This window comes from Nocardioides sp. Root190, from assembly GCF_001428565.1.
Taxonomy (GTDB): Bacteria; Actinomycetota; Actinomycetes; order Propionibacteriales; family Nocardioidaceae; genus Nocardioides.
On record NZ_LMIA01000014.1, the window covers coordinates 149,970 to 205,365 of the forward strand.

The window sequence follows — 55,396 nt, forward strand, 5'->3', positions numbered from 1 at the left end:
GGCGTGTCCGCCGTCGCCGTACCTGCTGATCGCTTCGGGGGAGACGTCGGAGACGGTGACCCGGGCCGGCCCGAGGGCCAGGCCGGGGACGACCGGAGTGCCGTGGATCGTGGTGACCATGCTCACACGCTAACCGGCCCGGGCCTTGACAAGCAACACAAACGGGCATAAAACAACATGAACACAGATTCGTGAGGGAGGTCACATGTACGCGGAAGAGCGTCAGCAGGCCATTGGTCGGCAGGTCGCGGCACAGGGCCGCATGTCGGTCGCCGAGATCGCCGAGCGCTTCGACGTGACCACCGAGACGGTACGCCGTGACCTCACTGCTCTGGAACGCCTGGGCCTGCTGCGGCGGGTCCACGGTGGTGCGGTGCCGGCCTCCGCGCTCTCCACCCTGGAGCCGGGGCTGCTGGAGCGCGACGCGGCCAACACCGAGGCCAAGTCCCGCATCGCCCGGGCGGCGCTCGACCAGCTGCCGCCCCCGGGGGCGTCCGTGCTCCTCGACGCGGGCAGCACGACCGGCCTCCTGGCCGACGTGCTGCCCGGGTCGCACCGCCTGGTCGTGTTCACCCACAGCGTCTCCATCGCGGCCCGGTTGGCCGGCAACGCCGGCATCGAGCTGCACCTGCTGCCCGGACGGGTCCGGCCGCACACCCACGCGGCCGTCGGCGCCGCCACCGTCGCCGCTGTCGGCACGCTGCGCGTGGACCTGGCCTTCGTGGGCGCCAACGGACTCAGTGCCGGCCACGGCCTCTCGACCCCGGACAGCGAGGAGGCCGCGACCAAGCGGTCCTTCGTGCTCGCCGCGGAACGCGTCGTCGCCCTGGTCGACTCCTCCAAGGTGGGCGTCGAGAGCGCCGTGCGCTTCGCGGGTCTCGACGAGGTGGACGCCCTGGTCACCGATGACGCGATCAGCGCGTCCGACCGCTCGACCTTCGTCAGGGCGGGCATGGAGGTGGTGTCGGCATGATCCTCACCGTCACGCCCAACCCCAGCATCGACCGCACCGTCGTCCTGCCCGAGGCCCTGCAGCGGGGCGAGGTCCAGCGCATCGCGGACGTGCTCGACCAGCCCGGGGGAAAGGGTGTCAACATCTCCCGCGCCTGCGTCGTCGCCGGCATCGCCACCTGCGCCGTGCTCCCCGCAGCCTCCGACGACCCCTTCCTGCGTGAGCTCGACGACCTCGGGGTGCCCCACGACGCCGTACCCCCAGCCGGTCCGATGCGTGTCAACCTGACCCTGACCGAGCCCGACGGCACCACCACCAAGCTCAACGCGCCCGGAGCCACCGTCGCTGCCGCCGACCTCGACCAGCTCGCCCAGCGCGTGCTCGCCCGCGCCGACGACGGCTGGGTGGTGCTCGCGGGTTCGCTCCCACCCGGTGCGCCCGTCGACTGGTACGCCGACCTGGCTGCGCTGCTGCGTGCCGCCGGCCGACGGGTCGCGGTCGACACGAGCGATGCCGCCCTCGCGGCCGTGGTGCGTGCCCTCGAGCCCGGCCGCGCCCCGTCCCTGCTCAAGCCGAACGCCGAGGAGCTCGCCTCCGTCGTCGGCGCGGACGTCGCCGACCTCGAGCGCGATCCCGGGCAGGTCGTCGCGGCTGCGCGCAGCCTGGTCGACCGGGGTGTCGGTGCGGTGCTGGCGACCCTCGGCGGAGCCGGAGCGGTCCTCGTCGACGCCACCGGTGCATGGCACGCCACCGCGCCGCCGACCCGGGTCGTGAGCACCGTCGGTGCCGGCGACAGCAGCCTCTTCGGCTACCTCGCCGCCGATCTCCGGGGCGAGCCTGCGTCCGCACGGCTGGCCTGCGCGGTCGCCCACGGCAGTGCCGCTGCCGGTCTCCCGGGCACCACGGTGCCCGGTCCGCACGACGTACGGATCCACGACGTACGGGTCCGCACCCTCGACTCCACGAGCCCCGCCACCCACGAAGGAGATCCCTCATGGCAGAGCTGATGACCACCACCCTGGTCAGCCTCGACGACCACCTCGGCACCGACAAGGACGCCGTCATCGCGGCCCTCGCCGATCGCGTCACCGCGGCCGGTCGGGCCACCGACGTCGACCAGCTCCGGGCGGACCTCTCCGCCCGGGAGGCGAAGTCGTCGACGGGGATGAAGAACGGCATCGCCATCCCGCACTGCCGTTCGGTCGCCGTCACCGAGCCGACCCTGGCCTTCGCCCGGCTCGCGCCGGGTGTCGACTTCGGGGCGAAGGACGGGGCGGCCGACCTGGTCTTCCTGATCGCCGCCCCCGAGGGCGGTGGCAACGCCCACCTCCAGATCCTCGCGAAGCTCGCGCGCTCCCTGGTCAAGGCCGAGTTCACCGACGCGCTGCGCTCGGCGAGCACCCCCGAGGAGGTCGTCGCCATCGTGCGCGCCGCCGTGACCCCTCCGGCCGACGCAGCGCCGTCGCCGGCCGAGGAGCCGGTGAGCGAGACGCCCGCGGTACGCCGTCGCCTGGTCGCCGTCACGTCCTGCCCGACCGGTATCGCGCACACCTACATGGCCGCGGAGGCCCTCGAGGCTGCGGCAGCGCGGGCCGGCGTGGACATCGCCGTCGAGACCCAGGGCTCTGCCGGGGCCAAGCCGCTCGCGCAGGCCACGATCGATGCCGCCGACGCCGTCGTCTTCGCGACCGACGTGGGTGTGCGGGACAAGCACCGCTTCGCGGGCAAGCCCGTCGTCGCGTCCGGCGTGAAGCGTCCGATCGACGACGGCGACGCCGTCATCGCCGACGCACTGCGCGCGATCACGGACCCGCGCGCCAAGCGGGTCGAGGGCACGGCGGGGGCCGCTGCGGCCGCCGACGACGGGGGAGCGGGGGAGTCCTGGGGGGCCCGCGCCCGCCGGGTGCTGATGACCGGTGTGTCCTACATGATCCCGTTCGTCGCCGCGGGCGGGCTGCTCATCGCACTCGGCTTCCTGCTCGGCGGCTACGACAGCGCCAACGTCGCCGGCGACATCCTCGTCCAGCACAGCCTCTTCGACCCGCCGTCGCCGTCGGCGTACGGCCTGGACCACGTCGCCTTCGGGTCGGGCGTGATGCTCTACCTCGGCGTGCTGCTGTTCGTGATCGGGAAGGCGGCCTTTGCGCTGTTCGTCCCGGCCCTGGCGGGCTACATCGCCTACGCGATCGCCGACCGTCCCGGCCTGGCGCCCGGCTTCATCATGGGAGCGCTGGCCACCAACATCGTCGGCTTCGCCGCCGAGGACGGCACCACCGCACCCCAGACGGGATTCATCGGCGCGATCGTCGGTGGCGTGCTCGCCGGTGTCATCGCCCTGTGGGTCTCGCGTCGCACGGTGCCGACCTGGGCCCGCGGCCTGATGCCCGTGCTCGTCGTCCCGCTCGTCACCAGCATCGTCGCCGGACTCGCCATGCTCCTCCTGCTCGGACGCCCGATCACCTGGCTGATGGAGCGCCTCAACGACGGCCTCGACGGCATGAGCGGGTCCAACGCGGTCATCCTCGGCGTGGTGCTCGGCATGATGATGGCCTTCGACATGGGCGGTCCGCTCAACAAGGTCGCCTACAGCTTCGCGGTCGTGGGCATCGGTGGCGCGAGCCTGGCCAGCGACGCACCGGAGCTGAAGATCATGGCGGCGGTCATGCTCGCCGGGATGGTCCCGCCCCTGGCCATGGCGCTGGCCACGGTCCTCCGGCCGGCACTGTTCACCCCGTCCGAGCGGGAGAACGGCAAGGCCGCCTGGCTGCTCGGCGCCTCCTTCATCTCCGAGGGCGCGATCCCGTTCGCTGCCGCCGACCCGTTGCGGGTCATCCCGTCGGTCGTCCTGGGCAGTGCCGTGACCGGTGGCCTGGCCGAGGCGCTCGACGTCAGCCTGCGCGCGCCGCACGGCGGCATCTTCGTGCTGTTCGCCGTCGACGGTGTGGTGGGCTTCTTCATCGCCCTCGTCGCCGGTGTGGCCGTGGCCGCCGCCACGGTCGTCGCCCTCAAGTCCATGGGGCGTCCGGTGCCGGTCGAGCCCGAGCTCGCCTCCGTCTGATCCCGTCCCTGCAGCTCCATCGAGAGGAACCATCCATGCACACCGTGACCGTCACCGTCGGCTCCGCCGTCGGCCTGCACGCCCGTCCCGCCGCGATCATCTCCGAGGCAGCCGAGGAGCTCGGCTCCGAGGTCCTGATCGCGATCCCCGGCGACGAGGGCGTCGACGCCAGCTCGGCGCTGATGATCATGACGCTGGGCGCCGGGAACGGCGACCGGGTCGAGGTGTCCGGCGAGGTCGAGAGCGACGTGGCGGCGATCGCCGCGCTGGTCGAGCAGGACCTCGACGCCGAGTAGCCGGACCTGCGGTTTGGTCCCAAACCGCATGCTGCGGGGCCGAATTGCTGCGGTTTGGGACCAAACCGCATCAATTCGGAACCAGACGTCAGTCGAACGCCAGCCGGAAGCCCGCCATCCGGAACGACCCGAGCTGCCGGGCCTGGTTCATGAAGCCCAGCGGACCCTCGCTCGCGAAGGACCAACGGGCGCGGCAGGGGAGTGCCTTGGCGTTGCCCTTCATGACCACGTCTGCCGTCTCCGGGTGCTCGGCGATGCCGGGCTGCTCGACGAGGCCGGTGAAGGGCACGCGTACGGCGGCGCGGGACACGTCGGTGAAGTGCGCCTCTGCGATCGGGCGGCGCTCGTAGGTCGCCGTCCAGTCGGTCGAGGTCACCGGACCACGGAAGCTGCTGTCCATGTCGAAGTCGCAGAGCTGCTTCGGGATCGCCCACAGCTCGCGACCGCCGGCCTGCGAGATCTCGGAGTCGACCCAGATGTCGGTGATGGAGACCGCGCCCTTGCCGGCGCGGTTCTTCGTCGTCCGGGCCACCAGGAGCTCGTGGTAGGTCAGCGGGCTCGGGTCGTCGTAGGACACGAGCGCCACGCCGTAGTTGCCGGCCGGGTGCCGCTCGTCGACGTCCTCGCGCAGGCGGAAGACCGAGAGCCAGAGCGACCCGTGCATGTGCCACGGTGCCGGGGGGTAGGACGTCATTCCTGTGCTCCGCTCGTGCCCGTGCCGTCCTCGACGAACAGCTGGGCGGTGTGTTCGATCTCGGCCTCCAAGGCGGCCGGAAGTCCGTCGGTGAGCTCGTCCGCGATCGGGCTGCTCTCGCGCGGCCCGAGGCCGGCCGCAGCACGCTCGATCGCCGCGCCCACGTCGATCAGCGTGGCGGCGCGGACGTAGGGCTGGGTGAGCTCGCGGGCGACGTACTTCGCCACGAACCGGCGCAGCTCGCCCTCGACGTTGGCGGCCTTGCTGGTCAGTGAGGCGCGCAGTCCCTGGGCCTTGAGCCGCACGGTCACCTGGGCGGCCTGCGGCGGCGTCACCTCGAGCTCGATCGCGAGGTCGTCGCGCGCGTGGGCACTGATCACCAGGGGCAGGGTGATGTCGGCGTCGAAGTTCTGCTTGTCCATGCCGAGGTCGATGCTGAATTTCAGCGCGACCGGCAGGTCGACGTGGAACGTGACCGGCTCGCCGCCGACCCGCTGGCCGGTCGCGGTGCCGATCTGACCGGTCGCCCTCACCTTGGCGATGCGACCGGGGCCGACACCGATCGGGCCGACGTCGATCGGCCGCCCGGACAGCACGTTCACGCCCGCCAGCACCCGTTCGGCCGTGACGGCCGAGGCGAAGAACCGCTCGCCCCAGGCTGCGTAGTCGATGTGTCCCTCGCTCACCGGGCAGACACTAGTGGTCAGCGCGTCCGGAGACGCGGAACGGGCCCCGGAGGGGAGTGATCTCCTCCGGGGCCCGTCGCGGTGGTGCTCGAGTGGCGCTCAGTCCTCCGGGTCGTCGAGCCGGGCCAGCCAGGTGGCGAAGCGCTCGATCGGGACCTCGAAGTCCGGGTGGATGTCGACGAACTCGCTCAACCGCTCGCTGAGCCACGCCAGGGTGACCTCGTCGTCACCTCGGCGCTTCTCGAGCTCCTCGATCCCTCGGTCGGTGAAGTACATCTCAGCTGAAGGCCTTGTCGATCAGCACGCGTGCCTCTTCGAGGTGACGCTTGGCCGTGCCGACCGCCGTGGTGGAGGAGGAGGCCCGGGTGATCGGCTCGATCTCGCGTCCCAGCTGCGGGATCACGTTGAGGTGGTACGACGGCCACGGACCCTGGTTGAACGGCTCGTCCTGGACCCACTTGACCTTGGCGCCGGGGTACTTGTCGAGCTCGGCCCGGATCTCCTCGACCGGCCACGGGTAGAGCTGCTCGACCCGGACGATCGCGACGTCGTCGCGGTTCGTCTTCTGACGCTCGACCACGAGGTCCCAGGTGAGACGGCCCGACACCAGCAGGACGGTGCCCACCTCGGACGGGTCCACCTTGTCGTCGCTGATCACGGCACGGAAGGAGCCGGTGGTGAAGTCGTCGGGCTGCGACGCGGCCTCCTTGCGCTTCAGCATCGACTTGGGCGTGAACACGATGAGCGGCTTGTGCTCGCCGCCCAGCGAGTGCTGGCGCAGCAGGTGGAAGTACGACGCGGGGCAGGACGGCTGGGCCACCACCATCGCCTCGTCGGCGCACAGGGTGAGGAAGCGCTCGATGCGCGCGGAGGAGTGGTCGGCCCCCTGGCCCTCGTAGCCGTGCGGCAGCAGCAGCACGACGCCGGAGTCCTGGCCCCACTTGGTCTTGCCCGCGGAGATGTACTCGTCGATGACCGACTGGGCGCCGTTGACGAAGTCGCCGAACTGGGCCTCCCAGAGGACCAGGGCCTCGGGGCGCGCCACCGAGTAGCCGTACTCGAACCCGAGCGCGGCGTACTCCGAGAGCAGGCTGTCGTAGACGTGGAACTTGGCCTGGTCCTCGGTGAGGTTGGCCAGCGGCGTCCACTCGTCGGCGTTGTGACGGTCGATGACCGTCGCGAAGCGCGACACGAACGTGCCGCGTCGCGAGTCCTGGCCGGCCAGGCGCACCGGACGACCCTCCATGAGCAGCGAGCCGAAGGCGAGGATCTCGCCGGTGCCCCAGTCGATCGGGCCGTCGGTGATCGCCGCGGCCCTGCGCTGGAGCTGCGGCATCACCTTCGGGTGGACGGTGAAGCCGTCCGGCGGCGAGACGTAGGCGTCGGAGATCCGCTTGAGGACCTCGCGGCTCACCGCGGTCTCGGTCTCGCCGTCGGGCTTGTCCGGGTAGTCCGGGACGGTGGTCCACTCGTCGGGCTTCGTGTCGGCCTCGCGGACCTCGGTGAAGACCCGCTCCAGCTGGAGCTGGTAGTCGCGCAGGACCTGCTCGGCCTCCTCGATCGTGATGTCGCCACGACCGATGAGGGACTCGGTGTAGAGCTTGCGCACCGAGCGCTTCTGCTCGATCAGGTCGTACATCAGCGGCTGCGTGTACGACGGGTCGTCGCCCTCGTTGTGACCGCGGCGGCGGTAGCAGACGAGGTCGATGACGACGTCGCTCTTGAACGTCTGGCGGTACTCGAAGGCCAGCCGCGCGACGCGGATGCAGGCCTCCGGGTCGTCACCGTTGACGTGGAAGATCGGCGCCTGCACCATCCGGGCGACGTCGGTGCAGTAGAGCGTGGAGCGCGACGAGCCCGGCGAGGTGGTGAAGCCGACCTGGTTGTTGATGACCAGGTGGATCGTGCCGCCCGTGCGGTAGCCGCGCAGCTGCGAGAGGTTGAGCGTCTCGGCCACGACGCCCTGGCCGGCGAAGGCCGCGTCACCGTGGAGGAGGACCGGCAGGACCGGGAACTTCTCTCCCTGGTTGAGCACGTCCTGCTTGGCGCGGGCGATGCCCTCGAGCACCGGGTCGACCGTCTCGAGGTGCGAGGGGTTCGCGGCGACGGAGACCTTGATGGTCTCGCCGGTGCCCGCGATGAAGGCACCCTCGGCGCCGAGGTGGTACTTCACGTCCCCGGAGCCCTGGACCGTGCGCGGGTCGATGTTGCCCTCGAACTCGCGGAAGATCTGGTTGTAGGACTTGCCGACGATGTTGGCCAGGATGTTGAGGCGGCCACGGTGGGCCATGCCGATCGCGACCTCGTCGAGCCCGACCTGGGCGGCGGCCTCCGCGATCTCGTCGACGACGGGGACCGTGGTCTCACCGCCCTCGAGGCTGAAGCGCTTCTGGCCGACGAACTTGGTCTGCAGGAAGGTTTCGAAGGCCTCGGCCTGGTTGAGTTTGAGCAGGATCCGCAGCTGCTCCTCGCGAGGCGGCTTGGTGTGCGGCTGCTCGACGCGCTCCTGGATCCAGCGGCGCTGCTCCGGGTCCATGATGTGCATGTACTCGATGCCGGTGGTGCGGCAGTAGGAGTCACGCAGGATGCCCAGGATGTGGCGCAGCTTCATGAAGCGGCGGTCGCCCCCGCCGAAGGAGCCGGTCGGGAACTCGCGGTCGAGGTCCCACAGCGTCAGGCCGTGCGACTCGATCCGGAGGTCCGGGTGGCTGCGCTGCTTGTACTCCAGCGGGTCGGTGTCGGCCATCAGGTGACCGCGGACCCGGTAGGCGTGGATCAGCTCGAGGATCCGGGCCTGCTTGTCGATCTCGTCGTCGTGCGACGTCGCGACGTCGGAGTTCCAGCGGATCGGCTCGTAGGGGATCCGCAGGGCACGGAAGATCTCGTCGTAGAAACCGTCCTGGCCGAGGATGTACTTGTGCACCTGGCCGAGGAACTCGCCCGACTGGGCACCCTGGATCACGCGGTGGTCGTAGGTCGAGGTCATCGTCATGATGCGCGAGATCGCGTTGCGCGCGATCGTCTCCTCGGACGCGCCCTGGAACTCAGGCGGGTGGTCCATCGAGCCGACACCGATGATCGCGGCCTGGCCCTGCATCAGGCGCGGCACGGAGTTGTTGGTGCCCAGGCCACCCACGTTGGTGAGGCTGACCGTCGTACCGGAGTAGTCCTCCATGGTCAGCTTGTTGTCCTTGGCCTTGCGCACGATCTCCTCGTACGCCGTCCAGAACTGCGCGAAGTCCATCGACTCGCAGGCCTTGATGGACGGCGCGACGAGCTGGCGCGTGCCGTCCTTCTTGACCTGGTCGATCGCCAGGCCGAGGTTGATGTGCGCCGGAGCGACCATCGTCGGCTTGCCGTCGATCTCGTCGAAGGTGTTGTTCATCGCCGGCTGCGCCTTGATCGCCTTGATGATGGCGTAGCCGATGAGGTGGGTGAAGGACACCTTGCCGCCGCGGGCGCGCTTGAGGTGGCTGTTGATGACGATCCGGTTGTCCCAGAGGAGCTTGACCGGGATGTTGCGGACCGAGGTGGCCGTCGGCACGGACAGCGAGAGGTCCATGTTCTTGGCCGTCGCCGCGGGGATGCCGCGGAGGACGGTCAGGGTCGGCTCGTCACTCGCGGTGACCGGTGCCGGGCGCGGAGCGTCCTTGGGCGTCGGCTTGTCCGACTCGGCCGTGGGCGGCGTCGGGGTGGTGGAGGAGGCCGGGCTCACCTGCGGGGCAGGCGTGGCCTTGGGCGTGGGAGTGGCCGTGGCCTGAGCCGCCTGGCTCGCCGGAGCTGCCGGGGCTGCAGCAGGAGCCGGGGTGGCCGCCTTCGTGGCGGCCGGGGCAGCGGCGGCTGCAGGAGCTGCCGGAGCGGCAGCGGCGGTCGTCGTCGAACCGTTCGACCCCGATCCCTTGAAGTACGTCGCCCAGGCGGCGTCGACGCTGGAGGGGTCCGCGTCGAACCGCTCCTTCATCTCCTCCACGAGCCACTCGTTGGCTCCGAACCCGCCTGGCTCGGTTGATCCGTGGGACTTGTCTGACGACTGCGTCACGACGTGCTTCGCCTCTTCCGATGAGCTGTTGCCGCCCCGCCGCCGGTAGCGGGCGGTTGTCGACGGCCAAGGCTAGTCCCATGCCGAAGCAAATACCGCCCCCCGGTCACCCTTTGAGGCAGGGTGTTGCGCAACAGACATCGGAGTGGGTTTGCAGGGCGTGACCGAATGGGGGCGCAGGCGATGCGGAGAGCACCAGTACGACGCGCAGGAAGTGGCCGCGAACGAACCCGTCCGGGCATGTCCGTGACCCTTGCGATCGTGACGATGGCCGCTCTGGGAGGGTGCTCCGACGCCGGCGAGGAGCCGTCGGTCGAACCGACCTCCACCGCCTCCGAAGCGGTCGAGCCGGTCGACACCGACGCCGCCCTCGGCAAGGTCCAGGGCCGCCTCGACACCGCCGCCGCCCAGTCCGTCGTGACAGAAGTCACCGCCGTCGTGGACAGCTGGATCGACGGCGGCCTCGGCGGGGACTACCCGCGCACCGATTTCGGCGACGGGTTCTCAGGTTTCACCGAGGACGCGAGAGCCCTTGCCGAGAAGCGGTCCGCGGTGCTGACCAATGCCGACCTCGGAGCCGACCTCGGAGAGGTCGAGCTCGTCGAGCGGGTGGTCCGCGTCGACGTGGCCGCCCCCAAGGGGCGGCCGGTCGGGGCGACGGCCCGGGTCAGGGTCCGCCTCGTCCTCGACGGCGATCGCACCGACGTCGTCTCCGGGCGACTCCTGCTCACCCCCACCGCCGAGGGCTGGCAGGTCTTCGGCTTCGATCTCGCCCGCGGCCAGGAAGGAGCCTGAGGTGCGCCAGGTGATCCGGACCGCTGTCCTCGCCCTCCTGCTGGGAGTCGTGGCGCTCGTCGTACCCGACAGTGCGCCGGCACCCACCCACTTCACCCTGGTCAAGATCGACAAGGCGGAAGCCGTCGACGTCGACCCGGACGTGATCTGGGTGCTGGCCGCCGGCTCGGACGCCCGCCCGCGCGAGGATCCGCTGCGGACCCGCGCGGACGCGCTGCAGATGGTCGGCATCAGCACCCGGACCGGTGCGGCGACGGCGATCGGCATCCCCAGGGACAGCTGGGTCGAGCTCCCCGGGCTGGGATCGAACCGGGTCAACGCCGCGATGTACTTCGGCGGTCCCCAGCTCCTCGGCAAGGCCGTCGGCAACCTGCTCGGCGTGCAGCCCGACTACGTCGTGGTCGCGACCTTCAGCGGCCTGGCCGACCTGATCCGGAGCATCGGTGGCATCACGGTCACCAATCCACGCGCCTTCTCCGACTCGAGCCTGCACCCGAAGGGGTGGCCCGCCGGGAAGGTGAAGCTCAACGGCATGAAGGCAGTCGAGTTCGCCCGGGTGCGCAAGTCGCTGCCGCGTGGCGACTTCGATCGGTCGGCCAACCAGCAGCGGGTGATCCGCGGCATCCAGCGCCGGGTCGCCGAGCGGGCCGCCGAGCCCGGGTTCATCGAGGGTGGCGTGATCAGCGTGATGAGGCACCTGCACACCCGGGGCGTCTCGCCGGCCGAGCTGTTCCGGGTCGCCCAGGCGATCGCGCAGGTCGACCCGACGAAGGTGACCACGTGCGTCCTGCCCGGCAGGGGAGCGAGCATCAACGGTGCGAGCGTCGTCCTCCCCGACCGGTCGGTGGCGCGGCGCTACGGCAACGACGCCCGCAAGGACGCGACCATCAAGCGCTGCTGATCGACGACCAGCCGTCCCGGGCCTCGCGTGCGCCCTGGCCGGCGAGGGCGTCCGCGCGCTCGTTGCCCGGGTCGCCGGCGTGGCCCTTGACCCAGTGCCAGGTGACGTCGTGCTGCGTTGCCACGGCGTCCAGGCGCCGCCACAGGTCCTCGTTCTTCACCGGCGCCTTCGCGGCCGTCCGCCAGCCGTTGGCCTTCCACTTCGCGACCCACGACATGATCCCGTTGCGGACGTAGCTGCTGTCCGTGTGGAGATCGACGGTGGAGCGCCGGCTGAGCGTCTCCAGCGCCTGGATGGCCGCCATCAGCTCCATCCGGTTGTTGGTCGTGTCGAGCTCGCCGCCGTGCAGGTCCAGTTCGTGCCGGCCGTAGCGCAGGACCGCACCCCATCCGCCCGGCCCCGGATTGCCCAGGCACGAGCCGTCGGTGTGGATCGTGACCGTGGCAGGAGAGCTGGACGAGTCGGGGGAGTCGGGCGCGTCGGGTGGCACGAGGTGAGGGTACGGCGACCCGCTGGCCCGAATCGGTGGCGGGTCGTTGCCCGGCACGGCACGATGGGCCGGGTGACGAAGAAGACCCGCCGGTCCCGGAAGAAGAACCGTTCGCGCTCCTCCGATCGCGCCGGGCGCGCGAAGGTCGTGGAGCGACTCGAGGCCGCCGAGGAGAAGCAGCGCCACGTGCGGCTCGTGCTCCGTCAGGGTGACCCCGTCGCCGGCTTCGTCGTGGGCCTGACCCCCAAGCGCGTCGAGCTGACCGTCCTCGCCGAGCCCGGCCAGGTCGACGGCGTCGTCTCGGTGAAGGTCCGCGACGTGGTGAAGGTCCGCAAGGTCCCCGCCGTCCTCGGCGACTCGCCCGCCCTCGGCCGCCTCACCCACCTCGAGGAGATCGAGGAGCTCGCCCAGGCCGTCGTCGACGAGGCCTTCGAGGAGGGCTGGCCCTACGACCCCCAGGGCATCGAGCAGCTCACCGCCCTCCAGCAGGCCATCCGGGAGCTGGCGTGCGTGGTGCGGCGCGAGGAACCCGTCGGCACTCCAGAGGCCTGACCTCGACCTGGCCCACGAGCCCGAAGGCCTGCAAAAAGACAGAGTGCCTCCGGCAGGATTCGAACCTGCGACACCTGGTACCGGAAACCAGTGCTCTATCCCCTGAGCTACGGAGGCATACCGCCGAGACGAGCTCAGCGGCGCGATGCCGAACACTACCGGGCGATATCGGTGCGAGAGAAACCGGACTCCATCGATACCCTTCGGGAGTGACTCCTGCCCAGCTCTCCACGACCATCGTCGCGGCGCTCACCGCGCTCGTCGACGACGGCGCCCTGACCCTTCCCGACGGCGTCCCGGCGGAGGTCACGGTGGAGCGACCCCGGCAGAAGGGCCATGGCGACTACGCGACCAATGTTGCTCTCCAGCTGGCCAAGAAGGCGGGCACGAACCCGCGTGCGTTCGGTGAGCTCCTCGCCCAGCAGCTCGAGCAGGCCGACGGCATCGCGGGCGTCGAGGTGGCCGGTCCCGGGTTCCTCAACATCTCGGTCGAGGCGGGCGCGCAGGGCAAGGTGGCCGCCGAGGTCGTCGCTGCCGGCGCGTCGTACGGCCACACGGACACGGTCGCGGGCCAGAAGATCAACGTCGAGTTCATCTCGGCCAACCCGACCGGTCCGCTGCACCTGGGCCACACCCGGTGGGCAGTGCTCGGCGACGCGATCGGCCGAGTGCTCAGTGCCGCCGGTGCCGAGGTGACGCGTGAGTTCTACATCAACGACCGCGGCGTGCAGATGAACCACTTCGCCGACTCGATCATCGCCTCGGCCCTCGGGGAGCCGAAGCCCGAGGACGGCTACGCCGGGGAGTACATCGACGAGCTCGCGAAGGCGGTCGAGGCCGCGAGCCCCGGCATCTTCGCGCTGCCGGCGGACGAGCGGCGGGCCGCCGTACGGGCCAAGGGCTACGAGCTCCAGCTCGCCGAGCAGCAGGCCCAGCTCGACGGCTTCAACACCCACTTCGACGTGTGGTTCTCCGAGCTCTCGCTGCACGAGGAGGGTCAGGAGACCGGCGGCGTCCCGAACACCCTCGAGCGGCTCAAGGAGCTCGGCCACGTCTACGAGGAGGGTGGGGCGCTCTGGATGCGCACCACCGACTTCGGCGACGACAAGAACCGGGTGCTCATCAAGTCCGACGGCGAGCTGACCTACTTCGCCTCCGACACGGCCTACTACCTCAACAAGAGGGCGCGGGGCTTCGACCACTGCATCTACCTGCTGGGCGCCGACCACCACGGCTACGTCGGCCGGCTGCGCGCCATGGCTGCGTGCGTCGGCGACGACCCCGACCTCACGCTGAACGTGCTGATCGGGCAGCTGGTCAAGATCCTGCAGGACGGCCAGGAGCTCAAGCTCTCCAAGCGCGCCGGCACCATCGTGACCCTCGACGAGCTGGCCGAGGAGATCGGCGTCGACGCGCTGCGCTACTCGCTCGCTCGCTACCCGGCCGACTCGCCGCTGGTGCTCGACGTCGTCGAGATCACCAAGCAGTCCAACGACAACCCGGTCTACTACGTCCAGTACGCCCACGCCCGGACCTGCCGGATGATGGCGAACGCAGCCGACCTGGGCATGGAGATGCCCGGCGAGGACGTCTTCGAAGCCTCGCTGCTCGACCATGAGCGCGACGGCGACCTGCTGCGGGCGCTGGCGGAGTACCCCCGCGTCGTCGCCAGCGCCGCCGAGCTCCGTGAGCCGCACCGGATCGCGCGCTACCTGGAGGACACCGCCTCGGTGTTCAACAAGTGGTACGACACCAAGGAGTGCCGGATGCTGCCGCAGGGCGACGAGCCCGTCTCGGCGGCCAACCTCGCTCGGCTGCTGCTGGTCAAGGCCACCCGGACCGTGATCGCCAACGGTCTCGACCTGCTCGGCGTGTCCGCACCGGAGCGGATGTGAGCGGCCGGGTACCGCCGGGCGACTACGCCGGGACCTCCCCGCACTGGCTGCGCGAGCCGGGTGACGTCAACGCGCTCGTTCCCGTCCTGTGGTCCTCCTCGGCACGCAAGGACGAGAACGGCGTGCTGCACATCGGCGGCCTGCCGATCCCGGACCTGGTGGCCGACGTCAACACCCCGGCCTACATCCTCGACGAGGACGACTTCCGCCAGCGGGCGCGGGCCTTCCGTGAAGGCTTCGCGGGCTACGACATCTACTACGCCGGCAAGGCGTTCCTCAGCGTCGCCGTCGCCCGGTGGGTGGCGGAGGAGGGTCTGTGCCTCGACGTGTGCAGCAACGGCGAGCTGTCGGTGGCGCTGCGTGCGGGCGTGGACCCGGCCCGCGTCGGCTACCACGGCAACAACAAGACCGCGATGGAGCTCCGCCGCGCCGTCGACGCCGGTGTCGGCCGGATCATCGTCGACTCCTTCCACGAGATCGACCGGGTCGCCGACATCGCCCGTCAGCTCGGTGTGACCCAGGGCGTGATGATCCGGGTGACGGCCGGCGTCGAGGCCCACACCCACGAGTTCATCGCCACGGCGCACGAGGACCAGAAGTTCGGCTTCTCGATCGCCTCGGGCCACGCCTTCGAGGCGGCCGCCCGGGTGCTCGCCCAGGACGGTCTCGAGCTCCGCGGGCTGCACAGCCACATCGGCTCGCAGATCTTCGACACCTCCGGGTGGGAGGTCGCCGGTCGTCGCGTGCTCGCGCTGCACGCCCGCATCGCCGACGAGCTGACCCACGTCATGCCGGAGCTCGACCTCGGTGGCGGGTTCGGCATCGCGTACACGACCCAGGACGACCCGACCGATCCCGCGGTGCTCGCCACCCAGATCACCAAGATCGTGACGGGGGAGTGCGCTGTGCTCGGCATCGACGTCCCGCACCTGTCCATCGAGCCCGGCCGCGCGATCGTCGGGCCCGCGATGTGCACGGTCTACACCGTCGGCACGGTCAAGGAGGTCACCCTCGACGGTGGCGCCGCACGCACCTATGTCTCCGTCGACGGCGGCATGAGCGACAACATCCGCCCTGCGCTGTACGACGCCGACTACTCCTGCACGCTCGCCTCCCGGTCCTCCTCCGCCGAGCCGGTGCTGGCCCGCGTGGTCGGCAAGCACTGCGAGTCGGGCGACATCGTGGTCAAGGACGAGTTCCTGCCGGGCGACGTGGCGCCCGGTGACCTGGTCGCCGTGCCTGCGACGGGTGCCTACGGCCGCTCGATGGCGTCGAACTACAACCACGCCCTGCGGCCGCCCGTCGTGGCGGTCAGGAACGGCGAGGCGCGGGTGATCGTCCGCCGCGAGACCGAGGACGACCTCCTCGCCACCGACCTCGGCTGACCCCGCGTCCCAGGACGCACGCTGGCGGCGTTCTCGTCGCTCGACGACCGCTCCGCTCAAAGGTCGCCTTCGCTCCTCGGCCTTGCCAGCGCACGTCCTGGCACGCGGGGTGGACGTGCTGCGGTCACGCGAGCCGGACAGCTCCCGGGCCGTGCTGGCGCAGTACGTCGCCCGGGTTGGCCAGCGCACACGATCGCATCGACAGACAGCCGCAGCCGATGCAGTCGTCGAGGGTGTCGCGCAGCTTCTCCAGCCGCGCGATCCGGTCGTCGAGGTCGCTGCGCCATGACCGGGACAGTCGCGACCAGTCCGCCTTGGTGGGGGTCCTGCCCTCGGGCAGCGTCGCCAGTGCGTCACGGATCGCGGACAGGGACACCCCGACGCCCTGCGAGACCCGCACGAAGGCGATCCGGCGCAGCACGTCGCGGTGGTAGCGACGCTGGTTGCCGACGGTGCGAATGCTGGTGATCAGTCCTTCGCGCTCGTAGAAGTGGAGTGCGGACACCGCCACCCCGGCCCGGTGCGCGACCTCCCCGGGCGTCAGGTCGTGGGAGCGGATCTCCCGGTTCTGGTCAGTCATTGACCTCAACAATAGTTGAGGTTGTCGGATGGTGCCATGAAAGCGATCCGTCACCACGAGTTCGGTCCTGCCTCCGTCCTGCGTCTCGAGGAGCTGCCCGACCCTGAGCCCGGCCCGGGTCAGGTCCGGGTCGCGGTCGAGGCCGCGGGCGTCCACCTCATCGACACCTCGATCCGGGCAGGCACGGCCTTCCCCACGATGCCCCTCCCGGACCTGCCGATGGTCCCGGGGCGGGAGGTCGCCGGTCTCGTCGACCGGCTCGGCGACGCCGTCGACGGCTCGTGGCTCGGGCGACGGGTGGTCGCCCACCTCGGGCCGGGTGCGCGCGGGGGCTATGCCGAGCTCGCGCTCGTCGAGGTGGGACGGCTGCACGACATCCCGGACGGTCTCGACGCCGCGACGGCGGTCGCCGCCATCGGCACCGGACGCACCGCGGCCGGCATCCTCGACCACGCAGCGATCACCGCCGACGACGTCGTGGTGATCACCTCGGCGGCCGGTGGGCTCGGCACGCTGCTCGTCCAGGGTGCCCGCAACGCCGGCGCCCGCACCGTCGGCCTGGCGAGCGGTCACAAGCTCGAGGTCGTGCGTGGGTTCGGTGTGGACACCGCAATCGACTACCGCGACCCGGTGTGGGCCGCCCGGCTCCGCACGGCGGAGCCGCGACTGACCGTCCTGCTCGACGGCGTCGGCGGCGAGGTGCCCCGCCTGATCCACACGATGCTCGAACCAAGAGGACGGACGGTCCGATTCTCCGGCGACGTCGAGGGGTACGACGCCCCGGACCGGCCCATCGTCGACCTCCTCGGGCCGGCGCTGATGTCGCGGCTGGCCGAGTTCGAGAAGGAGGCCCTCGCGGCGGCGGTCGACGGCAGCCGCGTCCCCTGGCCGGGCACGGTCCTCGCGCTGGCTGACGCTGCCGAGGCGCACCGGGCCCTGGAGACCAGGGCCGCGCTCGGCAAGGTGGTGCTGCGGGTCAGTCCCTGAGGCGTCGTACGACGACGCGGGCGGGCCGAGCCGACCGGTCGAGCTCGGTCAGCCACAGCCCCGGCTCGAGGACGGCGGCGACGGTCCGGTCCGCCTCGGCGTCGTCGGTCGCCTCGACCTCGACGGCGTCCATCGAGGCGGCGTCGAACGCGGCGCCGTCGGCGGGGACGACGAGCCGGCCACCTCGTCCCTCGACCAGTCGCTCCAGACCGGAGGCGATGGCACCGAAGGCATCGCGCTCCCGGCGCGAGCGCGCCGTCGCAGCGCACGCGGACGCGTCGCGGTGGAGGGCGAGCAGGTCCACCAGGAGCGGGACATCGGCACCGGCACGGGCGCGGGCGGCCGCGGCCCGGCTGTCGTCGAGCAGACGATCCAGGCTGGCGCCCTGGCGGGCCACGATCCGCCCGACGTCGGTGATGGCGTCGACGAGGTCCTGCGGTGACGGTTCGGACATGTGCGAAGCCTAGGGCGGCGCGCATGAGTGGCAGGTACGCTCGCGCCCGTGGCCGTCCACGGAATCGATCTCGGAACCACCTGCTCAGCCATCGCGCGCTCCGACCGCGACGGCCGACCCGAGGTGCTGGTCGGCATGACCGGTGAAGCAACGGTGCCCTCGGTGGTGCTGTTCGCCTCGGACCGCGAGCACCTCGTCGGCGAGGGAGCCCGCCGCCAGGCGCGGCTCGATCCCGACCACGTGTGCGCGCTGGTCAAGCGCCGGATGGGTGACTCCGAGTGGCGCTTCGTCTCCCACGGCCGGAGCTGGTCGGCGGCCGCGGTGTCCTCGCTGATCCTCAAGTCGCTCTGCGAGGACGCGTCCTTCGGGTCCGGGGAGCCCGTCGTCTCTGCGGTGATCACCGTCCCGGCGTACTTCGGGGACGAGGAGCGCCGCGCGACGATCCTGGCCGGGACGTACGCCGGCCTCGACGTGGTCGACGTCCTCTCGGAGCCGATCGCAGCAGCACTGTCCTACGGCTTCGGTCGGCTGGACGGGGCGCCGACGATGACCAAGGACGGCCCGGACGGCGCCTACGAGACGGTGCTCGTCTACGACCTCGGCGGCGGCACCTTCGACGCCACCGTGATCGAGCTGGCCGACCGCCGGATCTCGGTCCTTTCCGTCGACGGTGACCACCAGCTCGGTGGCGCGGACTGGGACGAGCGGATCTGCCTCCACCTCGCCCGGCGCTTCTGCGCCGAGAACCCCGACGCCGAGGACCCGCTGGACGACTCGGCCGGCGCCCAGGAGCTCGTCATCGCGGCCGAGCGCGCCAAGCGCGAGCTCTCCGACCGCGAGTCGACCGAGGTCGTCGTCGCCCACGACGGTGCCCGATCGACGATCACGCTGACCCGCGCCGAGCTCGAGGACATGACCTCGGCGTTGATGAGGCGCACGATCGACCTCACCCGCTCCTGCCTCGAAGCCGCCGGCAAGCGCGGCGTCGGCAGCGTCGGTCGGGTGCTGATGGTCGGTGGCTCGTCGCGGATGCCGATGGTCGAGAAGGCACTGAGGTCGGAGCTCGGCCTCGCTCCCGAGCTCCACGACCCGGATCTCGCTGTCGCCAAGGGGGCCGCGCTCTACGGCGCGAAGAAGGAGCTCGAGCGGATGGTCACCGGTGACCTCGTCACCCGCGGTCACCTGCGCGCCGCCGAGCTCCTCGAGGACGCACCGCCCGCCGAGCTCGACGCCGCGTGCCGACGGGCCGCGGACGCCCTGGGTCTCCCGCTCGCCCAGGTGCGCCGCTCGATCGACATCAAGGTCGACACCGTCGTGTCGCGCGGCTTCGGCGTGCTGGCCGCGAACCCGATGACCGGTGAGCTCGAAGCCGTGTGGCTGGTGCACCGCAACGACCACCTCCCGATCAACGTGCAGCGCTCCTTCGGCACGGTCCGTCGCGACCAGGACGCCATCGAGATCCGGATCGTCGAGCAGCAGAGCCAGGCCGAGTCGATCCGGGTCCAGGACACCAAGCTGCTCATCGCCGGCAAGATCGAGGGGATCCCGCCCGGGTACGACGAGGGCAGCGAGATCCGGGTCCACTTCACGATGGGCTTCGACGGTCTCCTCACCGTGTTCGCCCATCACGTCGACGCGGCCCTGCCGCTGACGCTCACGGCCCAGACCGGCGCGACGCTGTCGCAGGCGGAGGTGGCGCGTGAGCGCGACCAGCTGCAGCGCACCCGGCGCCGCGACGCCTGAGGCCGTCATGAGGAGTCATCGGCCGCCGTTCGACGGCAACGACTACCGCAAGCGGGTCCTCGCCTCCGTGCACCGCCGTGGTGGTCCGGAGACTGCTGACCTGTTCGAGCTCTACGACCTTCCCCTCGAGGACGTCGGCAGGTGGCACGACCGCGAGGTCGAGGCCCAGGTCGACGAGGTGTGGGGCTTCTGGCAGCGCCAGCGCGACCATCCGAAGTACGGCACCCTCGTCGGCCAGCTGGTCGCGGCGCACGACGTGAACCGCGCCGACCTGGTGGACCGGCGGACCCGCGAGTCCATGGCCACCCAGATCCGGTCGCACCGCGAGGGCCGTGACGCCGCGCGCTTTCACCTGCTCGACGACGCCGTCGCTCGTCTCGTGCAGCGCCACGGGGGCATCCCCCGCGACAAGGTCGAGGGGTTGGTGGAGGTCGGTGCCCTCGGCGGGCTCTCGCCCGACGAGGTCCGTACCCGCCTGCGACGACACCGCGTCGTCGACGTCGCGCCGGCGCCGCTGCCGCCCGCGCCGGCCCGGGCGCCACTCGTCAGCGACCACCGCCGACAGCAGGTCCGCGACCTCCTCGACGAGTTCGGACGGCTGCAGGAGCAGCCACCGCCGCCGACCCTCTTCGCACTGCTGGGGCTCGACCCCGGCGCCGACGACGCCGAGGTCGCCTTCCGGGCCGAGGGCTGGCGGGCCCGATGCCGCGAGCTGCCGCCCCTGCGCATCCGGGCCGTCGCCGACGAGCTGATGGTGCACGTGGCTGACCTGCTCGAGGCCGGACCGATCGTGCGTGACGCCTACCTCGACGCCGTCGTCGAGGACGTCCGCGAGAAGCTCCGGCCCCGGGTGCGCGCCGCGGTGCTGGTCGAGGACCGGCTCGTTGCCGACGACCACGACCACTTGTACGGCGAGGCGGTGTCGCTCGGCCTGGACCCGGGGCGGGCCAGCGAGCTGCTCGCCTCGATCGCCGCCGAGCTGGGCACCGTGGTCGAGCCACGGCGCGACGCCGGACGCTCCCGACCGACGACGCACCCGGGCCAGCCGGGCCAGCCGGGCCACGACCGCTCCTGGGAAGGCGTGCTCCGGGAGGCGCGGGCGGCACTTCGTCGAGGGCGCCTGCTGGAGGCGCGACGACTCGTGGCGCAGGCGGGTGCGACCCGTGACCCCGCGGCAGCAACGCCGCTGCGAGCGGTCGCCGACGAGGTCGACCGGGCGGTGCGCGAGGCGGAGCTCCGCTGGCGGGCCGCAGCGACGGCGCTCGGTGCCCGGCGCTTCGCCGAGGCGGTCGAGCACCTGACCGACCTGTGCCGGACCGCAGCCGACCTGCCCGCACCTGCCGGGCTGCAGTCCGCCGAGGCGGAGCTGGACCGCGCGAGGCGCGAGGTCGTGCAGGCCGACCGTGACGTCGAGTCCGCGCGGGCCGCCGCCGATCCGGCCGCGGCACTGGCCGCCGTCCTGGACCGGTGGCCGAGCCACCCCGCGGCCCTCGAGGCCCTCGCCGCGATGCCCCTCCACCCGCCGTCGCGCGTCCGGGCCACCCGTGGCCCTTCGGGTGCGGTGGTGGTTGCGTGGCAGGCATCGGGCACCTCCGGCGTGACGTACCGCGTCGCCCGGGTCGAGGCGGACGGAACGGCCCGGGTCGTCGGTCGCACCGGCGAGCTCGGGATCGAGGACGGCGGCGCTCCCTCCGGCGCGATGCCGGAGTACGTCGTCGTCGCGCTCCAGGCCGGCCGGACCTCCGTCGAGGCGCGGACCGGACAGGCCGCCGCTCCGGCGCCGACTCCTCAGCCCGCTCCACCGGTCGCGCCGGTTGCCCCGGTCGCGCCTGCCGCCCCGGTCGCGCCTGCCGCCCCGGTCGCTCCGGTCGCTCCGATGGCTCCGGTTGCCGTGCCGGCCGCGCCGACCTCGGTGGTCGCCACCCGCGCCGCGGACGGAGCGGTCCACGTGCGGTGGAGCGGACCCGCCGGGGTCGAGTTCAAGGTGTCGCGGCAGGGCCCCGACGGCCGGTGGCAGGTCGTCGGCCGGACCCGTGCCACGGAGATCGAGGACGGCGGGGCGGGGCGTGGCGAGCTGCCGGTCTATGCCGTGGAGGCCCGCGGCGACGGGGGAATCTCGCCCGAAGCGCTCTCCTCGGCGCCGTGAGGCCGACCCCGGCTGTCCGCGTACAGCCGGCCGTGACCGGTCCCGACCGCCGCGCCGATACAGTTTCCGCGTGAACAGTCCCCTCAAGGTTGCCGTCCTCGGCTGTGGTTCCGTCGGGTCGCAGGTGGTGCGACTCCTCGGCGAGCAGGCCGACGACCTGGCGGCCCGGGTGGGCGCCCGTGTCGAGCTCGCCGGCGTCGCCGTACGTCGTCTCGACGCTCCTCGCGAGGTCGAGGTCCCGGCAGACCTGCTCACCACCGACGCCGCTGCCCTCGTCGCCCGCGACGACATCGACCTGGTCATCGAGGTGATCGGCGGGATCGAACCTGCCCGCTCGCTGATCCTCTCCGCGCTCGAGAACGGCGCGTCGGTGGTCACGGCCAACAAGGCGCTGCTCGCCGAGGACGGACCCACGCTCTTCGAGGCCGCCGAGAAGGCAGGCCGCGACCTCTACTACGAGGCTGCCGTGGCGGGAGCGATCCCGATCCTCCGCCCGCTGCGCGAGTCCCTCGCCGGCGACAAGGTGACCCGCGTCCTGGGCATCGTCAACGGCACCACCAACTTCATCCTCGACAAGATGGACACCCTCGGCAGCGGCTTCGCCGACGCGCTCGAGGAGGCACAGGCCCTGGGGTACGCCGAGGCCGACCCGACGGCGGACGTCGAGGGCTTCGACGCCGCGGCCAAGGCAGCGATCCTGGCCAGTCTCGCCTTCCACTCCCGTGTCACCGCGGCAGATGTGCACCGTGAGGGCATCACCGAGGTCACTGCGGCCGACGTCCGTTCCGCCCGCGAGATGGGCAGCGTCGTCAAGCTGCTCGCGATCGCCGAGCTCGTCCCGGGTGCGCACCCGGGCGACGAGTCGGGCGTGAGCGTGCGGGTGCACCCGGCGATGATCCCGAGGTCGCACCCTCTGGCCAGCGTCCGGGAGGCCTACAACGCGGTCTTCGTCGAGTCCGAGGCCGCCGGCCAGCTGATGTTCTACGGCCCGGGCGCCGGCGGCGCGCCCACCGCGAGTGCCGTCCTCGGGGACCTGGTCACCGTCGCCCGCAACCACCGCCAGGGCACGCGCGGCGTCGGCGAGTCGGCGTACGCCGACCGTGCGGTGCTGCCGATGGGGGAGACCCGCACCCGCTACCACGTCGCGATCGACGTCGACGACCGCGCGGGCGTGCTCGCCTCGGTCGCCCTGGCGTTCGCCGAGCACGGCGTCTCGATCCAGACCGTTCGCCAGGAGGGCCGGGGCAACGACGCCCAGCTCGTCGTGGTCTCGCACGAGGCGACGGATGCGGCGCTGGCCGCGACCGTCGAGGCGCTGCGAGGCATGGACATCGTGCGCGAGGTCACCTCGGTGATGCGCGTCGAAGGAACCGAAGAATGAGCATGAGCACGGCGAACGGACAGTGGCGCGGCGTCATCGAGGAGTACCGCGAGCTCCTCGACATCCCGCAGGACACCCCGGCGGTGACCCTGCGTGAGGGCGGGACGCCCCTGGTCCACTCGGGCTGGCTGTCCGGGCTGACGGGTGCCGAGGTCTGGCTCAAGGTCGAGGGCAACAACCCGACCGGTTCCTTCAAGGACCGCGGCATGACCACAGCGCTGTCCGTCGCGGTGCACGAGGGCGCGAAGGCCGTCGTGTGCGCCTCGACCGGCAACACCTCCGCGTCGATGGCTGCGTACGCCGCCAAGGCAGGCGTCACGCCGATCGTGCTCGTGCCCGAGGGCAAGATCTCCGCGGGCAAGATGGCGCAGGCGGTGCTCCACGGCTCGCAGGTCATCCAGGTGCGCGGCAACTTCGACGACTGCCTGCGGATGGCACGCGAGATGGCGTGGAAGTACCCCGTCGCCCTGGTCAACTCCGTCAACCCGTACCGACTCGAAGGCCAGAAGACCGCCGCCTTCGAGATCGTCGACTTCCTGGGAGACGCCCCCGACTTCCACCTGCTGCCGGTCGGCAACGCGGGCAACATCTCGGCGTACTGGCTCGGCTACACGCAGTACGCCGCCCTGGGCCGCGCGACGCGCAAGCCGGTCATGCGTGGCTTCCAGGCCGAGGGCGCGGCACCCCTGGTGACCGGCGAGCCCTTCCCCGACCCGGAGACCCGGGCCACCGCGATCCGGATCGGCAACCCCGCCTCGTGGAAGCTCGCGGAGGCGGCGCGGGACGAGTCCGGTGGCCGCTTCGCGGCCCTGTCGGACGCGCAGATCCTCGCCGCCCAGAAGGAGCTCGCCGCCCGCGACGGCGTGTTCGTCGAGCCCGCCTCGGCCGCCGGCGTCGCCGGTCTGCTCGCCGAGCTCGCCGCGGGGGAGTCCTACCGGGGCACGACGGTGGCGATCACGGTCACCGGTCACGGCCTGAAGGACATCGCCACGGCGCTGGACGGACTGGTGCTGCCGGACACCGTCGTCGACGCCGACGTCGACGCCGCTGCTGCTGCCGCGGGCCTCTGAACCCGATGACCTTCGTGGACGGCCCGGTCCGGGTCACCGTTCCGGCGACCTCGGCCAACCTCGGGCCGGGTTTCGACACCCTCGGTCTCGCCCTGGACCTCCGCGACACCCTCGAGGCCGAGGTCACCCCGGGTGGTCTCGTCGTCGAGGTCGAGGGGCACGGAGCCGACGACGTCCCGCTCGACGAGTCGCACCTGGTGGTGCGTGCGATGCGTGCCACCTTCGAGCGACTCGGCCAGCAGCCCTCCGGCCTCCGGCTGAGCTGCACCAACGTGATCCCGCACGCCCGCGGCCTCGGGTCCTCGTCGGCGGCGATCGTCGGCGGCGTCTGGCTGGCCCGCGAGCTGGTGGCCGGCGGGCGTCTCCTGCTCGACGATGACGGTCTGCTCGACCTCGCCGCCCAGATGGAGGGACACCCCGACAACGTGGCGCCTGCCCTGCTCGGCGGGTTCGTCATCTCCGGCCAGGACGCCGACGGCACCTTCTGGGCCGTTCCCGGCAGTGTCGATCCGCGGGTCAGCGCCGTCGTCTTCGTTCCCGCCACGCCCGTGTCGACCGATGCTGCCCGCGGCCTGCTCCCGAGCGAGGTCCCGCACGCGGACGCCGCGACCAACGCGGGTCGAGCGGCGCTGCTCGTCGCGGCCCTCTCGGGCAGCCCCGAGCACCTGCTCCGCGCCACCCAGGACCGGTTGCACCAGGAGTACCGTCGCCCGGCGATGCCGCAGAGCCTGGCCCTCGTCGAGGAACTGCGCGCCGACGGAGTCGCTGCCGTCGTCTCGGGCGCCGGACCGACCGTGCTCGCGTTCGCCGACGGAACCGGTACGCCGACCACGGCCGGCCTGCTCGCGCGCTGCCCCGACGGCTGGGGCGTCCACGCGCTCGCTGTGAGTGGCGAAGGCGTCTCGGCGGGTTGAGGTCCCGCCGGCGCGGCCGGTGGTACATTGACGATCGCGTTGCACTTGTCGACGCGCGGCGTCCTCTTCGAGGCGCCCGTTCTCCGGGGCAGCTGGCTCCGATCGGACATCCTCCGGTCGGTCAGGTCGTGCCGGGCTCCATCCAGATGCCGTTCCGTTCAGGTCCATCGGACCCGGGACGTGCGTTCAATCCGTGGGAAGGACTCACGTGACCGAGACTCTCGACTCCACTGCCTCCGGCGACGCCCCGAACGGGGCCGTTGCGGAGAAGGCGCCCAAGAAGCGCGCCGGTGGACTCAACTCCATGCTGCTCGCCGACCTCAAGGCAATGGCCGGCGGCATGGGCATCCCCGGCGCGGGGAGCATGAAGAAGGCAGCGCTCGTCGACGCCATCAAGTCGGCCCAGTCCGGCCAGTCCGGCCAGTCGGGCCAGGGCGCGTCTGCTCCCACGAGCGAGCCCGAGGCCGAGCGTCCCAAGGCCGACGAGCCCCGGGCCGAGCAGCCCAAGGCCAAGCGCCCGAAGGCGGACGAGCCCGAGGCCGATCGCCCCAAGGCCGACGAGCCGAAGGCCGACGAGACCCGGGCCGAGCAGCCCCGGGCCCAGGCCCCCAAGGTCGAGCAGCAGTCCCGGTCCGAGCGGGCTCGACGCGAGCGCCCCCGGGCGGAGCAGGTGAGCCCGGAGCAGTCCGAGGGCGAGCAGCCCCAGCAGAGCGGCCAGGGCCGCCAGGGTGCACAGGGCAAGCAGGACGGCCAGGGCAAGCAGGACGGCCAGGGCAAGCAGGACGGCCAGGGCAAGCAGGACGGCCAGGGCAAGCAGGACGGCCAGGGCAAGCAGGACGGCCCGCAGGGCGCGGCCAAGCAGGGTGGCCCGAACAAGCAGGGTGCCCAGCAGGGTGGCCAGAACAAGCAGGGCGGGCAGAACAAGGACGCCCAGAACAAGGACGCCCAGAACAAGGAAGCCCAGAACAAGCAGGACGGCCAGCAGGGCCCGGCCCGGCAGGGTGCCCAGAACAAGCAGGAGCCCAGGCCCGAGCAGTCCCGTGCTGGCGAGGACGACGCCGACTTCGACGGTGACGACGACGGTGGCGAGGGCGGCAGCCGTCGCAACCGCCGGCGCCGCGGTCGCGACCGGGACCGTCCGAACCGCACGACCCGCGAGCCCGACACCGAGGTCCGCGAGGACGACGTCCTGGTGCCGGCGGCCGGCATCCTCGACGTGCTGGACAACTACGCCTTCGTTCGCACGAGTGGTTACCTCGCCGGCGTCGACGACGTGTACCTGTCGCTCTCGATGGTGCGCAAGTACGGCTTGCGTCGCGGTGACGCCATCACCGGTCAGGTCCGCCAGCCCCGTGACGGGGAGCGCCGGGAGAAGTTCAACCCGATGGTCCGGATCGAGACCGTCAACGGGGTCGACCCGGAGCAGGCCAAGAACCGCGTCGAGTTCGACGCGCTGACCCCGGTGTCCCCGACGGACCGGCTCCGTCTCGAGACCACCTCCGAGGCCGTCACCGGTCGGGTGATCGACCTCCTCGCGCCGGTCGGCAAGGGCCAGCGCGGTCTGGTCGTGTCGCCGAGCGACGCCGGCAAGACGGCCACCCTGCAGGCGATCGCCAACGCGGTGTCGGCCAACAACCCGGAGAGCCACCTCATGGTGGTCCTCGTGGACGCCCGCCCCGAGGAGGTCACCGACTTCCAGCGTGCGGTCAAGGGCGAGGTCGTCGCCAGCACCTTCGACCGGCCGGCCGCCGACCACACCACGATGGCCGAGCTGGCCATCGAGCGGGCCAAGCGGCTCGTCGAGCTCGGGCACGACGTCGTCGTCCTGCTCGACGGACTCACCCGCCTGGGTCGTGCCTACAACCTCACGGCACCCGCGAGCGGCCGGATCCTGCCGGGGGGTGTGGACGCAGCGGCGCTCTACCCGCCGAAGAAGTTCTTCGGTGCCGCCCGCAACATCGAGAACGGCGGGTCGCTGACCATCCTCGCCACCGTCCTGGCCGACTCGGGCTCGAAGATGGACGAGGCGATCCTCGAGGAGTTCACCGGCACCAGCAACCTGCGCCTGCGGCTCAGCGCCGAGCTCGCCGATCGCGGGCTCTTCCCCGCGATCGACGTGGCGGCATCCCGCACGCGCCGTGAGGACCTCCTCCTCAGTGCCGAGGAGGTCGCCGTCCTCGACCGGCTGCGCCGCGAGGTCGCCGGCAAGGACGCCGTGGCTGCGCTGGAGCAGGTGCTCGGGATGGTGCGCAACAGCCAGACCAATTACGAGCTGCTGACCCGCCTCCAGCGGAGCTGAGCAGCGACCAGCGCCGGGGAACAACGCACCCACTCCGAGGGTTTGGGATGGTGCGCCCCGGCGCCGTACCATCTGATGTTGGTTCCGGTTCACGTCCGCATCCCGCGAGACGACCCGGGCCCCTTTGAGAGGACAGCCATGAAGAAGGACATCCACCCCGATTACGTCGTGACCCAGGTGACCTGCACCTGTGGCGCGAGCTTCACGACCCGCAGCACCGCGACCTCCGGCACGATGCACGCCGATGTCTGCTCGCAGTGCCACCCGTTCTACACCGGCAAGCAGAAGATCCTCGACACCGGCGGCCGCGTGGCCCGCTTCGAGGCGCGCTACGCCAAGGCAGCCAAGAAGTAGCTGCTCCCGAGCGCCGGTCTGTCCCTTCGTGGGGCGGACCGGCGTTCGTCATTTGGTCCAGAAGTCGATGAAGGGATCCGCCGGGTGTTCGAATCCGTCGAAGGCATGCTCTCCGAGCACGCCGAGCTCGAGGAGCGACTCGCGCTGCCCGAGACCCATGCTGACGCCCGCCTGGCGCGGACCCTCAACCGGCGCTACGCCGAGCTGAACGCGATCATCGCCACCTGGCGGGCCTGGCAGCAGGCCGGCGAGGACGCCCAGGCCGCTCGCGAGCTCTCCGCCGACGACCCGTCCTTCGCCTCGGAGGTCGACGACCTCCTCGCCGAGCAGTCGCGGACCGCGGAGCGGTTGCGCCGGCTCCTGGTCCCACGCGATCCCGGCGACGACAAGGACGCCCTGCTCGAGGTGAAGTCGGGGGAGGGGGGCGAGGAGAGCGCGCTGTTCGCCGCCGACCTGCTCCGGATGTACACCCGCTACGCGGAGCACCGTGGCTGGAAGGTCGAGATCCTCGACGCCAACGAGTCCGACCTCGGCGGCTACAAGTCCGTGACCGTCGCGGTGAAGGCCGGCGGCGCGGTCGAGCCCGGCCAGACGCCGTACGCCCTGCTCAAGTTCGAGGGCGGCGTGCACCGCGTCCAACGCGTGCCGGTCACCGAGTCGCAGGGGCGGATCCACACCTCGGCCGCCGGTGTCCTCGTGATGCCCGAGGCCGAGCAGGTCGATGTCGAGATCAACGACAACGACCTGCGCATCGACGTCTACCGCTCCTCGGGGCCGGGCGGGCAGAGCGTCAACACCACCGACTCGGCCGTCCGGATCACCCACGTGCCCTCCGGCATCGTGGCGAGCTGCCAGAACGAGAAGTCCCAGCTGCAGAACAAGGAGCAGGCGATGCGGATCCTGCGCGCCCGGCTGCTGCAGGCCGCCCAGGACGTCGCCGACGCCGAGGCCAGCGACGCCCGTCGCAGCCAAGTACGCACGGTCGACCGCTCGGAACGGATCCGGACCTACAACTATCCGGAGAACCGGATCTCCGACCACCGCACGGGCTACAAGTCCTACAACCTGGACCAGGTGCTCAACGGGGACCTGCAGTCGCTGCTCGACTCCTGTGTCGAGACCGACCTGGCCTCCCGGCTCGCCGCGCTGGAGGAGTGATGGCGAGCGCGCGCGAGGTCGTGCGGGAGGCGTCCGGTCGACTGGACGCAGCCGGCGTGGCCAGCCCTGATCACGACGCAGCCGAGTTGCTGGCCCACGTGCTGGGCACCACCCGCGGTCAGCTCGCGGTCGTCGCCGACGTCGGCCCCGAGGCCGCCAGCAGGTACGACGCCCTGGTGGTCCGACGAGCGGCCCGCGAGCCCCTCCAGCACCTGATCGGCACCGCGTGGTTCCGACACGTCTCGGTCCAGGTCGGTCCGGGCGTGTTCGTGCCCCGCCCCGAGACCGAGCTGCTGGCGGGATGGGCGATCGACCGGGCCCGCGAGGTGATCGCGGCGGGACAGGTGCCGGTGGTCGTCGACCTCTGCACGGGTTCCGGCGTGATCGCCCGCAGCATCGCCGACGAGGTGCCCGACGCCCGGGTCTTCGCGGTCGAGCTCGACCCGGCGGCCCATGCGTGGGCCGAACGCAACCTGGCCGGCACGGCCGTCGAGCTGCGCCTGGGCGATCTCGCCACGGCGTTCGACGAGCTCGCCGGACAGGTCGACGTCCTGGTCAGCAACCCGCCCTACGTACCCCTCGAGGCGTGGGAGTCGGTGGCCCCCGAGGCCCGCGACCACGACCCGCACCTGGCCCTGTTCTCCGGCGACGACGGGCTCGACGCGATCCGCGTGATCGCCGATCGCGGTCTGGTGCTGCTGCGTCCCGGCGGTGTCGTGGGCGTCGAGCACGCCGATGCGCAGGGGGAGTCGGCACCGGCGGTGTTCAGCCGGGAGGGACGATGGGACGAGGTCCGTGACCACCGGGACCTCGCGGGTCGGCCGCGCCACCTGACGGCACGCCGCCCGCGATGAGGCCCCTGACGAGTGCGAGGATGACGACGTGAGTGCCGAGCGGTTCCCGACCGAGACCGACGAGGAACGCGAGGCGGCCATCGACGCCGCCAGCCGGGCGGTTCGCCGTGGCCGGCTCGTCGTGCTCCCGACCGACACCGTCTACGGACTCGGCGCGGACGCCTTCGACGCCGACGCCGTGGCCCGCCTGCTCGCGGCCAAGGGCCGCGGCCGCGAGATGCCTCCGCCGGTGCTGGTCGGCACCAAGGGCACCCTCGACGCCCTCGCGACCCGCGTGCCGGCGTACGTCGCCCCGCTGGTCGAGCGGTTCTGGCCGGGTGCCCTCACCCTGGTCTGCCACCAGCAGCCCTCCCTGCAGTGGGACCTCGGAGAGACCCGCGGCACGGTCGCGATCCGGATGCCCGACCACGAGCTCACGCGCGCGCTGCTCGACCGCACCGGCCCGCTCGCGGTCAGCTCGGCCAACATCACCGGGCGACCGGCGGCGCTGGATGCCGACGAGGCCATGGCGATGCTGGGGGACTCGGTCGTCGCGGTCATCGACGCCGGCGCCTCGCCGGGCGGCACGGCCTCCACGATCATCGACGCCACCGGCGAACGTCCCCGACTGCTGCGCGAGGGAGCGATCCCGGTCGCTGACCTCGACGCGGTGCTCGCCGACCTCGGGCTCAGCGTGGACACGGGGGAGGAGCCCGCTCGGGTCGCCCCGAATGCCCCGAATGCCCCGAATGTCGAGGTGGCCGAGATCGCTGCCGCGGGCGCCGAGATCGCCCCCGTCGACGAGGAGACCGGTCCCACCGATGCGTGAGTACCTCGTCGTCTTCCTGGTCGCAACGGCGGTCACCTACCTGCTGACCGTGGTGGCCCGGGAGATCGCGATGCGCACGGGAGCGGTCGCCAAGGTCCGTGACCGCGACGTCCACGCCGAGCCGATCCCCTACCTCGGCGGTCTGGCGATGCTCGGGGGCCTCTGGGCCGCCTACGTCGTGGCGCGGGAGATGCCCTTCCTCAGCAAGGAGACACCCTTCGTCTTCGACGACGCCCTCGCCGTGCTGATCGCAGGCACGGTCGTGTGCGCCGTCGGCGTGGTCGACGACATCATCGATCTCGACGCCCTCACCAAGTTCGGCGGCCAGGTGCTGGCCGTCGGCTTCCTGGTCTACTCCGGCGTCCAGTTCCGCTACTTCTACCAGTCGACCGGCGAGGTCTTCACGCTCGACACGGCCCAGGGGGCGCTCCTGACGGCGCTGATCGTCGTGACGACCGTCAATGCGGTGAACTTCATCGACGGTCTCGACGGGCTGGCTGCCGGCGTGATCGGGATCAGCGCCTCGGCGTTCTTCCTGTTCTGCTACTCGCTGGCCTACCTCAACGACGTCTCGCTGGCCACGACCGGTGCGCTGCTCTCCGCAGCACTGGCGGGCGCCTGCACCGGCTTCCTCGTGCACAACTTCCACCCCGCACGCCTGTTCATGGGCGACAGCGGGTCGATGCTGATCGGTCTGGTGCTCTCCGCGACCGCGATCACGGTGACCACCCAGTTCGCGCCGGGCGACCTCGCCCAGGGTGCCGACGGTGCCCGGGCGAGCCTGCTCCCCGTGCTGATCCCGTTCGCGCTGCCGATCCTGATCCTGATCGTGCCCCTGGGGGACCTGGTCCTCGCCGTCGTACGACGCACGCGGGCCGGACGTTCGCCGTTCGCGCCCGACAAGCAGCACCTCCACCACCGGCTGCTGGAGATCGGTCACTCGCATCGCCGTGCCGTCATCATCATGTGGCTCTGGGCGGGACTGATCGCCTTCGGCGTGGTCGTCGCCAGCGTGTTCACCGGACCCGTGGTGTGGGCTGCGCTGGGCGTCAGCCTGATCGTCACGGTGAGCCTGACCTTCGCGCTCCCGCTGGTCCACGCACCGCTGGTCGACCAGGTGCTGGACCCCGCCGAGGACCCCTTCGTGCAGACCAGGAACGACCCCGATGCGGAGACCTCCGGGACTTTGTGATAACTTTCACGAAGTCGTGGAGGGCAACCTTCCCGACGTGTCACGACCACCGCGACAGAACGGCCGCCGATGAAGACGACCGAGACCCGGACACGCTCCGTGGTGACGCGCGCAGCGCTCGCTGCGCTCGTCGTCGGGGTGGTCCTCGTGGCGGTTGCCGCCGCGGTCTCCGGGGCGTCAGCCGCCCGCGGCGCCGCCGTCGGCGGAGTGATCGCCGTGGGCATCTTCGCCTTCGGGGCCTTCGGTGTCGACGCCGTCTCGCGCCTCATGCCGGCCGCCTCGCTGATGTTCGCGCTGCTCACCTACGTCCTCCAGGTCGTGGTGATGGCGCTGCTGTTCGTGGCGATCAGCCGCTCGGGCCTGCTGGACGACGAGCTGGACCGCAACTGGCTGGGAGGAGCGATCATCGCAGGCGCCTTCGCGTGGATGGTCGTCCAGATCCGACTGGCCACGACCGCCCGCATCCCGGCCTTCGAGCCTGCAGCGCGGCCTCCGGCTGAGGGGGGTGCTCGATGACCCGGGACGACTGCTATTGTCCGGGGCGCAATGAGTCAGCCCGAGGAGAAGCCCCAGGGCGACCCGTGGCATGCGTTCGGCTACGTCGTGGCCGGGGTCGCGTTCTACGGCTTCCTCGGATGGCTCGCGGACCGTTGGCTGGACACCACGTTCCTCGTGGCGATCGGCATCCTCGTGGGTGCCGCGCTGGGGATCTACATGACCGCCAGGCGCTTCCGCGCGTTACCACCAGATCAGCCAGCAAGCCCGAAGTCAGACAGTCCGGACGAGCAGTGAACGCAGAGGAGACCTGGTGATCATCGAAGCCAGCGCCACCGTCCGGGCCGAGGAGTTCCACGCCCCCGGCCCGGCCATTTTCGAGCTGCCCCCCGTGTTCGAGATCGGCAGCCTCGGGGTGACCAAGCCGATGCTCCAGCTGGTCATCGCCGCCGTGATCGTGTTCGCGTTCTTCCACCTCGCGCTGCGCCGCCGTGCGCTGGTCCCGGGCCGGCTGCAGTTCGCCGGCGAGGGTGCCTACGGCTTCGTGCGCAACAGCGTGGCCCGCGACATCATCGGTGGCCACGACTTCCAGAAGTTCGTGCCCTACCTGGTCACGGTCTTCTTCTTCATCCTGGTGAACAACCTCTTCGCCAGCACCCCGTTCTTCCAGTTCCCGACCTTCAGCCGCGCCGGCATGGCCTACGGCCTGGCCGGCATGAGCTGGGTCATCTACAACGCCGTCGGCATCCGCAAGCACGGATTCCTCGGCTACCTCAAGCTGCAGTGTGTGCCCGCCGGCGTCAGCCCGGCGATGTACCCGCTGCTGGTCCCGCTGGAGTTCTTCTCCAACATCCTGGTCCGCCCGGTCACGCTGGCCCTGCGTCTGTTCTGCAACATGTTCGCGGGCCACATCCTGCTCGTCCTGTTCGCGACCGGCGGGCTCTACCTCATGCAGCACGTCGACGGGATCGGCTACGTCGCCGGCCCGCTGGCGTGGGTGCTGGCGATCCTCGTCAGCTTCCTCGAGATCCTGGTGCAGTTCCTGCAGGCCTACGTCTTCACCCTGCTGAACGCGATGTACATCCAGGGCGCGCTCGCCGACGAGCACTGATCCACCGCGGCTACCTGTCGCGGGCACGAACCACCACTGCAACACGAAAAACAACCGAAAGGAACAAGGCCGTGAACGTTCTGGCTATCACCGGCGAAATGGGCGGCTCGCTCAACATGATCGGCTACGGCCTGGCCGCAGTCGGCCCGGGTATCGCCATCGGTCTCATCTTCGCCGCGTACATCAACGGCGTTGCCCGCCAGCCCGAGGCCCAGAGCCGTCTCCAGTCGATCGCGATCCTCGGCTTCGCGCTCGCTGAGGCCCTCGCCATCATCGGCATCGCGCTCGCGTTCGTGCTCACCGGCAAGTAACTCGCCGGTCCAGTCCGTCCGCCTCTCTAGATCGACAAGGTCAGGTCCATGAAGTCACTCTTGATCCTCGCCGCGGCCGAGGGGGAGGAGCACAACCCGCTCATCCCGCTGTGGGAAGAGATCGCCATCTCCCTGGTGGTCTTCGCGATCCTCTTCTTCGCCATCAAGAAGTTCGTCGCGCCGAACTTCGAGACCACTTTTGCCGAGCGCACGCAGGCAATCGAGGGTGGCATCGCCGCGGCCGAGAGCAAGCAGGCCGAGGCGGACGCCAAGCTCGCAGAGCTCGAGCAGCAGCTGGCGGATGCCCGCCACGAGGCTGCCCGGATCCGCGAGGAAGCACGTGAGCAGGGTGCTGCCATCGTCGCTGAGCTGCGGGAACAGGCCCAGGCCGAGTCCGCGCGCATCGTCGAGCACGGCAAGGCGCAGATCGAGGCGGAGCGCCAGCAGGCGGTCACCTCCCTGCGTGCCGAGGTCGGCACCCTCGCGACCGGCCTCGCCGGCCGCATCGTGGGTGAGTCGCTGGAGGACGACGAGCGTCAGGCTCGCGTCGTCGAGCGTTTCCTCGCCGAGCTCGAGACGGCCGACGCCTCGGACGCCGGCAAGGACGCCTGATGGTGTCCTTCCGCGGTGCCTCCGCTGACGCCCTGGCTGCCCTCACCGATCAGCTCGGTGGGGTGGCCGAGGCGGCTGCCACCACGGTGGCCGGAGACCTGTTCTCCGCTGCGGAGACCTTCCGCGGCGAGGGCTCCCTGCGTCGTTTCGTCACCGACCAGTCGGTGGCGGAGCAGGCGCGGACCGGACTGGTCACCGAGCTCTTCTCCGGCAAGGTCGACGGTGCGTCCCTCGGGATCATCGCCGGCGCCGCCGGACGTCGGTGGACGCGCTCCGGAGACCTCTCCAAGGCCCTCGAGCAGCTCGGCGTGATCGCCGCGGTGCGCTCGGCCGGCCTGCAGGGCTCCACCCTGGTCGACGAGCTCTTCGCCGTGCGTCAGCTGGTGACGGGCAACAGCGACCTGCGCAACGCATTCTCCGACCCGACGCGCTCCATCGCCGACAAGGCCGGGCTCGTCGAGTCCCTGCTCAAGGGCAAGGCGCTCGCGGCGACCATCCAGCTGGTTCGCCAGTCGCTCTCCGGCTCCTACCGCACCGTCGTGTCGGCGCTGGAGGACTACGAGAGGACTGCGGCCGCCGTCCAGGGTGAGGGCGTGGCGACTGTTCGCGTCGCCCGCGCACTGTCGGCTGCCGACGAGCAGCGCCTCTCCGGTGCACTCTCGCGTCAGTACGGCCGACCCGTGCACCTCAACATCGTCGTCGACCCGGATGTCCTCGGTGGCGTCCGCATCGAGATCGGCGATGACGTCATCGAAGGCACCGTCGCCAGCCGCCTGGACGACGCCCGCCGCAAGATCGCCGGCTGACCGCGATCCGTTCGCACCACCCCAGACTTCACAGCTGTAGAGAAGAGAGAAGGCACCTGAGATGACGGAACTCTCCATCCGTCCGGACGAGATCCGCGACGCCCTCGCCAAGTACGTCGCCGACTTCCAGCCGGCCGCGGCCAGCAAGGAAGAGGTCGGCGCTGTGGCCTCCGCCGGTGACGGCATCGCTCGAGTGAGCGGTCTCCCGTCGGCGATGGCCAACGAGCTGCTCGAGTTCGAGGACGGCACGCTCGGCCTCGCGCTGAACCTCGAGGAGCGCGAGATCGGTGTCGTCATCCTCGGTGACTTCGACAAGATCGAGGAGGGCCAGCCGGTCCGCCGGACCGGAGAGATCCTCTCCGTGCCCGTCGGCGACGGCTACCTCGGCCGCGTGGTCGACCCGCTCGGCAAGCCGATCGACGGCCTGGGCGAGATCGCCACGACCGGTCGCCGCGCGCTGGAGCTCCAGGCTCCCGGCGTGATGGCCCGCAAGTCGGTGCACGAGCCCCTCGCGACCGGCATCAAGGCGATCGACGCCATGACGCCGATCGGCCGCGGCCAGCGCCAGCTGATCATCGGCGACCGCGCCACCGGCAAGACCACGGTCGCGATCGACACGATCATCAACCAGAAGCAGAACTGGGAGTCGGGCGACCCGACCAAGCAGGTCCGCTGCATCTACGTCGCCATCGGCCAGAAGGGCTCGACCATCGCCTCCGTGCGTGGCGCCCTCGAGGAGGCCGGCGCGCTGGAGTACACGACGATCGTCGCGTCCCCGGCGTCCGACAGCGCAGGCTTCAAGTACCTCGCCCCGTACACCGGCTCGGCCATCGGCCAGGAGTGGATGTACGACGGCAAGCACGTCCTCATCGTGTTCGACGACCTGACCAAGCAGGCCGAGGCGTACCGCGCCGTGTCCCTGCTGCTGCGTCGCCCGCCGGGCCGCGAGGCGTACCCGGGTGACGTCTTCTACCTGCACTCCCGCCTGCTGGAGCGTTGCGCGAAGCTGTCCGACGAGCTCGGCTCGGGCTCGATGACCGGTCTGCCGATCATCGAGACCAAGGCCAACGACGTCTCGGCGTTCATCCCGACCAACGTCATCTCGATCACCGACGGCCAGATCTTCCTGCAGTCGGACCTGTTCGCGGCCAACCAGCGCCCGGCCATCGACGTCGGCATCTCCGTCTCCCGAGTGGGTGGCGCGGCGATGACCAAGGCGATGAAGAACGTCACCGGTTCGCTCAAGGTCGACCTGGCGCAGTTCCGTGCCATGGAGGCGTTCGCGATGTTCGCCTCCGACCTCGACGCCGCGTCCAAGCAGCAGCTGGCCCGCGGCCAGCGGCTGATGGCGCTGCTCAAGCAGCCGGCCTACTCGCCGTACTCGCTGCCCGACATGACCGTGTCGCTGTGGCTGGGCACCTCCGGTCGCCTCGACCCGATCGCCGTCGAGGACGTCCTGCGCTTCGAGCGTGAGTTCATCGACTTCCTGCACCGCTCGCACGACGGTCTCCTGGCCGGCATCCGCGAGACCCAGAAGTTCGAGGACGAGGACGGCTTCGCCGCCGCGTACGACACCTTCCTGGGCCAGTTCGAGACCTCCGACGGGGGCAGCATCAAGGTCGGGCACGAGCCCGAGGCCGGGGCGCTTGCCGACGACGAGCTCGAGCAGGAGCAGATCGTCAAGCAGAAGCGGGGCTGACCCATGGCCGTCTCGCTGCGGGAGTACCGCGCGCGGATCAAGTCGACGGAGTCGATGAAGAAGATCACGCGCGCCATGGAGCTCATCGCTGCGTCCCGGATCATCAAGGCGCAGCAGCGAGCGGCGGCGGCAGCGCCGTACGCTCGCGAGCTCACCCGCGCGGTCTCCGCGGTGGCGACGTTCTCGAACGTCGACCACCCGCTGACGCGCGAGCAGGAGAACCCGAAGCGGGCAGCGGTCCTGGTCATCACCAGTGACCGCGGCCTGGCCGGTGCCTACTCCTCGAGCGTGCTCAAGGAGTCCGAGCGGCTTGCCGAGCGGTTGCGCGAGGAGGGCAAGGAGATCGACTACTTCCTTGCTGGTCGCAAGGCGGAGGCGTACTTCAAGTTCCGCGGGCGTCCCTACATCCAGTCGTGGACCGGTTTCTCCGACCAGCCGACCTATGACAAGGCGGCGGAGATCGGTTCGGCTCTGATCGAGGCGTTCCTCAAGGAGCAGGACGAGGACGGTGACGTGGACGAGGTCCACATCGTCTACACCCGGTTCCGCTCGATGCTGACCCAGGAGCCGACCGCTGTGCGGCTCCTTCCGCTGGAGGTCGTCGAGGGCGAAGAGGCCCCCGAGGACGCCGAGCTGCTCCCTCTCTACGAGTTCGAGCCGTCGGCGGCGCAGGTGCTGGACGGGCTGCTCCCGCAGTACGTCCAGAGCCGGATCTACTTCAGCCTGCTGCAGTCGGCCGCTTCCGAGCTCGCCGCGCGTCAGAAGGCGATGAAGTCGGCCACCGACAACGCGGAGGAACTGATCAAGAAGTTCACGCGGATCGCCAACCAGGCGCGTCAGGCCGGCATCACCCAGGAGATCAGCGAGATCGTCGGTGGCGTCAACGCGCTCGCCGATGCTCAGGCTGCCAACGACTGACGTACTCGTCCCACACACTTTTCGCACCAAACGGACCAACGGAGTAAGACATGACTGCAACGGTTGAAGAGACCACCGCCAGTGGTTCGGCCTCGTCGGGTCGCATCGCCCGGGTCATCGGCCCGGTCGTCGACATCGAATTCCCGACCGACGCGATGCCGGAGATCTACAACAAGCTCGAGGCCGAGGTGACCCTCGACGGCGTGACCTCGGTGCTGCCTCTCGAGGTGGCCCAGCACATCGGTGACGGCATGGTCCGCGCCATCTCCCTCAAGCCGACCGACGGCATGGTCCGCGGCCAGGCGGTGACCGACACCGGCAACCCGATCATGGTGCCCGTCGGCGACGTGACCCTCGGCAAGGTGTTCAACGCCACCGGTGACGTCCTGAACCTCGAAGAGGGTCAGACGCTCGAGGTCGGCGAGCGCTGGGGCATCCACCGCAAGGCGCCTGCCTTCGACCAGCTCGAGTCGAAGACGCAGATGTTCGAGACCGGCATCAAGGTCATCGACCTGCTCGCGCCGTACGTCACCGGTGGAAAGATCGGCCTCTTCGGTGGTGCCGGCGTTGGCAAGACGGTGCTCATCCAGGAGATGATCGCCCGTGTCGCCAAGAACCACTCCGGTGTGTCCGTGTTCGCCGGTGTCGGCGAGCGCACCCGTGAGGGCAACGACCTGATCGAGGAGATGCAGGAGGCCGGCGTCTTCGACAAGGTCGCCCTGGTCTTCGGCCAGATGGACGAGCCGCCGGGCACGCGTCTTCGCGTCGCCCTGTCCGCACTGACGATGGCGGAGTACTTCCGCGACGTCCAGAACCAGGACGTGCTGCTCTTCATCGACAACATCTTCCGGTTCACGCAGGCCGGTTCCGAGGTCTCCACGCTGCTCGGCCGCATGCCGTCCGCCGTGGGTTACCAGCCGAACCTCGCCGACGAGATGGGCACGCTCCAGGAGCGGATCACCTCGACGCGTGGTCACTCGATCACCTCGATGCAGGCGATCTACGTCCCCGCGGACGACTACACCGACCCCGCGCCGGCCGCGACCTTCGCGCACCTCGACGCCACGACCGAGCTGTCCCGCGACATCGCGTCTCAGGGCATCTACCCGGCCGTCGACCCGCTGACCTCGACCTCGCGGATCCTCGACCCGCAGTACATCGGTCAGGCTCACTACGACTGCGCGGTCCGCGTCAAGCAGATCCTGCAGCGCAACAAGGAGCTCCAGGACATCATCGCGATCCTCGGTGTCGACGAGCTCTCCGAAGAGGACCGGGTCATCGTGTCCCGCGCCCGTCGTATCCAGCGGTTCCTGTCGCAGAACACCTACGTCGCCAAGCAGTTCACCGGCATCGAGGGCTCGACCGTTCCCGTGGCCGACACCATCGAGGCGTTCAACAAGATCGCCGACGGTGACTACGACCACGTGGCCGAGCAGGCGTTCTTCATGTGCGGCGGTCTGGACGACGTCGAGCGCAACTGGGCCGAGATCCAGAAGAGCCTCTGATCATGGCGGAGACCGCAGTCGAGAACCTGCACGTCGAGCTCGTCGCTGCCGACCGGACCGTGTGGTCCGGTGAGGCGGCGATGATCATCGCGCGCACGCTCGATGGCGACATCGGCGTGCTGCGCGGTCACGCGCCCACCCTGTCGCTGCTGTCGGCCTCGGTCGTCGAGATCCAGGTCGCCGACACCAACCAGCTGGTGGTGGTGGCGGTCGACGGTGGCTTCCTCTCGGTGGCCAACAACCGGGTCTCGATCCTCGCCGAGCGCATCGAGCGGGCCGAGGACATCGAGGTGTCCCAGGCGCGCGTCGATCTCGAAGAGGCCAAGCGGGTGCTCGACTCGAGCAACGAGGCCGAGCAGCGTGTGCGTCACGCCGAGGCTCGTATCCGCGCCGCAGAGAAGGTCAGCTAACACGCAGATGGCATGGTGGGAGTGGCTGCTCGACGTCTGTGGCGTCGTCCTGCTCCTGATCGTGTTGTACGGCGCCGGACTCATCGTCCGGCGCCGTCTGCTGTCTCGTCACGGTGGCACCTTCGAGCTCAGCCACCGGGCGTCACCGGACCGCCCGGACCGCGGGTGGGTGCTGGGCCTGGGCCGGTACTCGGGGGAGAGCCTCGAGTGGTTCCGGGTGTTCTCGATCTCGCCCCGTCCCAAGCACACCTGGCGGCGCGACGAGCTGGAGTACGACGGTCAGCGTGACCCCCTGGGCGCCGAGCAGGCGTCGTTGTACCCCGACCACGTGGTCATCAGGTGCCAGGCGCCCGAAGGTGTCGTCGAGCTCGCGATGAGCGTCTCCTCGCTCACCGGCCTCCAGGCGTGGCTCGAGGCGATGCCGCCCGGCACGGACTGGAACCGGTCCAAGGGGCTCTGAGCCGGGGCCGCGAGCCCGCTCAGTCGTCGAAGAGTGCCCGGATGTCCTCGGCGCCGATCGAGGACCCCATGGCGCCGTCGCCGTCGATCACCTGGGCGAACAGCTCGGCCTTGCGCGCCTTGAGCTCCATCACCTTCTCCTCGATGGTGTCCGAGGCGACCAACCGGTAGACGTGGACGTGCTTGGTCTGGCCGATCCGGTGCGCGCGGTCGACGGCCTGGGCCTCGGCGGCGGGGTTCCACCACGGGTCGAGGACGAAGACGTAGTCCGCCTCGGTGAGGGTGAGGCCGACGCCGCCCGCCTTGAGCGAGATGAGGAACACCGGCGCCGTTCCGGAGCGGAACTCCTCGATCACCGCGCCGCGGTCGCGGGTGCGGCCGTCGAGGTAGGTCGTGTCGATGCCCGCGCCGTCCAGGCGTGAGCGCACCCGCCCGAGGAACGAGGTGAACTGGCTGAAGACCAGGGCGCGGTGGCCCTCGGCAGTGATCTCGGCCAGGTGGTCGACCAGGACGTCCAGCTTGGCGGACCCGATCTTGTCGTGGGCGTCGTCGACCAGGGCGGGGTCCAGCGCGAGCTGGCGCAGGGTCGTCAGGGCGCTGAAGATCGCCACCCGGTTGCGGTCGAAGTCCTCGACCAGGCCGAGGATGCGTTGACGCTCCTTGGCGAGGTGGGTGTCGTAGATCTTGCGGTGCTTCGGTTCGAGGTCGACGGTGAGGACCTGTTCCTGCTTCGGGGGGAGGTCGTCGGCGACGATCTCCTTGGTGCGCCGGAGCAGGAACGGCTTGATCCGCGCGCGGAACCGGTCCAGGACGGCCTTGTCCGCGTCCCGTTCGATGGGCCGCACGACCTTCTCGTTGAACTGTCGCGGCCATGGGTAGAGGCCCGGCACCGTGATCGACAGCAGCGACCACAGCTCCATCAACCGGTTCTCGAAGGGGGTGCCGGTCACGGCGAGCCGGAACGGAGCGTCGATGGTGCGCACCGCTGAGTAGGTCTTGCTGTTGTGGTTCTTGACCTGTTGGGCCTCGTCGAGGACCAGACCGGCCCAGCGCAGCCCGGAGTAGTCGGGCTGGGCGAGTCGCAGCAGGGTGTAGGTCGTCACGACGATGTCGCTCTCGGCGGCGATGGCGGCCACGTCGTCGGTACGCCGCCGGACGACCCCGATGCGCAGGTGCGGCGCGTGGCGGGCGGCTTCCGAGGCCCATGCGGTCACCACGCTGGTGGGCGCGACCACGAGGAACGGGCCGTCCTCGGGCCGCTCGGTGCGGGCGTGGGCCACGAGCGCGAGCACCTGGAGCGTCTTGCCCAGGCCCATGTCGTCGGCGAGGATGCCGCCGAGCCCGTGCTGCCACAGGAACGCGAGCCACCAGAAGCCTTCGCGCTGGTAGCTGCGCAGCTCGGTCTCCAGGCCGCGAGGCTCGGGCTGGGGGATGTCGACGAGGTCGCGCAGGGCCTGGGCGCGCTCGACCCACGCGGCGACCTGGCTGTCCACGACGCCCGTCTCGGCGAGCTGTGCCCACAGACCGAGGTCCTGGCGTCCGATCCCGATCCGGCCGCCGTCGCGCTCGCGCAGCTCGGAGGCAGCCGTGACGACCTCGCGAAGGCGCTCGAACTCGGGCCGGTCGGCGGTGACGTAGAGGCCGCTCGGGAGCACGAGGAACTCGAGGCCGAGGGTCAGCGCCGCGAGGACGTCGGGCAGCGGGATCTTCTCGCCGGCCACGCTCACGCTCACGGCGAGGTCGAACCAGTCGTTGGCGGGCGCGTCGTCGTCCGGTTCGACCAGCTCGAAGCTGATCTCAGGAGCGTCGTGGACCTCGCGGAAGTCCGGGCGCTCCTCCTCCTCGACACGGACGCCCGCCAGCTCGCGCAGGTGGGGCAGCTCGTGGATCGCCAGGGCCAGCGCCTCGCCGTCGGTGACCGAGGTGGTGCGCAGCAGGACGGGGGACACGGTGGCGAGCAGCTCGCGCTCCGCGGCCCGGTCCCGGACGCCGTCGAGCGGGTCGGAGCTGGCGACCGGGCAGGAGCGGAGCGGGGTGCCGTCGTACTCCCAGGTCCAGGCGAGTCCGGCCTTGGTGGAGCTGTGCCAGGTGACCGTGAGGACGAGGGTGGGCGTCAACGGCTCGGGGAGCTCGATCGAGGAGTCGCCCGTGCGGACCGGAAGGTGCCTCATCAGGACCGGGAGGGTGGCGCGCAGGTCGTCGGCCTCGGCGGGTGGGACGGTGACGCCGGGCCCGTCGACGAGGTGGCGGACCGCGAGCGGCATCGGTGTGGCGAGCTCGGCGATCACGAGGTGGCCGTGGCTGTCGAGCAGGCCGACCGAGGTCGCGGGACTGCCGATCGGCACGACGTCGTCGCCGCGCCAGGACTGCTCGCCCAGGTCGACCACGCCGCTGACCTGGGTGCCGCCGGGGGAGTCGTCGAGGTGGATCGCGACCTCGGCGACGCCGTCCGCGATCTCGACGCTCCCGATCCCACCGGCCCCGAGCAGGGTCACTCCCGCGTCGCGGGCCGTCCGCAGACCGCGGACGAGCTTGCTGCCGAAGTCCTCGAGCGAGGGCGCGACGCCGGCGTAGTAGAAGGAACGGTGCCCCGACCACATCGTGTGCAGCGCGGTGAGGGCCTCGGCCTGCTCGCGAGGAAAGCCTCCGGTCAGGCTGGCCGAGGCGATGTCCGACCAGTCGGCGCCCGACTTGATCCACGGCTTGTTGCGGCCCTGGCGCAGGGGGCGGACGTGCAGGGTCGGGCCGTGCGACTGGTAGCTGCGGCGGGGCTCCAGGAGGCTGATCTCCAGGGCCAGCTGCACCTCGTCGCCCTGGTCAGGGCGTTGGCGGTCGAGCTCGGAGACGACGCGCTCGAGGGTGCGACGCCACGCAGACGCCGGCACCGCAGCGGGTTGGGTGAACGACTGGCGCAGGGTCAGCGCCAGGGCGGCGCCGTGCTTGCAGACTGAGCGGACCGGGCAGGTGCAGACGGTGAACAGCCAGCCGTCGTAGTCGCCCGAGGGCGCCTCGACGTGGAGCTGGACCTGGTAGGGCAGGTCGCGGGTGCCGATCACCTCGGCGGTGGCCGTGACGGAGCCCGCGGACAGCAGGCCGATCTCCGGGCGCAGGACACCACCGCGCGCCAACACCTCCTGGGCGCGCTCGAGCGTCCCTGCGTCGAAGTGGCGGGCCAGGAACTCGTCGGTGAGGTGCGCGAGAACGTTCACGATCGGTCCATCGTGGCACGCAGGACCGACGGGTCCCGCATCCATCCACAGGCCGCCTCGGTGGTCGAGGAGGTCGCGCAGCGAGCGTCACGAGACCCGGCGAGATGGTGCCGGGACTCCGCCCTTGTCACGGGCTCGGGTCTCGAGACGCGTCGCTCAGCCCCTCGCTCCGCAGCGGACCTGAGCCGACGCTCCTCGACCTTCGGCCGTCACCCTCGGCCTCGTTCCTCGGCCGAGGCGGCCTCGCGCTCACCGCCCGGCACCCAGAGCACGTCGCCCTGGGCGCGATTGGCGTGACGGGCGAGGATGAAGACCAGGTCGGAGAGCCGGTTCAGGTAGGTGATGGCGAGCTTGTTCATGACCTCGCCGTGGACCTCGTACGCCGCCCACGCGCCGCGCTCGGCCCGACGGATGACCGTGCGGGCGACGTGCAGGTGGGCGGCCCCCGCGGTGCCGCCGTTGAGGATGAAGGACCGCAGGTTCGGGAGCTGGTCGTTGTAGAGGTCGCACCAGCCCTCGAGCCGGTCGACGTACTCCTGCTCGATGCGCAGCGGGGGGTACTCCGGGTCGGCGACGACCGGGGTGCACAGGTCGGCGCCCACGTCGAAGAGGTCGTTCTGGACGTGGGTGAGGACCGCGACGACGTCGTCCTCGAGGCCGCCGGTGGCGAGCGCAACGCCGAGATGGGCGTTCGCCTCGTCGACATCGGCGTAGGCGAGGAGCCGGAGGTCGGTCTTCGTCGTGACGCTCATGTCGCCGAGACGGGTCTCGCCGGCGTCGCCGGTCCGGGTGTAGATGCGCGTCAGGTTGACCATGCGGGCGAGCGTACTGCCGACACGCTCGGAAATTTTCAGGGACTCGATGCAACCGAATCGGGTACCCGAGCGTCATGGTGGGTAGGGAGGGCCGCGAAACGGTCCCGTTCTCGGGAGGCGAGATGGACACGATGGACGCGATGCGTACTGCGGGAGTCACCATCACCACGGACGTGCAGGCGCAGGGCGCCGTGCTCGTGCTCACCGGTGACCTGGACGTGCGCAGCACCAGCGAGCTCCGGACCGCGATCTACGAGCACCTGCGGGTCCACGGGTCCTACACCGATGGCCAGGTCCTGCTCGACATCAGCGGGGTCCACTCGGTCGATGCCACGGCCCTCAAGGTCCTCGCCGCTGCCAGCCGCCGGGCCCGCCGGCACGGAGGCCGTGTCGTGCTGCGCGGAGCCTGCCCCGCCGTACGCCGGATGCTGCACCTGACCCACCTGATCCGGCTGATCGAGCTCGAACGGCTTCCGATCTCCGCGTGAGCAGCGGGCCGTTGTGGAGAACCCCACATCGGACGGCGTTACCAATCGGTAGCAATCGGCCTAGTCTTCGGACATGAGCTCGATGCCTGACGCCGCAGCCACCCCCGAGAAGGCCTCCCGCACCAAGGACCGACCCTGGGTGATGCGGACCTACGCAGGCCACTCCACCGCGGAGGCGTCGAACACGCTGTACCGCACCAACCTCGCCAAGGGGCAGACCGGCCTCTCGGTGGCCTTCGACCTGCCGACGCAGACCGGGTACGACCCCGACTCGATCATGTCGCGCGGCGAGGTCGGCAAGGTCGGCGTTCCCGTCCCGCACCTGGGCGAGATGCGCAAGCTCTTCGACCAGATCCCGCTCACGGACATGAACACCTCGATGACGATCAACGCCGTCGCGATGTGGATGCTCGCGATGTACCAGGTCGCCGCGGAGGAGCAGAACCCCGACCTCGCCCCGTCGGAGGTCGCCCACAAGCTCGCCGGCACGACTCAGAACGACATCATCAAGGAGTACCTCTCCCGCGGGACCTACGTGTTCCCGCCCGAGCACTCCCTGCGGCTGATCGCGGACATGATCGCCTACACGGTCCACGAGATCCCGAAGTGGAATCCGATCAACATCTGCAGCTACCACCTGCAGGAGGCCGGCGCGACGCCGGTGCAGGAGATCGCCTACGCGATGTGCACCGCCATCGCCGTGCTCGACCAGGTCAAGGCCTCTGGCCAGGTCTCCGAGGACGACTTCGAGAAGGTCGTCGGCCGGATCTCCTTCTTCGTCAACGCCGGCGTGCGCTTCGTCGAGGAGATGTGCAAGATGCGCGCCTTCGTCGAGCTGTGGGACGAGATCACCCGTGAGCGCTACGGCGTCCAGGACGCCAAGATGCGCCGCTTCCGCTACGGCGTGCAGGTCAACAGCCTCGGCCTGACCGAGGCGCAACCGGAGAACAACGTCCAGCGGATCGTGCTCGAGATGCTGGCCGTGACCCTGTCCAAGGGTGCCCGCGCCCGTGCGGTGCAGCTGCCCGCGTGGAACGAGGCCCTCGGCCTGCCGCGCCCGTGGGACCAGCAGTGGTCGCTGCGTCTCCAGCAGGTCCTCGCCTTCGAGTCCGACCTGCTCGAGTACGAGGACATCTTCGACGGATCGCCCGTCATCGAGGCGAAGGTCGCCGAGCTCGTCGCCGGGGCGAAGGCCGAGATGGACCGGGTCCAGGCCATGGGTGGCGCGATCGCGGCGGTCGAGTCCGGCTACATGAAGCAGGAACTCGTCTCCGCGCACGCTGCCCGCCGGGGCCGGATCGAGAACGGCGAGGAGATCATCGTCGGCGTCAACCGCTACGAGACCACCGAGCCCTCGCCGCTGACCGCCAACCTCGACGACGCGATCATGGCCGCCGACCCGAAGGCGGAGGCCTCCGCGCTCGAGTCGATGCGGGCATGGAAGGAGCAGCGGGACGAGGCTGCCGTGCAGGCTGCCCTCGAGGCTGTCGCCGCCACTGCGAAGACCGAGCAGAACCTCATGGCCGCGACCCTCGACGCCGTCCGCGCCGGAGCCACGACGGGTGAGTGGGCCGCGACGCTGCGCGAGGTCTTCGGTGAGTTCCGCGCCCCGACCGGTGTCGCCGGTGCCGTGGGCGTCGCCGAGGCCGGTGCCGAGCTGACCGCGGTTCGCGAGGCGGTCCAGCGGACCGGCGACGAGCTCGGTGGCCGACTGCGGCTGCTGGTCGGCAAGCCCGGACTCGACGGGCACTCGAACGGCGCCGAGCAGGTCGCCGTACGCGCTCGGGATGCGGGCTTCGAGGTCATCTACCAGGGCATCCGGCTGACGCCCGAGCAGATCGTCGCGGCAGCGGTGTCCGAGGACGTCCACTGCGTCGGCCTCTCGATCCTCTCCGGCTCCCACATGGAGCTGGTGCCCGCCGTGCTGGACGGACTGCGCGAGGCCGGCATGGACGACGTCCCGGTGATCGTCGGCGGGATCATCCCCGACTCCGACGGCAAGGCGCTGATCGAGCGGGGCGTCGCGGCGGTCTACACCCCGAAGGACTTCGGCCTGACCGAGATCATGGGCGGCATCGTCACGGTCATCCGCAAGGCCAACGACCTGCCCGACTGAGTCACACTGGTCGACCTCCCTCGCCGGGAGGGTGACCTCGAGCTCGTTCGCATCGGCCCATGCGGGCGATGTCCCACGGTTCGGGGCCCAGCCGAGCCGCGACGTCCCCGAGCCAGTGCGGCGGACCACATGTGACAGCGATCACCTCGGTTAGGTCTGCCTAGCCTCATCGCCTATCCTCGTGCTGTGGGCAAGGACAAGAAGAAGTCGAAGGGGACGGTGCGCAAGCTCCCCAAGACGAAGTGCTGCGTCTCGAAGTCGCGCTGCGGTCGCTGCCCCATTCGCATGCTCAAGGAAGGCACCCTCCCTGAGGGCTACACCGTCAAGAAGCGCGTCCTGGTGCGCGCGGACGGCAAGAAGGTCTCGAAGAAGTCGCTGCAGAAGGCTGCCTGAACGGGCACTAGGCTGATCGCATGGCTGCCCCCCGATTCACCGACCAGCTCAACGCGCAGATCGGCAACGAGTTCGCCGCGCACAACCAGTACCTCGCGTGCGCTGTCTACTACGACGCCCTGACGATGCCGCAGATGGCCTCGTTCTTCTACGCGCAGGCGCTCGAGGAGCGCGAGCACGCCATGATGATGGTGCAGTACCTCCTCGACACCGACGCGGACGTGTCGATCCCCGGGGTGGAGGCTCCCGAGTCGTCCTTCGCGGACATCACTGCTCCGATCGCCCTGGCGCTCGCGCAGGAGAAGAAGGTCACCGAGCAGATCTACGGACTGCTCCGGATCGCGCGCGAGGCGAGCGACTTCGCCTCCGAGCAGTTCATGCAGTGGTTCATCAAGGAGCAGGTCGAGGAGGTCGCCACCATGAACGACCTGCTCGCCGTGGTGACCCGCAGCAAGGACGACATCAACGCGATCGAGGACTGGGTCGCCCGGGAGCAGGGTGCCGGTGCCACCGACCCGACCGCCCCGGCGGCCGCAGGAGCCTGAAGCCCCGCTCAGGCGGCCCGAATGTGGCGGCGGCGGTAGAGCGCGACGGCGGCGACGCCGCCGATGGCCATGCCCAGCATGCCGCCGATGCCGGTCCCTCCGGCGTCGGTGACGGCCAGGCCCAGCACCGCGCCGGCCACCCCGAACGCGATCACCACGCAGAGCAGCGACAGGTTGAAGAACATCTCGCGGAAGTAGACGCGGGTGAAGCTCTCGTCCGGTTGCTCTGACGTCGTCGGTCGTGCCCGGGTGGCCGTGGCCGGTGCGGTCGTCGCCGGGGTCCGCTGCTGGTCGAGGGGGATCGCCTTCACGACCGCCGAGACGGGAAGCCGCCCGTAGATGTGGGGGAAGGTCTCGCTCGCGCTCGGCGCCGGGAGCTCCTCGACGACGGGTACGTCGAGCAGGTCGGTGTCGATGTGGAGCAGCACCAGCGGTTCGGTGACGTCGGCGTAGTACCGGTCCCGGACCTTGGTCCACTGGTCGGCCCGGCTGGCGTGGATGTAGCCCTCCTCGGCCAGGGTGCGGCCACGGGTGGACGTCGTGTACTCACCGACCTCTTGCGCGTGGGCCCATTCCGAGGCCAGGGCGAGATGGAAGATGGTGGCCATGGGCGCGATCTTGCCAGTCGGACCTCAGGACGGGTCCTCGAGTCGGTGGGCCGAGGTCAGAACAACCGGTCGGTCGGGTCGTCCAGGCCGCGCAGGGCGTCGTAGTCGACGACCGCGCAACTGATTCCGCGGTCCTCGGCGAGCACGCGTGCCTGGGGCTTGATCTCCTGGGCGGCGAAGATGCCGCGCACGACTCCCTTGCCGGTCAGCAGGGGGTCGCGGTTGAGGAGCTCGAGGTAGCGGGTGAGCTGCTCGACCCCGTCGATGTCGCCGCGCCTCTTGATCTCGACCGCGACGCTGAGCCCGCCGTCGTCGCGGCACATCAGGTCGACCGGTCCGATCGCCGTGGGGAACTCCCGACGGACGAGGGTGAGGCCGGGGGAGAGGGTGGCGGGGTGCTCGGCGAGCAGCTCCTGCAGGTGCTTCTCGACGCCGTCCTTCTGCAGGCCGGGGTCGATGCCCAGGTCGTGGGAGGAGTCGTGCAGGAGCTCCTCGATGAGGATCCGCAGGGTGTCCGGGGTGGCGCCCTTGGCCGCCTTCGCGGTCACCGTCCACTCGACCTGGCCGTCCTCGGTGGTCCCCTCACGCACCGTGCACGGCGGTGACATCCAGTTCAGCGGCTTGTAGGAGCCGCCGTCGGAGTGCACGAGCACCGATCCGTCGGACTTGAGCATGAGCACCCGGGTCGCCATCGGGAGATGGGCGGTCAACCGGCCTGCATAGTCCACCTGGCAGCGCGCCACGACGAGTCTCACGAGCGAGGAATCTACCGTCCGGTCCGGAGCGGTCGCGCGAGGCCCGTCCGCGGGCCGCCGTACCACTGCCGCGGGACCCGGTTCCTGTGACCTCCGTCTCGATCTGTCCAGATGGTTACTCACTGGTAGCCAGAGGGTCCCGGGACTGCCAGAATCCGGGCCATGACTTCGAGCGAGCAGATCTTCAACACCTTGGTGCTGCCGTACCTCAACCACGCGGTGCGCACCTACGAGTCGGGCTACGCCTCGGTGAGCGACATCGACGCCGCCATGCGTTTCGGCTGCGGCTACCCCAAGGGTCCGCTGAGTGTCGTCGACGAGATCGGTGCGGCCCGGGTCCGCGACCTCCTCGCCGCGCGGTACGCCGAGACCGGCGACCACCTGCACCAGCCGGCCGACCTGCTGGAGAAGCTCGTCGCTGACGGCCGCACCTTCGCCGACGAGGCTGCTGCCGCGGGCGAGAGCGCCGCGCCGACCTTCAAGCACGACATCGGCAAGGTCGGCGTCGTCGGCACCGGCACGATGGCCTCGGGCATCGTCCAGGTCTTCGCCCAGGCCGGGTACGACGTCGTCTACGTCGGCCGCAGCCAGGACAAGCTCGACGGCGTCGTCGGCTACATCACCAAGAACCTCGACCGGGCCATCGCCAAGGGCAAGGGCACCGAGGACGACAAGGCTGCCCTGCTGGGTCGCCTGACGGGTTCGACCGAGCGCGAGGCGCTCGGCGACGTCGACATCGTGGTCGAGGCGATCGCCGAGGACCTCGACATCAAGCTCCAGCTGTTCGCCGACCTCGACCGGATCGCCAAGCCCGGCGCGATCCTCGCGACGACGACGTCCTCGCTGCCGATCACCAGGCTCGGCGAGGCGACCTCCCGCCCGGGCGACGTCATCGGCATGCACTTCTTCAACCCCGCTCCGGTCATGAAGCTGGTCGAGATCATCACGACGCCGGCCACCTCCGCCGAGGTCGACGAGAGCGTGCGCGCGCTGACCGCCAACGTGGGCAAGGTCGGCGTCTCGGCGGGCGACCGCTCGGGCTTCATCGTCAACCTTCTGCTCTTCCCCTACCTCAACGACGCCATCAAGCTGGCCGAGGGTGGCGAGGAGCTCGCGACGATCGACGCTGCCATCAAGGAGACCGCGTCCTTCCCGATGGGCCCGTTCGAGCTGCTCGACGTGGTCGGCAACGACGTGTCGCTGGCGATCCAGAAGGAGCTCTTCGGCGAGTTCGGCGAGGCGGGGTTCGAGCCGGCCAAGACGCTGGTGGCGAAGGTCGAGGCCGGTGAGCTCGGTCGCAAGACCAAGCAGGGCTTCCACACCTACTGAGCAGAGGTCCTGGCCGTCTCGGTAGGCTCGATCCGCTCGCTACTCGACGGACGGACGCGGACGTGATGCTTCACCACACGGCTCTCGGCACCACCGGGAGCCGTGTGGTCTTCCTCCACGGGCTCTTCGGGCAGGGCAAGAACTGGACCGGGGTCGCCAAGCAGCTCTCCGGGGAGCACCGGGTCGAGCTGATCGACCTGCCGCACCACGGCCGGTCCGACTGGCCCGACCGCTTCGACTTCGTCGAGAGCGCCGAGCTGGTCGCCGCGAGCATCCCGGACGACGAGCCGGTGACGCTGGTGGGTCACTCGCTGGGCGGCAAGGTCGCGATGGTGCTCTCGCTGCTGCATCCCGAGCGGGTCGAACGTCTGTGCGTCGCCGACATCTCGCCCGTCGCCTATCCTGCCGGGCGCGAGTTCCCCGGCTACTTCGCCGCGATGCGCGGCATGGATCTCGGCGAGGTCCGGCAGCGCTCCGACGCGGACCGGCTGCTCGAGCCCGCTGTGGCGGACACGACGGTGCGTTCGTTCCTGTTGCAGAACCTGCGCCGGGACCCCTCGGCTCCCCACGGCTGGAGCTGGCAGGTCAACCTGGAGGTGCTCGAGCGCGACCTCCCGGTGATCGGCCAGTGGCCCGAGGCGCAGCTGGCCGACGCGGCGCCGTACGACGGACCAGTGCTCTGGCTCGCAGGGAGCCGATCGAGCTATGTCCTGCCGGACTACGACGCCGCGATGGACCGCCTGTTCCCGCGCAATCGCAAGGTCACCTTCAAGGACACCGGGCACTGGTTGCACTCCGAGCGCCCTGAGCTCTTCCTCGAGGTGCTGCGGCGGTTCCTCGGCGACTGACGCGTCGCGCCCGGCGCTTCACCAGATCGACGCGGCGTGCTCCGGGTGGTCGACGTGGGACGTCATCAGGAGCTGGCGTCCTCGGCCTGGCGGGCGCGGTACGCCGCCACTGCGTTGCGATTGCCACAGGTCACCGAGCAGAAGCGCTTGGAGCGGTTGCGGGACAGGTCCAGGACGATCCCCTCGCAGGCCTCGTCGGCGCAGATCGCGAGCCGGGACATCTCGTCGGCGCGGATCACGTCGATCATCGCCATGGCGGTCTCGACCAGGATCCGCTCGTCCCAGGGCTGGTCGTCGCCGATGGCGTGGAGATGCCAGTCGAGCCCGTCGTGGCGCATCAGCTGGGGGAGCGCCTGCGCCTGGCTCAGCATGTCGTTCACGAGCGTGACCGCGTCGTCGCGACTCGCGGTCAGCACAGCCCGCAGCTGCGGGATGGCGGCATGAACCCGAGCTGCCTCGTCGTCGTCGCCGTCGTGGCGACCGGTGTAGCCGAAGTCGGCGTAGAAGTCCCCGAGCTCGGCTGCTGTTCGCAGGGTGGCGGGATCGACCTCGGAGTTGACCAGGGTGACCGCGGCCTGGAGGGAGACGGCGGTGTCATGGGTGAAAACCACTTTGACAGGTTACCTCATCCTGATCTACGGTCATGAGTCATGACGACATTGACTCGTGACGCCCCGGTTCAGGTGCGCCGGGGAACCAGCACGGGTCTGACCTTCGCGCTCGTCTCGGCCACAGCGTTCGGCCTCTCGGGCGCCCTGGCCCGCCCGCTGCTCGACACGGGCTGGAGTGCCGGCGGCGTCGTCCTCCTGCGGATCGCGGTCGGGGCGCTCGCCGTGCTGCCGCTGGGCCTGGTGGCCATGCGCGGCCGGTGGCACCTGCTCGGACCGGCGCTTCCCACGCTGCTCCTGTACGGCGGCCTCGCGGTCGCCGGTGCCCAGTTCTGCTACTTCTCCGCGGTGCGCACGATGGAGGTCGGCCCAGCGCTGCTCATCGAGTACACCGCGCCCGCTGCGGTGGTGGTCTGGATGTGGCTGCGCCACGGCCAGCGGCCGGGGCGGGTCACCGTGCTCGGCGCGGTGGTCGCCGCCCTCGGCCTGCTGCTGGTCCTCGACCTGTTCTCCGGCGCCGACTTCGACCTGCGCGGGGCTGCCTGGGCGCTGGCCGCGATGGTGGGCGCCGCGGCCTACTTCGTGATCTCGGCGGACGACCGCAGCGGGTTGCCGCCGATGGCGCTGGCGACCGGGGGACTGGTCGTCGGCGGGCTCCTCCTCGGACTCCTCGGCCTGCTCCGGCTGATGCCGGTCGAGACCTCCTCGGCCCACGTCACCTATGCGGGCGTCGAGGTGGCGCCGTGGTTGGCAATCCTCGTGCTCGGCCTGGTGACGGCGGCCCTCGCCTACGGCACCGGGATCGCCGCGAGCCGTCGCCTGGGTTCGCGCCTCGCCTCGTTCGTCGCCCTCAGCGAGGTCGTCGCGGCCGTCCTGTGGGCGTGGGCCCTGCTGGGACAGCTCCCCGGACCCGTTCAGTTCGCCGGCGGCGCGCTGATCCTGCTCGGCGTGATCGGGGTCAAGGCCGGTGAGCGCAGCGTCGAGCGACCGGAGCCGGTCATCGTCTGAGGAGCACCGTCACCGCGCGTCCTGGCGTCTGACGACGACCTCGCGGATCACCAGCAGGATCGCCGCAGCGACCGGGATGGCGAGCAGTGCGCCCACCACGCCGAGCAGGGCGGTGCCGACCAGGGCGGCGATCACGATGACCGCGCCCGGCAGGTCCACCGACTTGCTCATCACCCGCGGGTAGATCACGTAGTTCTCGACCTGCTGGTAGATGACGTAGAAGATCACGCAGGCAACGCCGGTCCTGACGTCCGTGGCGAACGCGATCGACGAGACGATCACGGCGCCGAGCGTGGCGCCGATCATCGGGATCACGTCGAGCACCGCGACGACGAAGGCCAGCGCGACGGCGTACTCGGCCACCTCGGTGAAGCTCAGGAAGAGCAACGAGGTGAGACCGGCGCACAGGGCGACGAGGAAGGCCCCCGAGACGTAGCTCCCGATGTTGTGGATCACCTTGTCGCCCAGGCGGGAGACCCGGTCCCGGCGCGAGGCCGGGGCCAGCTTGTAGAGGGCGCCCGTCGTGGTCTTGAGCGAGGCCAGGAAGTAGAGCGTCAGGACGACGATCACGAAGAGGTTGAAGAGCGCAGAGATGATCTTGAGCCCGAAGCCGAGGGCTCCACCGAACAGTGCCGAGATGAAGTTCTCGTCGGTGATCTTCTCCTTGGCCTTGTCGAGGATGTGGTACTCCTCGTTCAGCTCCTGGATGCGCTTGTTCTCCTGGAGCTGGTCCAGCCAGCCGGGAGCGTTCTTGGTGATCGCAGAGATCTGGTCGCTGATGACCGGGACGATCGCCACGAGGAACAGCGCCACCGTGCCGAGCGCGAGGATGATGACCGCCGCGCACGCCAGGGAGCGACGCAGGCCGCGCCTCTCCAGGAACTCCACGGAGGGGTTGAGGCCCGCCGCGAGGAAGAACGACACGATCACGAGCATCAGCACCGAGCCGATGCCGAGGACCGCCTGGAACAGCCAGAAGGCCGTCAGTGCCCCGAGGGCGCCGATGAAGCCGTAGTAGAACGGCGAGCGCCGGTCGAAGGGTGCGCCCTGTTCGCCGTACGGCGACAGGTCACTCACCGGAGCAGGCGACGCCGGGTCGACGCCGCCGTGCTCGGTGACACCGTCGGCTGGGCTCAACTCTCGTCCTCGCCGAACCCGGCGACGAGGTCAGCAAGCGAGGACAGCTGAGCCGTGATGGCTGCGCGGCGCTTGGTGAGGCGGTCGAGCTCGGCACGCTTGGTGGCGATCTCGCGCTGGACCTCGGCGTCACCGCTGGTGGTGATCGCCTCGGCCTGGGTGCGGGCGGACACGATGATCTGCTCGGCCTCGCGCCGGGCGCGGACCAGCAGGCCCTCGGACTCGGTCTGCGCGGCGGCACGGTTCTCCGTCGCCTGCTTGCTGGCCTCGACGGCCCGGGCCTCGGCGGCGTTGGCCCGCTGCTCGGACTCCTCGACCAGGCGCCGGGTCTCGGCCACCGCGCTGGTGTGGTGGTCGGTCGCCTCGCGGGCGAGCCGCTCCTTCTCCACGGCGAGCGCGCGACGTGCTTCCTGCACCTCGCGGTCGACTCCGGCACGAGCCTGCTCGACCTCGCGCTGGGACTGGCTGCGGAGCTCGGACACCTCCTGCTGGGCGGCGAGCCGGAGCTGGTCGGCCTCGCGACGGGCGGACGCGCGGGCGTCCTCCGCCTCGCTCTTGGCCAGCGCCCGCTCCTGCTCGGCGTCGGTGAGGAGCCGCGTGCGGTTCTCCTCCAGCTCGCGCAGCTGGACGGCACGCATGTCGTCGGCCTCGCGGGCGGCCTCGGCGCGGATGGCCTTGGCGTCGCGCGTGGCCTGGTCGCGGATCTCGGCGGAGTCGGCCTCCGCGATGCTGCGGATCTCACCGGCCTCCTCCTCGGCGAGACGGAGCATCGCGCTCGCCCGGCCTCCCAGGCCTGCGTAGGACGGGTTGGCGGACTCGGCGAGCTCCTCGCGGATCCGCGCGACCTCCTGCTCGAGGTCGATCACGCGCTGCTCGGACTCGGTCAGGCTGGCGCCAAGGGTGGCCTTCTCGCTCGCGAGCTGGCGGATCTGGGCGTCGACGGCGTCGCGGTCGTAGCCGCCCTTGCGGACGATGGGCAGGCCGGGCGTCCCGGGGTTGGCGAATCCGGCCGGCCGGGGGGCGCCGGTCGGTGCGGGGCTCGCTGCCGGCGGGCGGGGCGAGGTCGCCGCGGCCCGGTCGGGCTGTGTGGGTGCCGGACGGTCGGAGGGGGCGCCCTGCGGTCGCGCAGGGGGCGTGGCCGCGGCCTTCACGACCGGGATGACCTGTGTGGGCTCGTCGTCTGCAGCCTTCGTCGTCACGGGGGTGGGCTCCTCGGTGGTGGTGGGCTCGTCGTCGAAGATGGACAGACCCTGGTCGCTCATGGGGATGAGCCTCCCTGGCTCTCGGGGGCGGTCATGGGGGACCTGCCCATGATCCCCGATGACCGAAGGGATTCCCACCCCGCCCCGCCAATGCGGACCACCGTCACCCGGGTGAAAAATGCCGCAGCGGGCCGACACAGGTGCCGGCCCGCTGCGTTCCCGCGCGATCAGATGCCGCGGAAGAGGTTGATCTTGTCGATGTGCTGGGCGCGGAGCTCGGCGTTCTTGACGCCGAGGCCCTCTTCGGGGGACAGGCACAGGACGCC

At 70.6% G+C, this 55,396-nt stretch carries 54 protein-coding genes and 1 tRNA gene (1 of these 55 running past the window's edge); 39 read left to right on the top strand and 16 right to left on the bottom strand.

All coding sequences use genetic code 11. The features are described 5' to 3' along the window. On the bottom strand, positions 1 to 120 hold the start of the coding sequence (gene ptsP / locus ASE01_RS23465; protein WP_056758669.1) for a phosphoenolpyruvate--protein phosphotransferase. Its footprint begins 1,557 nt before the window's first position; 120 of the gene's 1,677 nt are visible here — the first part of the coding sequence; it begins with the start codon at positions 118 to 120; its stop codon lies off the left edge, out of view. An 85-nt stretch (positions 121 to 205) separates the two neighbouring features. On the opposite strand from ptsP, the gene ASE01_RS23470 reads away from it, so the two are divergent. Genes ASE01_RS23470 through ASE01_RS23485 form a run of 4 tightly spaced genes read left to right on the top strand, consistent with a single transcriptional unit; the run spans position 206 to position 4,306 of the window. Continuing rightward, on the top strand, positions 206 to 973 hold the full coding sequence (locus tag ASE01_RS23470; protein ID WP_056758671.1) for a DeoR/GlpR family DNA-binding transcription regulator: 768 nt from the start codon (positions 206 to 208) through the stop codon (positions 971 to 973). Continuing rightward, complete coding sequence (locus ASE01_RS23475; RefSeq protein ID WP_056758675.1) at positions 970 to 1,959, top strand: 1-phosphofructokinase family hexose kinase; 990 nt, start codon at positions 970 to 972, stop codon at positions 1,957 to 1,959. Before ASE01_RS23470 ends, ASE01_RS23475 begins: the two co-directional genes overlap by 4 nt. After that, positions 1,947 to 4,010 (top strand): fructose-specific PTS transporter subunit EIIC, encoded by a 2,064-nt coding sequence (locus ASE01_RS23480; protein ID WP_056758678.1) that lies wholly within the window; start codon positions 1,947 to 1,949, stop codon positions 4,008 to 4,010. The genes ASE01_RS23475 and ASE01_RS23480 overlap by 13 nt, the downstream gene beginning before the upstream one ends. Before the next feature lie 35 nt (positions 4,011 to 4,045). Continuing rightward, complete coding sequence (locus tag ASE01_RS23485; protein WP_056758681.1) at positions 4,046 to 4,306, top strand: HPr family phosphocarrier protein; 261 nt, start codon at positions 4,046 to 4,048, stop codon at positions 4,304 to 4,306. Between the two features lie 88 nt (positions 4,307 to 4,394). Here the strand turns inward: ASE01_RS23485 and ASE01_RS23490 are convergent, their stop codons facing one another. The 4 genes from ASE01_RS23490 to ASE01_RS23500 all read right to left on the bottom strand — a co-directional run bounded on the left by ASE01_RS23490 (position 4,395) and on the right by ASE01_RS23500 (position 9,725). Then, positions 4,395 to 5,000 (bottom strand): acetoacetate decarboxylase family protein, encoded by a 606-nt coding sequence (locus ASE01_RS23490; protein WP_056758684.1) that lies wholly within the window; start codon positions 4,998 to 5,000, stop codon positions 4,395 to 4,397. Next, positions 4,997 to 5,686, bottom strand: a complete 690-nt coding sequence (locus ASE01_RS23495) for a hypothetical protein (RefSeq protein WP_056758687.1) — start codon at positions 5,684 to 5,686, stop codon at positions 4,997 to 4,999. The genes ASE01_RS23490 and ASE01_RS23495 overlap by 4 nt, the downstream gene beginning before the upstream one ends. 99 nt (positions 5,687 to 5,785) lie before the next feature. Continuing rightward, a complete protein-coding gene (locus tag ASE01_RS25095; RefSeq protein WP_157537789.1) occupies positions 5,786 to 5,962 on the bottom strand; it encodes a DUF6104 family protein in 177 nt (58 codons plus the stop codon). Between the two features lies 1 nt (position 5,963). Beyond that, the gene (locus tag ASE01_RS23500; protein ID WP_056758690.1) at positions 5,964 to 9,725 is read right to left on the bottom strand and encodes a multifunctional oxoglutarate decarboxylase/oxoglutarate dehydrogenase thiamine pyrophosphate-binding subunit/dihydrolipoyllysine-residue succinyltransferase subunit; all 3,762 of its coding nucleotides are present in this window, start codon (positions 9,723 to 9,725) and stop codon (positions 5,964 to 5,966) included. A 240-nt stretch (positions 9,726 to 9,965) separates the two neighbouring features. Between ASE01_RS23500 and ASE01_RS25375 the strand changes: the two genes are divergently transcribed. Together ASE01_RS25375 and ASE01_RS23510 are read left to right on the top strand one after the other, a co-directional pair. Continuing rightward, positions 9,966 to 10,520 (top strand): hypothetical protein, encoded by a 555-nt coding sequence (locus tag ASE01_RS25375; RefSeq protein ID WP_056758694.1) that lies wholly within the window; start codon positions 9,966 to 9,968, stop codon positions 10,518 to 10,520. A gap of 1 nt (position 10,521) precedes the next feature. After that, complete coding sequence (locus ASE01_RS23510) at positions 10,522 to 11,421, top strand: LCP family protein (protein ID WP_056758698.1); 900 nt, start codon at positions 10,522 to 10,524, stop codon at positions 11,419 to 11,421. Here ASE01_RS23510 and rnhA read toward each other — a convergent pair. Beyond that, complete coding sequence (gene rnhA, locus ASE01_RS24875) at positions 11,408 to 11,911, bottom strand: ribonuclease HI (protein WP_056758701.1); 504 nt, start codon at positions 11,909 to 11,911, stop codon at positions 11,408 to 11,410. The genes ASE01_RS23510 and rnhA overlap by 14 nt on opposite strands. A gap of 72 nt (positions 11,912 to 11,983) precedes the next feature. Here rnhA and ASE01_RS24880 point away from each other — a divergent pair, with 72 nt between their 5' ends. After that, positions 11,984 to 12,463 (top strand): hypothetical protein, encoded by a 480-nt coding sequence (locus ASE01_RS24880; protein ID WP_056758704.1) that lies wholly within the window; start codon positions 11,984 to 11,986, stop codon positions 12,461 to 12,463. 44 nt (positions 12,464 to 12,507) lie between these two features. Here ASE01_RS24880 and ASE01_RS23525 read toward each other — a convergent pair. Next, positions 12,508 to 12,580, bottom strand: a tRNA-Arg gene (locus ASE01_RS23525). Positions 12,581 to 12,672: 92 nt separating this feature from the next. Here ASE01_RS23525 and argS point away from each other — a divergent pair. Further along, positions 12,673 to 14,358 carry an arginine--tRNA ligase gene (argS, locus tag ASE01_RS23530; RefSeq protein ID WP_056758707.1) on the top strand — a complete coding sequence of 562 codons (1,686 nt, stop codon included), beginning with the start codon at positions 12,673 to 12,675 and terminating at the stop codon, positions 14,356 to 14,358. Further along, on the top strand, positions 14,355 to 15,743 hold the full coding sequence (lysA, locus tag ASE01_RS23535) for a diaminopimelate decarboxylase (protein WP_056758710.1): 1,389 nt from the start codon (positions 14,355 to 14,357) through the stop codon (positions 15,741 to 15,743). Before argS ends, lysA begins: the two co-directional genes overlap by 4 nt. Positions 15,744 to 15,867: 124 nt before the next feature. Here lysA and soxR read toward each other — a convergent pair whose 3' ends face one another. Continuing rightward, positions 15,868 to 16,323, bottom strand: coding sequence for a redox-sensitive transcriptional activator SoxR (gene soxR / locus ASE01_RS23540; RefSeq protein WP_056758714.1), 456 nt, complete (start codon positions 16,321 to 16,323; stop codon positions 15,868 to 15,870). 36 nt (positions 16,324 to 16,359) lie between these two features. Between soxR and ASE01_RS23545 the strand changes: the two genes are divergently transcribed. Then, positions 16,360 to 17,310: an alcohol dehydrogenase catalytic domain-containing protein gene (locus ASE01_RS23545; protein ID WP_056758716.1), complete on the top strand. Its 951-nt coding sequence runs from the start codon at positions 16,360 to 16,362 to the stop codon at positions 17,308 to 17,310. On the opposite strand, the gene ASE01_RS23550 is transcribed toward ASE01_RS23545, so the two are convergent. Beyond that, the gene (locus tag ASE01_RS23550) at positions 17,300 to 17,764 is read right to left on the bottom strand and encodes a hypothetical protein (RefSeq protein WP_056758718.1); all 465 of its coding nucleotides are present in this window, start codon (positions 17,762 to 17,764) and stop codon (positions 17,300 to 17,302) included. The two genes, ASE01_RS23545 and ASE01_RS23550, sit on opposite strands and share 11 nt — an antisense overlap. 48 nt (positions 17,765 to 17,812) lie before the next feature. Here ASE01_RS23550 and ASE01_RS23555 point away from each other — a divergent pair, with 48 nt between their 5' ends. The 22 genes from ASE01_RS23555 to ASE01_RS23660 all read left to right on the top strand — a co-directional run bounded on the left by ASE01_RS23555 (position 17,813) and on the right by ASE01_RS23660 (position 40,010). Then, a complete protein-coding gene (locus tag ASE01_RS23555; RefSeq protein WP_082606357.1) occupies positions 17,813 to 19,507 on the top strand; it encodes an Hsp70 family protein in 1,695 nt (564 codons plus the stop codon). Then, on the top strand, positions 19,464 to 21,653 hold the full coding sequence (locus ASE01_RS25100; RefSeq protein WP_056758720.1) for a hypothetical protein: 2,190 nt from the start codon (positions 19,464 to 19,466) through the stop codon (positions 21,651 to 21,653). The genes ASE01_RS23555 and ASE01_RS25100 overlap by 44 nt, the downstream gene beginning before the upstream one ends. A 70-nt stretch (positions 21,654 to 21,723) precedes the next feature. Beyond that, the gene (locus tag ASE01_RS23565) at positions 21,724 to 23,034 is read left to right on the top strand and encodes a homoserine dehydrogenase (RefSeq protein ID WP_056758723.1); all 1,311 of its coding nucleotides are present in this window, start codon (positions 21,724 to 21,726) and stop codon (positions 23,032 to 23,034) included. Further along, entirely contained in the window at positions 23,031 to 24,104 is a 1,074-nt protein-coding gene (gene thrC, locus ASE01_RS23570; protein ID WP_200958993.1) for a threonine synthase, read from the top strand. Before ASE01_RS23565 ends, thrC begins: the two co-directional genes overlap by 4 nt. A gap of 5 nt (positions 24,105 to 24,109) precedes the next feature. Further along, the gene (gene thrB, locus ASE01_RS23575; RefSeq protein WP_056758727.1) at positions 24,110 to 25,018 is read left to right on the top strand and encodes a homoserine kinase; all 909 of its coding nucleotides are present in this window, start codon (positions 24,110 to 24,112) and stop codon (positions 25,016 to 25,018) included. Positions 25,019 to 25,226: 208 nt separating this feature from the next. Then, a complete protein-coding gene (rho, locus tag ASE01_RS23580) occupies positions 25,227 to 27,317 on the top strand; it encodes a transcription termination factor Rho (RefSeq protein WP_056758730.1) in 2,091 nt (696 codons plus the stop codon). Positions 27,318 to 27,455: 138 nt separating this feature from the next. Continuing rightward, positions 27,456 to 27,671 (top strand): 50S ribosomal protein L31, encoded by a 216-nt coding sequence (gene rpmE / locus ASE01_RS23585; RefSeq protein WP_056758733.1) that lies wholly within the window; start codon positions 27,456 to 27,458, stop codon positions 27,669 to 27,671. Positions 27,672 to 27,755: 84 nt separating this feature from the next. After that, entirely contained in the window at positions 27,756 to 28,829 is a 1,074-nt protein-coding gene (gene prfA, locus ASE01_RS23590) for a peptide chain release factor 1 (protein ID WP_056758736.1), read from the top strand. Next, positions 28,829 to 29,683, top strand: a complete 855-nt coding sequence (prmC, locus tag ASE01_RS23595; RefSeq protein WP_056758738.1) for a peptide chain release factor N(5)-glutamine methyltransferase — start codon at positions 28,829 to 28,831, stop codon at positions 29,681 to 29,683. Before prfA ends, prmC begins: the two co-directional genes overlap by 1 nt. A gap of 28 nt (positions 29,684 to 29,711) precedes the next feature. Then, positions 29,712 to 30,491 (top strand): L-threonylcarbamoyladenylate synthase, encoded by a 780-nt coding sequence (locus ASE01_RS23600; protein ID WP_082606359.1) that lies wholly within the window; start codon positions 29,712 to 29,714, stop codon positions 30,489 to 30,491. Next, positions 30,484 to 31,683 (top strand): glycosyltransferase family 4 protein, encoded by a 1,200-nt coding sequence (locus tag ASE01_RS23605; RefSeq protein WP_056758740.1) that lies wholly within the window; start codon positions 30,484 to 30,486, stop codon positions 31,681 to 31,683. The genes ASE01_RS23600 and ASE01_RS23605 overlap by 8 nt, the downstream gene beginning before the upstream one ends. A gap of 69 nt (positions 31,684 to 31,752) precedes the next feature. Next, positions 31,753 to 32,199: a hypothetical protein gene (locus ASE01_RS23610; RefSeq protein WP_056758744.1), complete on the top strand. Its 447-nt coding sequence runs from the start codon at positions 31,753 to 31,755 to the stop codon at positions 32,197 to 32,199. Between the two features lie 30 nt (positions 32,200 to 32,229). Further along, positions 32,230 to 32,475, top strand: a complete 246-nt coding sequence (locus ASE01_RS23615) for an AtpZ/AtpI family protein (protein ID WP_056758747.1) — start codon at positions 32,230 to 32,232, stop codon at positions 32,473 to 32,475. A 16-nt stretch (positions 32,476 to 32,491) separates the two neighbouring features. Further along, positions 32,492 to 33,289, top strand: coding sequence for a F0F1 ATP synthase subunit A (gene atpB / locus ASE01_RS23620; protein ID WP_235536184.1), 798 nt, complete (start codon positions 32,492 to 32,494; stop codon positions 33,287 to 33,289). 98 nt (positions 33,290 to 33,387) lie between these two features. Then, entirely contained in the window at positions 33,388 to 33,600 is a 213-nt protein-coding gene (gene atpE, locus ASE01_RS23625; protein ID WP_056758750.1) for an ATP synthase F0 subunit C, read from the top strand. 48 nt (positions 33,601 to 33,648) lie between these two features. Continuing rightward, on the top strand, positions 33,649 to 34,212 hold the full coding sequence (locus tag ASE01_RS23630) for a F0F1 ATP synthase subunit B (protein ID WP_056758753.1): 564 nt from the start codon (positions 33,649 to 33,651) through the stop codon (positions 34,210 to 34,212). Then, positions 34,212 to 35,018, top strand: coding sequence for a F0F1 ATP synthase subunit delta (locus ASE01_RS23635; protein WP_056758756.1), 807 nt, complete (start codon positions 34,212 to 34,214; stop codon positions 35,016 to 35,018). The genes ASE01_RS23630 and ASE01_RS23635 overlap by 1 nt, the downstream gene beginning before the upstream one ends. 61 nt (positions 35,019 to 35,079) lie before the next feature. Continuing rightward, positions 35,080 to 36,717 (top strand): F0F1 ATP synthase subunit alpha, encoded by a 1,638-nt coding sequence (gene atpA, locus ASE01_RS23640; protein ID WP_056758760.1) that lies wholly within the window; start codon positions 35,080 to 35,082, stop codon positions 36,715 to 36,717. Positions 36,718 to 36,720: 3 nt separating this feature from the next. Then, positions 36,721 to 37,635 carry a F0F1 ATP synthase subunit gamma gene (locus tag ASE01_RS23645; protein ID WP_056758764.1) on the top strand — a complete coding sequence of 305 codons (915 nt, stop codon included), beginning with the start codon at positions 36,721 to 36,723 and terminating at the stop codon, positions 37,633 to 37,635. Between the two features lie 50 nt (positions 37,636 to 37,685). Further along, positions 37,686 to 39,140, top strand: a complete 1,455-nt coding sequence (gene atpD / locus ASE01_RS23650; protein WP_056758768.1) for a F0F1 ATP synthase subunit beta — start codon at positions 37,686 to 37,688, stop codon at positions 39,138 to 39,140. Positions 39,141 to 39,142: 2 nt separating this feature from the next. After that, positions 39,143 to 39,550 carry a F0F1 ATP synthase subunit epsilon gene (locus tag ASE01_RS23655; protein ID WP_056758773.1) on the top strand — a complete coding sequence of 136 codons (408 nt, stop codon included), beginning with the start codon at positions 39,143 to 39,145 and terminating at the stop codon, positions 39,548 to 39,550. Positions 39,551 to 39,557: 7 nt separating this feature from the next. Then, a complete protein-coding gene (locus tag ASE01_RS23660; RefSeq protein WP_056758777.1) occupies positions 39,558 to 40,010 on the top strand; it encodes a DUF2550 domain-containing protein in 453 nt (150 codons plus the stop codon). A gap of 19 nt (positions 40,011 to 40,029) precedes the next feature. On the opposite strand, the gene ASE01_RS23665 is transcribed toward ASE01_RS23660, so the two are convergent. Both ASE01_RS23665 and ASE01_RS23670 read right to left on the bottom strand, forming a co-directional pair. Then, positions 40,030 to 43,218, bottom strand: a complete 3,189-nt coding sequence (locus tag ASE01_RS23665) for a DEAD/DEAH box helicase (RefSeq protein ID WP_157537803.1) — start codon at positions 43,216 to 43,218, stop codon at positions 40,030 to 40,032. A gap of 209 nt (positions 43,219 to 43,427) precedes the next feature. Next, positions 43,428 to 44,033 (bottom strand): cob(I)yrinic acid a,c-diamide adenosyltransferase, encoded by a 606-nt coding sequence (locus tag ASE01_RS23670; protein WP_056758784.1) that lies wholly within the window; start codon positions 44,031 to 44,033, stop codon positions 43,428 to 43,430. Positions 44,034 to 44,173: 140 nt separating this feature from the next. Between ASE01_RS23670 and ASE01_RS23675 the strand changes: the two genes are divergently transcribed. From ASE01_RS23675 to ASE01_RS23690, 4 genes are all read left to right on the top strand, one after another. After that, entirely contained in the window at positions 44,174 to 44,521 is a 348-nt protein-coding gene (locus ASE01_RS23675) for an STAS domain-containing protein (RefSeq protein ID WP_056758915.1), read from the top strand. Between the two features lie 82 nt (positions 44,522 to 44,603). Further along, the gene (locus tag ASE01_RS23680) at positions 44,604 to 46,637 is read left to right on the top strand and encodes a protein meaA (RefSeq protein ID WP_056758788.1); all 2,034 of its coding nucleotides are present in this window, start codon (positions 44,604 to 44,606) and stop codon (positions 46,635 to 46,637) included. 186 nt (positions 46,638 to 46,823) lie between these two features. Beyond that, on the top strand, positions 46,824 to 47,030 hold the full coding sequence (locus ASE01_RS23685) for a hypothetical protein (RefSeq protein WP_056758792.1): 207 nt from the start codon (positions 46,824 to 46,826) through the stop codon (positions 47,028 to 47,030). A gap of 20 nt (positions 47,031 to 47,050) precedes the next feature. Further along, positions 47,051 to 47,575: a ferritin gene (locus ASE01_RS23690; RefSeq protein WP_056758795.1), complete on the top strand. Its 525-nt coding sequence runs from the start codon at positions 47,051 to 47,053 to the stop codon at positions 47,573 to 47,575. An 8-nt stretch (positions 47,576 to 47,583) separates the two neighbouring features. Here ASE01_RS23690 and ASE01_RS24185 read toward each other — a convergent pair whose 3' ends face one another. Next, positions 47,584 to 48,183: a DUF952 domain-containing protein gene (locus tag ASE01_RS24185; protein ID WP_082606361.1), complete on the bottom strand. Its 600-nt coding sequence runs from the start codon at positions 48,181 to 48,183 to the stop codon at positions 47,584 to 47,586. Positions 48,184 to 48,239: 56 nt separating this feature from the next. Next, entirely contained in the window at positions 48,240 to 48,938 is a 699-nt protein-coding gene (gene nucS / locus ASE01_RS23700) for an endonuclease NucS (RefSeq protein WP_082606362.1), read from the bottom strand. Between the two features lie 162 nt (positions 48,939 to 49,100). Between nucS and ASE01_RS23705 the strand changes: the two genes are divergently transcribed. After that, on the top strand, positions 49,101 to 50,267 hold the full coding sequence (locus ASE01_RS23705; RefSeq protein WP_056758804.1) for a 3-hydroxyacyl-CoA dehydrogenase NAD-binding domain-containing protein: 1,167 nt from the start codon (positions 49,101 to 49,103) through the stop codon (positions 50,265 to 50,267). Positions 50,268 to 50,332: 65 nt separating this feature from the next. Next, positions 50,333 to 51,115 (top strand): alpha/beta fold hydrolase, encoded by a 783-nt coding sequence (locus ASE01_RS23710; RefSeq protein WP_056758808.1) that lies wholly within the window; start codon positions 50,333 to 50,335, stop codon positions 51,113 to 51,115. Positions 51,116 to 51,180: 65 nt separating this feature from the next. Here ASE01_RS23710 and ASE01_RS23715 read toward each other — a convergent pair whose 3' ends face one another. After that, complete coding sequence (locus ASE01_RS23715) at positions 51,181 to 51,726, bottom strand: CGNR zinc finger domain-containing protein (protein ID WP_056758811.1); 546 nt, start codon at positions 51,724 to 51,726, stop codon at positions 51,181 to 51,183. Positions 51,727 to 51,765: 39 nt separating this feature from the next. Between ASE01_RS23715 and ASE01_RS23720 the strand changes: the two genes are divergently transcribed. Beyond that, positions 51,766 to 52,731 (top strand): EamA family transporter, encoded by a 966-nt coding sequence (locus tag ASE01_RS23720; protein WP_056758814.1) that lies wholly within the window; start codon positions 51,766 to 51,768, stop codon positions 52,729 to 52,731. A 9-nt stretch (positions 52,732 to 52,740) separates the two neighbouring features. Here the strand turns inward: ASE01_RS23720 and ASE01_RS23725 are convergent, their stop codons facing one another. Then, positions 52,741 to 53,868 (bottom strand): AI-2E family transporter, encoded by a 1,128-nt coding sequence (locus ASE01_RS23725; RefSeq protein ID WP_056758817.1) that lies wholly within the window; start codon positions 53,866 to 53,868, stop codon positions 52,741 to 52,743. Then, a complete protein-coding gene (locus ASE01_RS23730) occupies positions 53,865 to 55,130 on the bottom strand; it encodes a hypothetical protein (protein WP_157537805.1) in 1,266 nt (421 codons plus the stop codon). The genes ASE01_RS23725 and ASE01_RS23730 overlap by 4 nt, the downstream gene beginning before the upstream one ends. Positions 55,131 to 55,396 lie beyond the last annotated feature (266 nt).

Coding starts and splice junctions, on each gene's coding strand:
- atpA (WP_056758760.1), top strand. CDS start 35,080: ATGACGGAACTCTCCATCCGTCCGGACGAGATCCGCGACGCCCTCGCC.
- soxR (WP_056758714.1), bottom strand. CDS start 16,323: ATGACTGACCAGAACCGGGAGATCCGCTCCCACGACCTGACGCCCGGG.
- ASE01_RS23615 (WP_056758747.1), top strand. CDS start 32,230: ATGAGTCAGCCCGAGGAGAAGCCCCAGGGCGACCCGTGGCATGCGTTC.
- ASE01_RS23605 (WP_056758740.1), top strand. CDS start 30,484: ATGCGTGAGTACCTCGTCGTCTTCCTGGTCGCAACGGCGGTCACCTAC.
- ASE01_RS23645 (WP_056758764.1), top strand. CDS start 36,721: ATGGCCGTCTCGCTGCGGGAGTACCGCGCGCGGATCAAGTCGACGGAG.
- ASE01_RS23545 (WP_056758716.1), top strand. CDS start 16,360: ATGAAAGCGATCCGTCACCACGAGTTCGGTCCTGCCTCCGTCCTGCGT.
- ASE01_RS23480 (WP_056758678.1), top strand. CDS start 1,947: ATGGCAGAGCTGATGACCACCACCCTGGTCAGCCTCGACGACCACCTC.
- ASE01_RS23655 (WP_056758773.1), top strand. CDS start 39,143: ATGGCGGAGACCGCAGTCGAGAACCTGCACGTCGAGCTCGTCGCTGCC.
- ASE01_RS23670 (WP_056758784.1), bottom strand. CDS start 44,033: ATGGTCAACCTGACGCGCATCTACACCCGGACCGGCGACGCCGGCGAG.
- atpD (WP_056758768.1), top strand. CDS start 37,686: ATGACTGCAACGGTTGAAGAGACCACCGCCAGTGGTTCGGCCTCGTCG.
- ASE01_RS23660 (WP_056758777.1), top strand. CDS start 39,558: ATGGCATGGTGGGAGTGGCTGCTCGACGTCTGTGGCGTCGTCCTGCTC.
- thrC (WP_200958993.1), top strand. CDS start 23,031: ATGAGCATGAGCACGGCGAACGGACAGTGGCGCGGCGTCATCGAGGAG.
- ASE01_RS23610 (WP_056758744.1), top strand. CDS start 31,753: ATGAAGACGACCGAGACCCGGACACGCTCCGTGGTGACGCGCGCAGCG.
- ASE01_RS23675 (WP_056758915.1), top strand. CDS start 44,174: ATGCGTACTGCGGGAGTCACCATCACCACGGACGTGCAGGCGCAGGGC.
- prmC (WP_056758738.1), top strand. CDS start 28,829: ATGGCGAGCGCGCGCGAGGTCGTGCGGGAGGCGTCCGGTCGACTGGAC.
- ASE01_RS23550 (WP_056758718.1), bottom strand. CDS start 17,764: ATGTCCGAACCGTCACCGCAGGACCTCGTCGACGCCATCACCGACGTC.
- ASE01_RS23635 (WP_056758756.1), top strand. CDS start 34,212: ATGGTGTCCTTCCGCGGTGCCTCCGCTGACGCCCTGGCTGCCCTCACC.
- ASE01_RS24185 (WP_082606361.1), bottom strand. CDS start 48,183: ATGGCCACCATCTTCCATCTCGCCCTGGCCTCGGAATGGGCCCACGCG.
- ASE01_RS23475 (WP_056758675.1), top strand. CDS start 970: ATGATCCTCACCGTCACGCCCAACCCCAGCATCGACCGCACCGTCGTC.
- ASE01_RS23485 (WP_056758681.1), top strand. CDS start 4,046: ATGCACACCGTGACCGTCACCGTCGGCTCCGCCGTCGGCCTGCACGCC.
- ASE01_RS23710 (WP_056758808.1), top strand. CDS start 50,333: ATGCTTCACCACACGGCTCTCGGCACCACCGGGAGCCGTGTGGTCTTC.
- ASE01_RS23690 (WP_056758795.1), top strand. CDS start 47,051: ATGGCTGCCCCCCGATTCACCGACCAGCTCAACGCGCAGATCGGCAAC.
- atpE (WP_056758750.1), top strand. CDS start 33,388: ATGGGCGGCTCGCTCAACATGATCGGCTACGGCCTGGCCGCAGTCGGC.
- ASE01_RS23705 (WP_056758804.1), top strand. CDS start 49,101: ATGACTTCGAGCGAGCAGATCTTCAACACCTTGGTGCTGCCGTACCTC.
- ASE01_RS25095 (WP_157537789.1), bottom strand. CDS start 5,962: ATGTACTTCACCGACCGAGGGATCGAGGAGCTCGAGAAGCGCCGAGGT.
- rpmE (WP_056758733.1), top strand. CDS start 27,456: ATGAAGAAGGACATCCACCCCGATTACGTCGTGACCCAGGTGACCTGC.
- ASE01_RS23490 (WP_056758684.1), bottom strand. CDS start 5,000: ATGACGTCCTACCCCCCGGCACCGTGGCACATGCACGGGTCGCTCTGG.
- ASE01_RS23630 (WP_056758753.1), top strand. CDS start 33,649: ATGAAGTCACTCTTGATCCTCGCCGCGGCCGAGGGGGAGGAGCACAAC.
- ASE01_RS25375 (WP_056758694.1), top strand. CDS start 9,966: ATGTCCGTGACCCTTGCGATCGTGACGATGGCCGCTCTGGGAGGGTGC.
- ASE01_RS23470 (WP_056758671.1), top strand. CDS start 206: ATGTACGCGGAAGAGCGTCAGCAGGCCATTGGTCGGCAGGTCGCGGCA.
- ASE01_RS23730 (WP_157537805.1), bottom strand. CDS start 55,130: ATGAGCGACCAGGGTCTGTCCATCTTCGACGACGAGCCCACCACCACC.
- ASE01_RS23680 (WP_056758788.1), top strand. CDS start 44,604: ATGCCTGACGCCGCAGCCACCCCCGAGAAGGCCTCCCGCACCAAGGAC.
- ASE01_RS23720 (WP_056758814.1), top strand. CDS start 51,766: ATGACGACATTGACTCGTGACGCCCCGGTTCAGGTGCGCCGGGGAACC.
- thrB (WP_056758727.1), top strand. CDS start 24,110: ATGACCTTCGTGGACGGCCCGGTCCGGGTCACCGTTCCGGCGACCTCG.